Source organism: Streptomyces sp. NPDC002309, from assembly GCF_053593375.1.
In genome coordinates this window covers 1-46,304 of sequence record NZ_JBSFCI010000048.1, presented here as the reverse complement: position 1 = coordinate 46,304, position 46,304 = coordinate 1, and the positions used below count along the sequence as shown (strand labels likewise).

The 46,304-nt window shown below is 67.9% G+C and carries 41 protein-coding genes and 7 pseudogenes; 24 read left to right on the top strand and 24 right to left on the bottom strand.

The window, feature by feature from the left end:
* Positions 1-104: 104 nt before the first annotated feature.
* The 4 genes from ACWCPM_RS30150 to ACWCPM_RS30135 form a co-directional block, all read right to left on the bottom strand.
* Positions 105-656 carry an isochorismatase family protein gene (locus ACWCPM_RS30150; RefSeq protein ID WP_450979418.1) on the bottom strand — a complete coding sequence of 184 codons (552 nt, stop codon included), beginning with the start codon at positions 654-656 and terminating at the stop codon, positions 105-107.
* A gap of 4 nt (positions 657-660) precedes the next feature.
* Positions 661-2,022 (bottom strand): MFS transporter, encoded by a 1,362-nt coding sequence (locus ACWCPM_RS30145; protein ID WP_450979422.1) that lies wholly within the window; start codon positions 2,020-2,022, stop codon positions 661-663.
* A 582-nt stretch (positions 2,023-2,604) separates the two neighbouring features.
* The gene (locus ACWCPM_RS30140) at positions 2,605-3,666 is read right to left on the bottom strand and encodes a threonine aldolase family protein (RefSeq protein WP_450979417.1); all 1,062 of its coding nucleotides are present in this window, start codon (positions 3,664-3,666) and stop codon (positions 2,605-2,607) included.
* A 19-nt stretch (positions 3,667-3,685) separates the two neighbouring features.
* Complete coding sequence (locus ACWCPM_RS30135) at positions 3,686-4,258, bottom strand: helix-turn-helix domain-containing protein (RefSeq protein ID WP_450979416.1); 573 nt, start codon at positions 4,256-4,258, stop codon at positions 3,686-3,688.
* Positions 4,259-4,389: 131 nt separating this feature from the next.
* On the opposite strand from ACWCPM_RS30135, the pseudogene ACWCPM_RS30130 reads away from it, so the two are divergent.
* Positions 4,390-4,518: pseudogene (locus ACWCPM_RS30130) on the top strand (Zn-dependent oxidoreductase); the annotation flags it as partial.
* Between the two features lie 182 nt (positions 4,519-4,700).
* Here ACWCPM_RS30130 and ACWCPM_RS30125 read toward each other — a convergent pair.
* The 4 genes and pseudogenes from ACWCPM_RS30125 to ACWCPM_RS30110 all read right to left on the bottom strand — a co-directional run bounded on the left by ACWCPM_RS30125 (position 4,701) and on the right by ACWCPM_RS30110 (position 6,759).
* Entirely contained in the window at positions 4,701-4,835 is a 135-nt protein-coding gene (locus ACWCPM_RS30125) for a hypothetical protein (RefSeq protein ID WP_450979421.1), read from the bottom strand.
* Position 4,836: 1 nt separating this feature from the next.
* Positions 4,837-5,409, bottom strand: a complete 573-nt coding sequence (gene tpg / locus ACWCPM_RS30120) for a telomere-protecting terminal protein Tpg (protein ID WP_450979415.1) — start codon at positions 5,407-5,409, stop codon at positions 4,837-4,839.
* 12 nt (positions 5,410-5,421) lie between these two features.
* Positions 5,422-5,643, bottom strand: a pseudogene (locus ACWCPM_RS30115) (telomere-associated protein Tap); the annotation flags it as partial.
* A gap of 585 nt (positions 5,644-6,228) precedes the next feature.
* Positions 6,229-6,759, bottom strand: coding sequence for a hypothetical protein (locus tag ACWCPM_RS30110; RefSeq protein ID WP_450979414.1), 531 nt, complete (start codon positions 6,757-6,759; stop codon positions 6,229-6,231).
* Positions 6,760-7,030: 271 nt separating this feature from the next.
* On the opposite strand from ACWCPM_RS30110, the gene ACWCPM_RS30105 reads away from it, so the two are divergent.
* The 3 genes from ACWCPM_RS30105 to ACWCPM_RS30095 all read left to right on the top strand — a co-directional run bounded on the left by ACWCPM_RS30105 (position 7,031) and on the right by ACWCPM_RS30095 (position 9,446).
* The gene (locus ACWCPM_RS30105) at positions 7,031-7,495 is read left to right on the top strand and encodes a hypothetical protein (protein ID WP_450979413.1); all 465 of its coding nucleotides are present in this window, start codon (positions 7,031-7,033) and stop codon (positions 7,493-7,495) included.
* 469 nt (positions 7,496-7,964) lie between these two features.
* A complete protein-coding gene (locus ACWCPM_RS30100) occupies positions 7,965-8,204 on the top strand; it encodes a hypothetical protein (protein ID WP_450979412.1) in 240 nt (79 codons plus the stop codon).
* A gap of 516 nt (positions 8,205-8,720) precedes the next feature.
* Positions 8,721-9,446 carry a DUF4241 domain-containing protein gene (locus ACWCPM_RS30095; RefSeq protein ID WP_450979411.1) on the top strand — a complete coding sequence of 242 codons (726 nt, stop codon included), beginning with the start codon at positions 8,721-8,723 and terminating at the stop codon, positions 9,444-9,446.
* Between the two features lie 23 nt (positions 9,447-9,469).
* On the opposite strand, the gene ACWCPM_RS30090 is transcribed toward ACWCPM_RS30095, so the two are convergent.
* Entirely contained in the window at positions 9,470-10,186 is a 717-nt protein-coding gene (locus tag ACWCPM_RS30090; RefSeq protein WP_450979410.1) for a transposase, read from the bottom strand.
* Positions 10,187-10,498: 312 nt separating this feature from the next.
* On the opposite strand from ACWCPM_RS30090, the gene ACWCPM_RS30085 reads away from it, so the two are divergent.
* Entirely contained in the window at positions 10,499-10,882 is a 384-nt protein-coding gene (locus ACWCPM_RS30085; protein ID WP_450979409.1) for an RNaseH domain-containing protein, read from the top strand.
* Between the two features lie 354 nt (positions 10,883-11,236).
* Here ACWCPM_RS30085 and ACWCPM_RS30080 read toward each other — a convergent pair whose 3' ends face one another.
* Together ACWCPM_RS30080 and ACWCPM_RS30075 are read right to left on the bottom strand one after the other, a co-directional pair.
* Positions 11,237-11,734, bottom strand: a complete 498-nt coding sequence (locus ACWCPM_RS30080) for a DUF6624 domain-containing protein (protein WP_450979408.1) — start codon at positions 11,732-11,734, stop codon at positions 11,237-11,239.
* Positions 11,735-13,022: 1,288 nt separating this feature from the next.
* Positions 13,023-13,427, bottom strand: a complete 405-nt coding sequence (locus ACWCPM_RS30075) for a heavy metal-responsive transcriptional regulator (protein WP_450979407.1) — start codon at positions 13,425-13,427, stop codon at positions 13,023-13,025.
* A gap of 87 nt (positions 13,428-13,514) precedes the next feature.
* Between ACWCPM_RS30075 and merB the strand changes: the two genes are divergently transcribed.
* From merB to ACWCPM_RS30035, 8 genes are all read left to right on the top strand, one after another.
* Positions 13,515-14,492 carry an organomercurial lyase gene (merB, locus tag ACWCPM_RS30070; RefSeq protein WP_450979406.1) on the top strand — a complete coding sequence of 326 codons (978 nt, stop codon included), beginning with the start codon at positions 13,515-13,517 and terminating at the stop codon, positions 14,490-14,492.
* A 2,290-nt stretch (positions 14,493-16,782) separates the two neighbouring features.
* Positions 16,783-17,862 (top strand): tyrosine-type recombinase/integrase, encoded by a 1,080-nt coding sequence (locus ACWCPM_RS30065; RefSeq protein ID WP_450979405.1) that lies wholly within the window; start codon positions 16,783-16,785, stop codon positions 17,860-17,862.
* The gene (locus tag ACWCPM_RS30060) at positions 17,859-18,191 is read left to right on the top strand and encodes a helix-turn-helix domain-containing protein (RefSeq protein ID WP_450979404.1); all 333 of its coding nucleotides are present in this window, start codon (positions 17,859-17,861) and stop codon (positions 18,189-18,191) included. The genes ACWCPM_RS30065 and ACWCPM_RS30060 overlap by 4 nt, the downstream gene beginning before the upstream one ends.
* A 686-nt stretch (positions 18,192-18,877) precedes the next feature.
* Positions 18,878-19,795, top strand: coding sequence for a hypothetical protein (locus ACWCPM_RS30055; protein WP_450979403.1), 918 nt, complete (start codon positions 18,878-18,880; stop codon positions 19,793-19,795).
* A 21-nt stretch (positions 19,796-19,816) separates the two neighbouring features.
* Positions 19,817-20,221 (top strand): hypothetical protein, encoded by a 405-nt coding sequence (locus ACWCPM_RS30050; protein WP_450979402.1) that lies wholly within the window; start codon positions 19,817-19,819, stop codon positions 20,219-20,221.
* Positions 20,222-20,399: 178 nt separating this feature from the next.
* Positions 20,400-21,575 carry a hypothetical protein gene (locus ACWCPM_RS30045; RefSeq protein WP_450979401.1) on the top strand — a complete coding sequence of 392 codons (1,176 nt, stop codon included), beginning with the start codon at positions 20,400-20,402 and terminating at the stop codon, positions 21,573-21,575.
* 285 nt (positions 21,576-21,860) lie between these two features.
* A complete protein-coding gene (locus tag ACWCPM_RS30040; protein ID WP_450979400.1) occupies positions 21,861-22,685 on the top strand; it encodes a hypothetical protein in 825 nt (274 codons plus the stop codon).
* Positions 22,686-22,728: 43 nt separating this feature from the next.
* Positions 22,729-23,226: a DUF6420 family protein gene (locus ACWCPM_RS30035; RefSeq protein ID WP_450979399.1), complete on the top strand. Its 498-nt coding sequence runs from the start codon at positions 22,729-22,731 to the stop codon at positions 23,224-23,226.
* A gap of 201 nt (positions 23,227-23,427) precedes the next feature.
* Here the strand turns inward: ACWCPM_RS30035 and ACWCPM_RS30030 are convergent, their stop codons facing one another.
* On the bottom strand, positions 23,428-24,111 hold the full coding sequence (locus tag ACWCPM_RS30030) for a hypothetical protein (protein WP_450979398.1): 684 nt from the start codon (positions 24,109-24,111) through the stop codon (positions 23,428-23,430).
* A 4-nt stretch (positions 24,112-24,115) separates the two neighbouring features.
* On the bottom strand, positions 24,116-24,406 hold the full coding sequence (locus tag ACWCPM_RS30025; protein WP_450979397.1) for a hypothetical protein: 291 nt from the start codon (positions 24,404-24,406) through the stop codon (positions 24,116-24,118).
* 554 nt (positions 24,407-24,960) lie between these two features.
* Between ACWCPM_RS30025 and ACWCPM_RS30020 the strand changes: the two genes are divergently transcribed.
* Positions 24,961-25,296 (top strand): hypothetical protein, encoded by a 336-nt coding sequence (locus ACWCPM_RS30020; RefSeq protein ID WP_450979396.1) that lies wholly within the window; start codon positions 24,961-24,963, stop codon positions 25,294-25,296.
* A 21-nt stretch (positions 25,297-25,317) separates the two neighbouring features.
* Here ACWCPM_RS30020 and ACWCPM_RS30015 read toward each other — a convergent pair whose 3' ends face one another.
* Positions 25,318-25,683, bottom strand: a complete 366-nt coding sequence (locus tag ACWCPM_RS30015; protein WP_450979420.1) for a transposase — start codon at positions 25,681-25,683, stop codon at positions 25,318-25,320.
* A 326-nt stretch (positions 25,684-26,009) separates the two neighbouring features.
* Positions 26,010-26,912: an ISL3 family transposase gene (locus ACWCPM_RS30010; protein ID WP_450979395.1), complete on the bottom strand. Its 903-nt coding sequence runs from the start codon at positions 26,910-26,912 to the stop codon at positions 26,010-26,012.
* Between the two features lie 461 nt (positions 26,913-27,373).
* Here ACWCPM_RS30010 and ACWCPM_RS30005 point away from each other — a divergent pair, with 461 nt between their 5' ends.
* Complete coding sequence (locus ACWCPM_RS30005; protein WP_450979394.1) at positions 27,374-30,427, top strand: Tn3 family transposase; 3,054 nt, start codon at positions 27,374-27,376, stop codon at positions 30,425-30,427.
* Positions 30,428-30,505: 78 nt separating this feature from the next.
* Here the strand turns inward: ACWCPM_RS30005 and ACWCPM_RS30000 are convergent, their stop codons facing one another.
* Positions 30,506-31,351, bottom strand: a complete 846-nt coding sequence (locus ACWCPM_RS30000; protein ID WP_450979393.1) for an ABC transporter permease subunit — start codon at positions 31,349-31,351, stop codon at positions 30,506-30,508.
* Positions 31,348-32,256, bottom strand: a complete 909-nt coding sequence (locus ACWCPM_RS29995; RefSeq protein ID WP_450979392.1) for an ABC transporter ATP-binding protein — start codon at positions 32,254-32,256, stop codon at positions 31,348-31,350. Before ACWCPM_RS29995 ends, ACWCPM_RS30000 begins: the two co-directional genes overlap by 4 nt.
* Positions 32,257-32,389: 133 nt before the next feature.
* On the opposite strand from ACWCPM_RS29995, the gene ACWCPM_RS29990 reads away from it, so the two are divergent.
* Positions 32,390-33,643, top strand: coding sequence for a sensor histidine kinase (locus ACWCPM_RS29990; protein WP_450979391.1), 1,254 nt, complete (start codon positions 32,390-32,392; stop codon positions 33,641-33,643).
* Entirely contained in the window at positions 33,640-34,296 is a 657-nt protein-coding gene (locus ACWCPM_RS29985) for a response regulator (RefSeq protein ID WP_450979390.1), read from the top strand. The genes ACWCPM_RS29990 and ACWCPM_RS29985 overlap by 4 nt, the downstream gene beginning before the upstream one ends.
* A 106-nt stretch (positions 34,297-34,402) precedes the next feature.
* On the opposite strand, the pseudogene ACWCPM_RS29980 reads toward ACWCPM_RS29985, so the two are convergent.
* Both ACWCPM_RS29980 and ACWCPM_RS29975 read right to left on the bottom strand, forming a co-directional pair.
* Positions 34,403-34,528 (bottom strand): annotated as a pseudogene (locus ACWCPM_RS29980) (site-specific integrase); the annotation flags it as partial.
* A 106-nt stretch (positions 34,529-34,634) separates the two neighbouring features.
* Entirely contained in the window at positions 34,635-35,042 is a 408-nt protein-coding gene (locus ACWCPM_RS29975) for a hypothetical protein (protein WP_450979389.1), read from the bottom strand.
* Between the two features lie 398 nt (positions 35,043-35,440).
* Here ACWCPM_RS29975 and ACWCPM_RS29970 point away from each other — a divergent pair, with 398 nt between their 5' ends.
* Entirely contained in the window at positions 35,441-35,578 is a 138-nt protein-coding gene (locus ACWCPM_RS29970) for a hypothetical protein (protein ID WP_450979388.1), read from the top strand.
* A 15-nt stretch (positions 35,579-35,593) separates the two neighbouring features.
* On the opposite strand, the pseudogene ACWCPM_RS29965 reads toward ACWCPM_RS29970, so the two are convergent.
* Positions 35,594-35,782, bottom strand: a pseudogene (locus ACWCPM_RS29965) (IS5/IS1182 family transposase); the annotation flags it as partial.
* 132 nt (positions 35,783-35,914) lie between these two features.
* On the opposite strand from ACWCPM_RS29965, the gene ACWCPM_RS29960 reads away from it, so the two are divergent.
* Positions 35,915-36,910 carry a hypothetical protein gene (locus tag ACWCPM_RS29960; RefSeq protein WP_450979387.1) on the top strand — a complete coding sequence of 332 codons (996 nt, stop codon included), beginning with the start codon at positions 35,915-35,917 and terminating at the stop codon, positions 36,908-36,910.
* 12 nt (positions 36,911-36,922) lie between these two features.
* Here the strand turns inward: ACWCPM_RS29960 and ACWCPM_RS29955 are convergent.
* Positions 36,923-37,068, bottom strand: a pseudogene (locus ACWCPM_RS29955) (ATP-binding protein); the annotation flags it as partial.
* Between the two features lie 166 nt (positions 37,069-37,234).
* On the opposite strand from ACWCPM_RS29955, the gene ACWCPM_RS29950 reads away from it, so the two are divergent.
* From ACWCPM_RS29950 to ACWCPM_RS29940, 3 genes are all read left to right on the top strand, one after another.
* Positions 37,235-38,281, top strand: a complete 1,047-nt coding sequence (locus ACWCPM_RS29950; protein ID WP_450979419.1) for a tyrosine-type recombinase/integrase — start codon at positions 37,235-37,237, stop codon at positions 38,279-38,281.
* Complete coding sequence (locus ACWCPM_RS29945; protein WP_319171778.1) at positions 38,278-38,592, top strand: helix-turn-helix domain-containing protein; 315 nt, start codon at positions 38,278-38,280, stop codon at positions 38,590-38,592. Before ACWCPM_RS29950 ends, ACWCPM_RS29945 begins: the two co-directional genes overlap by 4 nt.
* A 403-nt stretch (positions 38,593-38,995) precedes the next feature.
* Complete coding sequence (locus ACWCPM_RS29940) at positions 38,996-40,228, top strand: tyrosine-type recombinase/integrase (protein WP_450979386.1); 1,233 nt, start codon at positions 38,996-38,998, stop codon at positions 40,226-40,228.
* 17 nt (positions 40,229-40,245) lie between these two features.
* Here the strand turns inward: ACWCPM_RS29940 and ACWCPM_RS29935 are convergent, their stop codons facing one another.
* The 3 genes and pseudogenes from ACWCPM_RS29935 to ACWCPM_RS29925 form a co-directional block, all read right to left on the bottom strand.
* Positions 40,246-40,632 carry a barstar family protein gene (locus tag ACWCPM_RS29935; RefSeq protein WP_450979385.1) on the bottom strand — a complete coding sequence of 129 codons (387 nt, stop codon included), beginning with the start codon at positions 40,630-40,632 and terminating at the stop codon, positions 40,246-40,248.
* 100 nt (positions 40,633-40,732) lie between these two features.
* A pseudogene (gene istB / locus ACWCPM_RS29930) lies at positions 40,733-41,377 on the bottom strand (IS21-like element helper ATPase IstB); the annotation flags it as partial.
* A 555-nt stretch (positions 41,378-41,932) separates the two neighbouring features.
* Positions 41,933-43,417 (bottom strand): APC family permease, encoded by a 1,485-nt coding sequence (locus tag ACWCPM_RS29925; RefSeq protein WP_450979384.1) that lies wholly within the window; start codon positions 43,415-43,417, stop codon positions 41,933-41,935.
* Between the two features lie 748 nt (positions 43,418-44,165).
* On the opposite strand from ACWCPM_RS29925, the pseudogene ACWCPM_RS29920 reads away from it, so the two are divergent.
* Positions 44,166-44,625: pseudogene (locus tag ACWCPM_RS29920) on the top strand (NF041680 family putative transposase); the annotation flags it as partial.
* A 192-nt stretch (positions 44,626-44,817) separates the two neighbouring features.
* Positions 44,818-45,108: a hypothetical protein gene (locus tag ACWCPM_RS29915; protein ID WP_450979383.1), complete on the top strand. Its 291-nt coding sequence runs from the start codon at positions 44,818-44,820 to the stop codon at positions 45,106-45,108.
* The last annotated feature ends 1,196 nt before the right edge of the window (positions 45,109-46,304 follow it).

Here is a 46,304-nt window from a genome sequence, read left to right as displayed (position 1 = left end):
CAAGCAGCGCGCCAAGCGCCACGACGTCGGCAAGACCGTCAAGCGCGCCGAGTCGATCAAGAAACACCAAGCCCACCGAGGTTAAACGCCAAGCTGAGGGTCTGTCAAATGAGCGGTGCATCCAGCTTCGGCGCTATGAAGTCAATCTTTGTGGCAGGCAGAACCCGAACGCTGCGATCAGGAAAGTCGATGTGCCGGTAGATTTCGTTGTGATGGGCGATCGACTGGTCTGGAAGGGCGAAGTCCGTTGGCTGGGAGCGGACCGATGTGGTGTGTCCGTCCGCCACCAGCACCAGGTCGTAGCCGTGGCTGAGGGCCTGGCGGGCAGTCGTCTCCACGCAGTTCTCGGTGGCAAAACCAGTGACCAGGACCTCGGTGACGCCGAGCCGGATCAGCGTCTCGTCGAGATCGGTGTCCAGGAAGGCGTCCGCACAGGTTTTTGTCACCACCGGCTCTCCGTTCCACGGCGCCAGTCCGGGCAAGGCATCTCCGCATCCTTGTTGCTGAACCGTGATGACGGGAACGTTCGCGGCACGCGCCCGGGAGCTGAGCCCCGCGATGGTTCCGACGGTTTGGTCAGGGCGGTGCATGATGGGCCTCATGTTGTGCTGCATGTCGATGACGAGGAGCGCGGCACGGTGCGGCGTCGGTGGCATCGGCCTACCGTAGCTGTCCTTCTGCCGCGGCGACGGACAGTCCCGAGGCATCGTGTTGGCCTGCATCCGTGACGCGCGTCCGGCCTGCCAGGCAGACGGCACCCGCAATCGGAAGGATCAGGAGCGCGAATGCTCCGGCAAATGCCGGGAGGCGGCTCGTTGACGCCGCTGAGACTGCCGTGAACAGAGCCGATGTCACGGCCAGGACCAGGGTCTGGCCGAGGTTCTGCGAGGTCTGCATCGCACCGCTTGCATAGCCCTGTCTGTCGGCCGAAGTGTGCGCGAGCGACAGCAGTGTGAGTGACGGCGTCGCGAGCCCCATGCCGAAGGCGGCTATCGCCATCGAAGACGCCGCCGCGGCCGGGGGCACCGCCGGCATGGTGCACAGTGCCGCCACCGCCACCGCGGCCGCCATAATTCCGGCCCCGATGGTGACCAGCCGGTGCCGCGACACCCGGTTCTGCAGGCGACCCTGCATCCAGGAGGCTCCGGCCCAGGCAAGTGCCGCCCCGGTGAACGCGAACCCTGTAACAACGCCTGGCACCTGTCGGTCTGTGCTGAGCATCAGCGGGACGAAGGCTTCCAGCGTGAAGAACGCGCCCGAGGTCAGCGCGCGCAGGAGCACCGTGGCGGGCAATCCGCCCCCGGCTCGCCAGGTGTGCGGGGGCAGCAGCCTCGGGGCAAACGTCACAAGCACCACTACACCGATCGACGCGCACACCGCGTGCCATACATTCCAGGTGGAAACGCCGTACTGGGTGAGAGCCGCGGCGACGCTCACTGTTACTGCGGCGGACAGGGCGGGCCGCCGCACGGGTGCCTCGGGATTTCCAGGTTCTTGCGATGCTCCCGGCTCTGGTCGTCCGCGAAGGAGCAGCACAGCGGCCGCGGCAGGGATAAGGGTGAGCCCAGCGACGCCGAAGAACACCGCTCGCCATGACCACGACGCGGCCACGAAGCTGGCGAGCGGGGGGCCGGTTAGTGACGGCACAATCCAGCACGCACTCATGAGGGACAATGCGCGGGCGCGCAGGTGATCCGGGTAGGACTGCCCGATGGCCGCGTTGACGGACACCGCTACCAGGCCCGCCGCGATCCCGTCGGTGAAGCGTCCCAGGACCAGTTGCCAGATGGTGGTACTGGTTGCGGAGACGAGGAGCGTCGCGACGGTCAGGATCACCCCGGCTGTCAGCGGTTGCCGGGCCCCGCCGCGATCCGCCCATGTCCCGCCCAGCACACCACCGAGCAGGCTCGCCGCCACGAACGCCCCTGCCACTAGCGGGTAGAGACCGACTCCGTCGAGGTCTCGGGCCGCCACCGGCAGCAACGGCATCACCGCCAGCGCTGCGAACCCGGTCAAGAACATTACCGAGGCGAAACTCGCGGTGACCGCCAGATACGAACGGGAGTAGAGCCCGGGGGTGGAAAGGGGATCCGACGGTTCACAAGGGTCGCTTGTCACCGGCAGCAAAGTACGGCCCAACTCCGGTTCTGGCCAGTTTTTTGGAGAAGTCCTGGTGGGTGGGCGCGGGAGCGAACCGTTGGACTGACGCCCCTGACGGTCACTGGGTGGATGAGGCAGCCTGCGCCCCATCTTCCTTCGCCAGGGCCGGATTTCAAGGTCCGCGATGCGCTTGTCCGCGAAGCGGATGTTGGATCGGGCTGAAGCTTCCCCTTGATCGTGGACTCTGGAGACTGGGATCTTGAGGTTCCAGAGGAAGTAGCACCAGGTGGGAAGCAAGTACACGAAGCGAGATAAATACAACCGTCACGGCCATTCCAGACCTTCTGGACCGCCCGATGCGCGCGTATGGCAGGATCGGGGTCGTCTCCTGGCCTCAGCCCAGGAGACTCTGCCCCTCAGCCCGCGGCGGTCGGCCGGTCCGGCTGAACGACGCCCGGGCGGGTTGCCGCCGAGGTCGGAGTGGAGAGCTGTGCGGTGCCGCGGTCAGCGGGTGTGGCGGTGGACTGCTTCGAGGAGCTGGTCGATGTCTTCGGCGCTGTGGGAGAAGGCGGTGACGAAGCGGACGATGCCCGGCTCCCAGCGGTCGTGGTAGAAGGCGTAGCCCTCGGCGAGGAGGCCGTCGGTGACGTGCTGGGGCAGCCGGCAGAAGAGGATGTTGGCCTGCGGGACCGCCAGAAGGCCCGTGTCGGGGATGGCTTTGAGGCCGTCGCCGAGGCGGGTGGCCATTGCGTTGGCCTGGCGGGCGTTGTCCAGCCACAGGTCGTCGGTGAGGTAGGCGTCGATCTGTGCGGTCTGGAAGCGCATCTTCGAGGTGAGCTGCCCGGCCCGCTTGGTGCGGAAGGCGAGCTCCGTGGAGAGCGCGGGGTCGAAGGAGACGATGGCGTCCGCGGTCATCGCGCCGTTCTTCGTGGCGCCGAAGGACAGGACGTCGATGCCTGCCTTCCACGTCATCTCGGCCGGGGTGGTGCCCAGGTGGACGAGGGCGTTGGCGAAGCGGGCGCCGTCCATGTGTGTGCGCAGGCCCGCGTCTTTGGCGATGGCGGTCAGTTCGCGGATCTCGGCGATGCTGTAGACGCTGCCGGACTCGGTGGCCTGGCTGATGTTCATCACCGACGGCTGCACGCTGTGCACGTCACCGGCCCGCCTGCTGGCCGCCGCCCGCAGGGCGGTCGGGTCGAGCTTGCTGTCGCCGCCGTCCAGGCCAACCAGCTTGGCGCCGCCGGTGAAGAACTCCGGCGCCCCGCACTCGTCGTGGTGGATGTGGCTGTCGCGGTGGGCTAGGACGCTGCCCCACGGCGGGGTCAGGGCCGCCAGGGCCAGGCCGTTGGCAGCCGATCCGGTGGTGACCGGGAAGACGTCCACCTCGTGCTCGAAGATCTCGGCGAGCCGGGTGCGGGCGCGTTCGGTGAAGGGGTCGTTGCCGTACGGCAGGACCTGGCCGAGGGCGGCGTCGGCGACGGCGCGGGCTATCTGCGGGGAGGCGCCGGCCATGTTGTCGCTGATGAAGGACAGGCCGGAGGGCGTGGTGGCGGGGGTCGTGCTCACGTGGGGGCTTCCTTGCTGGTCAGGTGATGATCGGGGAGGCGAAGACGACCGTGATGTCCACGGCCTCGGCGCCGGTGCGGTAGAAGTGCGGGGCGTCCCCGGCGAAGGCGAGCATGTCGCCGGGCCCGAGGTCCTGCGGGGCGTCGACGGGGCCCGCGGTGACCGAGCCGCTGGAGATGAGCAGGTGCTCGATCGTGCCGGTGGCGTGGGGGACACCGGCCAGCTCCGTCTCGGGCTGGATCCGCAGCCGCCAGATCTCCAGGCTGTTGCCGCTGCTGATGCGCCGCAGCAGCTCCCGGGTCACCTCGCCGGGCTCGGCCTCGGTGGCCGGCCGGTACACCGGACCGGTATCGGCGTCCCGGGCCAGGAGGTCGGCGATCGGGATCCGCAGAGCGATCGCGATCGCGTCCAGGGTGTCGATCGTCGGATTGCCCTTGCCCGATTCGAGCTGCGAGAGCGTGGCCTTACTCAGCCCGGCACGCCGGGCCATCTCCGCCGCGCTCATCCCGCGCTGCTGACGACGCAGGCGGATCTTCGCGCCGACCGCGGCCGCGGTACTGCTGACGGGCTGGCGACTGGACGGGGGCGTCATCGGCCACCCCAAGCGGAGCGTGAATGAACCATACGTTCACTATAACGTACGGGCGGATATGACGCACCCCCCGTTCATTAAACCGAACGGACTAGAGATTTTGCCCTGGTAGCGGCGGTAGCGTCGGGATCATGTTCGCTGCCTACGCTGCCCGAATCGACCGTGACCAGCCGCTGAACGGCCTCGAGCTGGGCGAACGCCCGGCCCCAGAGGCCCGCCCCGGCTGGGTCACCGTGAACGTCAAGGCCGCCTCCCTCAACCGCCAGTTCCGGCAGGTGCGATAGCTGGCGCGATGTACCGCGCCAGCTCGTGGGCTGCTCCGGCGTGACCGCCTGGCGCCGGCTGCGGGACTGGACCAAAGCCGGTCTCTGGCCCCGACAGCATGCCGCCTGCTCACTGAGCTGCCGGCGGCGGGTCTGCTGGAGATGGTCGACTGCGCCATCTACGGCTCGCACGTCCGCGCCCTCGAAGGGTGCTCCGGCGCGTCGGTGCATCCCAGCTGCGCGAGCAGGGGCCGCACCTCGCCGATGGCGCGCGTGATGGTGGAGCGGTCCACGCAGAACCAGCAGGCCAGCACGTCATGAGTGGTGCCATGATGCAGGCTCACCAGTGTGGCCAACGGCGCCTGCGCGCCGCCGGGCCCCCGTCGTCCAGAGCGGTGTGCGTGCCAGGGAGCCAGGCGCGCTCCCTTCGTGCCCGACGGCGCTCGCGGGCCAAGGACATGCGGCGGGGCCAGGCGCGCCGCCTCTGGCGCGGGCGGTGTACTGCGGTGGCAGCGCCACGGTCAGGTGACGGAGCCGGTCCTGGTCAGTGGTGCAGACTGGCGCTTTGTAGCCGATCCGGGCGCGGGTGTCGATGACGATGCCGCCGGTGGTCGCCGCCTTCTGCCGCGCCTGGGCGCAGATCTGCGGTTGCCACCGTGCCTTGACCTCGCGCTCCAGGCGGGCTGCGAGCTGCGGGCGCGGCTTCTTGGCCTCGTCCTTGACGTACCGCTCCACCTGGCGCTGGGACATTGCGAGCAGTTCGGCGACCGCCTTGGTGCCCTTGAGCTGCTTGACCAAGTACCGCATCTGAGCACCCGCGCTCTTGGGGGCCGGGCGGGTGAACGCCTTCTGCACCGCCTTGTCCAGGCCGTCCCCGAACAGGGTCATCGTCGCTCTCTCCTACTCTCCGTTGTCGACGTCGGTGACGGTGCCGTCCTTGATGTACCGGGCGAGGTTGAGCTCCGGGGCGTTGAACCGCTCCCGGACCTCCTCGCCCCACAGCACGCTCTAGGTGCCCTCGTGCTTGACCAGGCCCGGGTTGATGCCGAGCTTGAAGCCGCCGGGCAGCGGCTTGCCCTCCCGGTAAGGCAGGAAGTCCAGCGGGCTCGGTCCGTTCGCGGCGTCGCCCTGGCGCAGCACTTCGCCCGTCACCTCGGCGACCTGGACGCCGCACAGAGGGCGTTCTGGTTCGGCAGGACGCACACCGGCCGGCCCGGCGCCCGCCGGATGCGGCCGAGCGCTCTGGACCGGCTCCTGCGGCGGCAGCAGACGCAACCGGAGACCGGTGACACCCTCGCACGGTCCCTACAGGCGATGTTCAGTGGCGATTGGTACCAGGACGACGACTTGCGCGCGTTCCTCCTTACCTGATGGCCACCAGGTAAGGAGGCAGGAAGTGTTCACCGTCACCAGCTCGTTCGACGACGGTGCTACCTACACCGTGCAGATCACCGGGCGGGCAAACCGCCCGATGATCGGGTCGTACCGGGCCGCGGCCCTGGTGGAGCTCCACCAGGGCGAGACCATCGCCCTGTCACCGACCGGCCCCCTGGCGACTGTCGCCGGACGACGACACGTGCGTCCTCGCGGTGCTGCGCGAGTACACCAACGTCGTCGAGGAGAGCGGGCCCGCCCCGCGACGGCCGCGCATGCCAGGAAGCTGATCCGGGGCGCTTGCCCAATTGGGCAAGAACGATCTTGAGCCCGCTAGGAAGCTCTGCACTCTGGGAGCTGACTCGCCTTCGCCTTGCTGTCTGCAACCAGGCCCCCCGTCTCCTGGTACACCTGCATGGCCATCGGGGGCGAGGAGACGTCCTTGAGCAGTCGTCCAGTGCTGTAACGCACCCAAGGGCGGCCATCCATCGTCAGGAAGTGCATGCCCTGAAAGACCCAGTCCCTGTCAGGGACCGGATCGAAGGAAGAGGCGGCGCCGTGGACAAGCTTGTTGGGGACCTGCACCGCAGTACACGGGGGAACTACGCCGAAGAAGATGTAAGTGGCGCGTCCCGCGTTCATTTCCCGCTGTCTCTCGTTATCGAGGAACAGGGAGACCCAGACAGGGTCCAGGGTGCGATTGGCCACAACAGTGCTCCGCCCATCCCCCCACATCGTCACCCGTGATGCCGGACTCAGCTCCTCCATCTCGCTGTCTTCCTTGGACTGTGCCAACTGATCGTTTGCAACTTGAGCGGCCTTGAACGTCCCCCACGCTGTGATGGCAAGGCTGGCGGCGGCCACTACAGCGGCTAGCACAGCGGTGTGCCTGGCCCAGTCGGAGCGCCTATACCATCGCCGTACGCGAGCGAATCGGCTCGTTCCCCGTGTCTTTCTCACGGGCGGAAGCGGCGGCCGCGGGGCCACTTGCCGGACTCTCAAACGTGCTCTGCGTTCGGGCACTTGACCTCACCCCGACCTCGTTCGGCGCATCGACCAAACGGTCTATCACGCAGAGAGCGCTCTTGAGAGGCAGACGAGGACGTAAGGCGCCTCGACGCACCATCCTCTGTCCGTGACCGGATACGGATTGGCCATCAAGGTTCTCCCTCAGGGCGGCAAGCCCTTCGTGGAGGAAGACGACGAGAACGAGGGCACCGAGGAGACTCCGCTCGACAAGGCCGCCCCCGGCATCTCCGACACCGAGCCCGCCGAGGACTTCGAGGAGGACCTGCCCGAGGACCCGGCGGCGGCCCCGGCCGCGATCGAGGAGGATCCAGCCGCGCCCGCGGATGACCCCACGGCACCCCCGACGCCCGACACCCCACCGGAAGGTGAAGGCGGGGGCGCACCCAACGCCGCCCCGGAGCAGCCCGACGACGCTTCCCGTCCCTGGGCCGGGGACGAGTACAACGAGGGCGACGAGACCGACCCCCGACGGCCCCGAAGCCTGGTGCGCCTACACCGGCAGCTCCGGCGAACAGGCTTGGCTCGACAAGGCCACGGACGGCACACTGACCGGGTGGGTGAGGGACGGTGACGGCCAAGTGTGGCGCTACACCGACCCAGACGCATGGGCGACCGACGTTGACGGGGCGCAGATGGCACAGACGCACCACAACGGCGAGGACCGAGCGAACGCTGCAGGAGGAGCCGCCCCGAGCGGACCGCCCCCGGCCGGCGACCGCGGCATCCAGGACTCGATGTTCGCGGGCCAGTAAGGAGATCCGACCGTGGCGACCCAGCTCAACCGTCAGGCCTACCAGGACCGGCTCAACGAGGGCAAGGCCGCATACGCGGCCGGAGACCCCTCCGACGCCTGCCCGTACAACATGTCGGCGGCGTCGAGGAGCGGTTCGGGTACCGCTACTGGACCCGGGGGTGGTCCATCGCCCGTTCCGAAGCTGAGGCGCAGTCCCAGCAGCCTGCGGAGGCCCGCGCAGGACAGTAGCTCCACGCGAACGGCACGGTCCCGGCGGCCCACTGTCCACCGCCGGAGGTTCTCCGCCGTGCCAACCGCTGCTCCACCCACCAGATCCGCAGTACCCAGCACCTTCCAGCGAGGCACCAGCCGGGCCATCTACGCCGTCACCGGCGTGGTCGACGAGGTCGCGGACCTCATCGTGCCCGGCGCCTTCGCCCGCACCCTGGCCGCACGCCCCGTCAAGACGGTGTGGCTCGCACTTGACGACGACGCCGGGGTCTTTTCAGCCGTGTTGCCGACGCCATGGGACGTCCTCAGCACATAGCTGACGTACCAGCTGCCAACGCTGTGCGCTTCATGCAAGCCCACCTACGACCGCGGAGCCGACGACGCCCACCCCCGCACCGATCAGCGCAGCCACCCCTTGGTCCACGAGTCAAGCTTGCCCTGCCACGAAGCGCTCAGTCACATGAGCCGACGCACGGTACTTGTCACCGACAGCGCCCTTGGTGGTTTTGTTCACCAGTTCTGGGTTCTGGCACAGATCTTGGGGAGCGATCATGAACCGTGACGGTTTCGTTCGATTGCAGGGCGCTCGCGAGCTTGGAATATGTGGCTCGTGGTAGAGAATTTAAATCTCCCCGCCCCGTCCTCGCATGGCCTCAGAGTTGCTCATCGCGGCTCCCCTGGCCTGCCACCGCACTGTCCCGTTGCTCTAGCTGCACAGCAGGTTGATCAGTCGGGCAGCCTGCGCTCGAGAACGATAGGCGAAGTGCCGATGTCAGCGGGCCCACGTACGTTTCGGTTGACCGCCCGGCCGGGCGGCGAGGAGGGGTGAGACATGAAGTGGGTCGGGGACGCGCGGCTGGCAGCTGGGCCTGAGGCCGCCTGGTACCTGGAGACGGCTTTCACGCCCGGCGCTCACCTGGGGACGGTGTACGACGATCCGACAACGCCCATCGTTGTGACAGGGATCGAGGAGGTGACCACCATGCGCGTGCCCAGCGGCCGTCTTGTCGTCGATGCTCCGTTCGACGACGACGACGTCTGGATGTACGAGCAAGGTTTGCCGACGAGGCCCTCGCGGGAGCTGGCGGTGCGCATTCCCCCGGGCGTCTACCGAGTGGAGATCGCATGGACGGCGGGCCCGTACGAGTTTTTCGGCGAGCACTTCGATGGCGTTGAGTGTGCCGCGACGCGCCTGTGCATCAGTGACGACCCTGTGATCGGGTGGGAGATGGGCCTGGGCGTCGAAGACGATGTCGACCGGCTTCAGCCAGGCGAGGAACCCCGCTTTTACTCCGACGCCAATGTTGGCTGCTTCGCCGACGCAGGTGCGTGGACGACCTTGTCCGCGCCATTTCGCGCATTCAAGGACGGCATTCCGGTGCCGCGCGAAACCGAACGGCTGCCCGGATGGTGCGAGCGGGTACGCGACGAGTCGCAACTAGCCGATCTGGTCATGTTCACGGCCGAATCGGGCGACGTCGTCTGGTTGGGCCGCACCAAGACCGGCGACGTGGCCAAGATCGTCGTCACCAGCGGCATGCCTGGCGCCAAAGCCTGACGCTGCTCCCTGTCTGCAAGGCGCTACTGCAGCAGGATCATCTTGCGGAGGAGTTCGAATCCAGCTCGACCGTAGAGCTGCCGCTTGATCTTCTTGATGCGGTTCACGGCTCCCTCGATGCTGCCGGAGCTCCACTGCAGCCTGAGCCCCGCAATGACGGCATCGAGGACCCGTAGCAGATGAAGTGCGAATCGGGTGAGGCCAGGTAGTTGACTGGCGTCGACTGCGTCGATCCAGGCAGGGAGCCTGGCACCCTGATGATGGCTGAGTATCTCGCCGAAGTCGCGGACATGCGCGGCGGCTGTGTCCAGTTCGGGGCAGCGTGTCAGAACATCCTTCAGCCCGGCGCGGTCGTCCTCGCTCAGCGCGGTGGGGTGTCGGGTGAGCCAGCCGGTCACCTGGCGCACCGTCGGATGCCGGGGCGGCGCGCCGGCCGGAGCCCCGCGGAGGGTGGCGATGTGGGCGCGGACCATCAGGTAGGTGACGGGCGCGCTTTCGGCAACAAGTGCGCTGTGGAGGCGGGTGACGCTGGTACATCCCTCGGCGAAGCGTCGCTCCAGGTAGGGCTTGTAGGGGTCCAGTCTGCTGGGCCGGGGCCGGTTGTCGCGGATAGTGTCATGCCACTGTGCGTCGTTCGCGTAGCGGAGCACGGTATTGAGACCCCAGCCTAGGCGCCGGCCAATCGCCCGGCGCGAGTGACCTTGGGCTAGGAACTCGTGGACCAGGGCATGTGCTGCCATCTTCCGCTCGGCCCGCCGACCGGTGGGCGCCGAGTCGTCCTGCGGTCGACCGGAACCCAGAGGGGCCTCCGGCAACATGCTGCTGGGCGATGGGTGGCGTAGGCAGTCGCGATGGGTGGCGACGCAGGTCTCCACGGCTCGGCCGAGGCCCTGCCACAGGTGGCCGGGACCCGCAGCCCGGAATGCCCCGGCCAGCGTCCTGGCTGCCCGGCCACAACCTCCCTCGCGCCCAACGCCCCCTGGCCACCGTCCGCGTCATCGGCGACCTGGAACGCATCGGCCGCCCCACCGAGGCCCACATGCGCACCAGCGATGGCACCTGGCGCACCACCGACACCACCGACAGCCTCTTCCACCGACGACGGCGCCGTCACCTACCCCGACCTCCTGCTCGTCAACGTCCCCCGCACCTGGGCCGCCGGCCCCGCCGGCCGCTTCGGCAAAGACGAAACACGCTTCGACAGCAACAGCCAGAGCAAGAACGGCTACGCCCACACCGCCACCCGGTTCACCGTCATCGCCCAGAACCCCGACGCCGACTGCGACCTCATCGGAGCCTTCGCCGCCGTCCTGACCAACCAGGGCGTCACCTCCGACGTCCGCCAAAGCACCCCACCCCCTCCACCTCGCCCGCAGGATGGACTCCACCCACCCCTACTACCGCCGCACCGCGGAGAGCGCCGAGGGCACCCCTGATGCCGCCGAAAACGGAAACACCGCGCAGGAGGAGACGACCAGCCTGTGCCCCAAGGCGAGGTGGCACGGACGAGGAGACCTCCGACGGAAGGGGCCGCCTCGGCAAGGACCCGAAGCGCGCGGCGGAGCGCGCGAAGCAGCTGGCGGCGATCGCCCCGGACTGGAACTGCCCGTGGCCGCTGACCTGGCAGCGGCACTACCGGGTGCTCACCGATCGGGTCCACGCCGACGACGTTCTTCCCTACATCGCGCCGGGCGCCACCTTCGAGGGTGATGACATCGGCACCGGGAGGTGGCGGCAGCAGGAACCGGACACCTGGCCGCAGCTGCCCGAGGGCAGCGGCCCACCGGTGGTCAATGACCGCGCATGCGCCGGTCGTACTCCGCCGCCGACTCCAGGCCCATCGCGGCACGGCGCTCATCAAGCCGGTCAGGATCGGCAACGGGCTGCAGGCGCACGTTCGTGCCGTCCCCGTCGTCGGTGTACTGCGTTCCGTACACCTGCGGCTCGCCGGCCGCGACCAGAACCCGGTCGGTGAGGTAGGCGACGTGGCGCGGTAACGCGTCCTCAGCCTCGACCGCGGCCCTCAGAAGTTCGAGAGCCCGGCACTGAAAGACCGGATCTAGGTCCGCGTGCTGGGCAAGCAGCCATGCCGCATCGGCTCCGCTCTCCCCCACCAACGCGACGCCCGGCCAACCGCGTTCGGAGATGACCTGTTTCAGCCAGGCGGTGTTGTCGCCATCGATCCGGCACATCTCGCGTCCGTCACGGGTCGTGAGGGCCAGGTGCCGCGCCGCCTGGTCCCGTTCGGCGCGGAGGAGGAGCTCCGCGGCCAGTTCGTCGTTCATCATGAGCCGGATCCCCGTTCGCCGCTCTGTGACAGGAAGCTGGACAAACAGTGTCCTGCCGGGCGCTGCGGCCAATGGTCAGTTCCGGGAACTCGGGGCGGTCGAGAGGTGTACAGACCGACCGCACGGCCGCATCCGACCCGCCCACCGGACGAGCAAGCCGGACAAACAAACATGGGCAACTCCCTTGCCGGCGGCAGCGGGAGAGCCGTGGCATGCCGCCCACGCCGTGGTCCGGGATGTCGCCGGCTCGGTACCGACCGGTGTCGGCGACCGCAGACAGCCAGGATGCAGGCCCAGGAGTCCGGCCTGTCGGCATCCTCCGATTCTGCCCGTCGGGCACAATCGCGACCGGAGCCTGTCCGGGCTCCTGTCGCACGTTGCCCGGACGGGCCGCCCGCTCACCCCCGCCGCGAGCGCGGCAGGCCTCATCGCCCGACGACGAGGTCCTCGAAGGCGACAACGGCCCGGTGCCCCGGCTCCTCCCCGACGGACCTCACGACCCCGAGAGCTGCCCCGGGCAGACCCCGAAGCGCCCCGTCGGCAAAGTCCCTAACAACCGGGGGCCTCGTCGTCGACGAAGGCAGCTGGGCAGGACGCCAGCCCGCCCCACCCGGTCAGGGCTGCGTCATCCGATCATCCGCCCCCGAGGCGGACGCGGTCCGGTCCGGCAGCGACGCTGAGCGGGTGGGACGTGATACCAGGGCGCAGTGGTGCGTGCAGGACGAAAAAGCGGCGCAGGCGCACGGACAGGTGCAGGGGCCCGGTGCGGAGGACGTTCCAGTGCGGGACACCACCGCGCCAGGTCGAGCAGTCAGGTGGCAGCGTCGTCGCGGCCAACCGTCAGGTGCTGGGGGCCTCGGCTGATCCAATGCCAGAGGCAAGAAGCGCCCGGAACATCTGCCCAGTCTGTTCCAGGGCAGCTGCATAGGTCTTGCGGCGAGCGCCGGTGCTGGCCCTGCCTGGTGGATTCGAGCGGCTGGCCCGCAGCCGTTCCCAAGCCTGATCGGTGCCGAGATCGCTGTGCATGACCAAAAACGCTACCCCGCTCCGAGCAGCCAGCGCCGGGGATTCCACTCCCGCACGGACAGGTAGCGGACAGGGGCTGGACAGGTGAGTCTGATCGACATGCTGTTGTCGGGGTCAGTTTCCGCAAGGCCGTCTGGGAGTGGTTCATGCACGCGGCCGCACATCGCGTTCGCCGACGGTGCCCGGCCACTCCCTCCCCCTATCACTTTCGGCCGTATCTCGGCCGACCTGGCTCTGTTCACAAGAACGAGTTGGCAGCGGCCTACGGCCGTGCGGGCTTGAGGATCGTGCAGATGTCGTCCGCGCCGCAGGCGGCGGGGTCGGTGGTCGCTGCGCGGGCTGCGAGGTCGCGGAGTGCTTCGCGGGTGGCGGCGAGCTCGGCCATACGCCGGTCGATGTCGTCCAGGTGCTCATGGATGAGGTCGGTAACGTGGGTGCAGGGTGAGTGGCCATCGTCGCGCAGGGCGATGATCGAGCGGATCTCGGCGAGGGTGAGGCCGGCGCGCTGGGCGTCACGGATGAATGCGAGTCGCGTTGCCGTGTGGTCGGGGTAGTCCCGGTAGCCACCCGGGGTGCGCGGGGGTACGGGCAACAGGCCGCTGTCCTCGTAGAAGCGGATGGTCTTGGTCGTCACCCCGGTGTGGGCGGCGAGGTCGCCGATGCGCATGTCTCCACGCTAACCCTTGACCTTCCAGTGCACTGGAAGGTCTACCGTCGGTTCGGAAGACGGACGACGGTCTAGGAGGACAGGCAGATGCACGTCACTGTGCTGAGGGTGGCGGATTGCCCGAACGCGCGGCCCGCGCTTGAGCGGGTGGCCGCCGCGCTGGGAGGACGGCAGGCTCAGGTGGAGCTGGTTGAGGTGGCCGATGAGGCTGAGGCCGCCCGGTTGGGCATGTACGGGTCGCCGACGATCCTGATCGACGGCACTGACCCGTTCGCGCCGCCCGGGGCGGTGCCGAGCCTCTCGTGCCGCCTCTACAGGAACGCCGACGGCACCGTGTCGGGCGCGCCGGACGAGACCGCCCTTCGGCAGGCCCTCGCCGGGGCCATCCCACAAACCTGTGATGCGGGGGCTTCGGACTGCTGCACCCCGCAGCCGCTGGACGTGGTCGGGCGGGCTGGCCGCGGGCGCCGCGCACCTGTCGAGAACGGGCTGCGCGTGGTGCACCAGCAGATCCTGCGCCACTTCGCCGCCACGGGAGCCGCTCCCGACGCCCAGACGCTCCAGCCCGTGGCAACCGGAGCCGGGCGGAGCGCCACCGAGGTGCTTGCCGAGCTGGCCGACGAGGACTTCCTCACCCTGGACGAGACCGGGAACATCCGCGCCGCCTACCCGTTCTCCGCTGTCCCCACCCGGCACAGGGTCCGCCTCGACAACGGAGTGGAGGTCTGGTCGATGTGCGCCATCGACGCCCTGGGTATCCCTGACATGCTCGGCCAGGACGCGGTGATCTCCTCCGCCGACCCAGTCACTGGCGACCCCATCACCGTCACCTCATCCACCGGCACAGTGCGGTGGGAACCGACCTCCGCGGTGGTCTTCGTGGGGCAGCGTCCCGGAGGCGGACCCGCCGCTTCGACCTGCTGCGACGCCCTGAACTTCTTCACCGACGCCGCGAATGCCTGCGCTTGGACAAGTCAGCACCCCGACGTCCCCGGCCAGGTAGTCGACCAGCCGACCGCCGAGCGCATCGGCCGCCAGACTTTCGGCCCCCTGCTCGCCCCTTGATAGCCACGTGGCACGCGCCGACACGAGTGCATCTTGGCAGCGGATCTGCTGTGTCACCCATTGCCGGTACTCGCTGCCTCCTGTTCTCGTGAACACCGACTTCGACTCATGACGGGTGCCTCCCGAAAACGTGAACAAGCGCTGTCGTGACTCGGTTTCTGGCACACATTCCGTGATGTGCGCTCGCTGAGTGACGACTGACGCTCCAATCGGGCTCCGGGAAGTTGCCTGAATAATGACCAAGGCCGATCTTGATGCGGTCGACAGTACGGCGTCGTGGAAGAGATGGCGCCCCGCTTGGAGCGGCCTGCTGTTACCGTCCATCGCGGACGTGTCGGTGCTGTCGCTGGACGTGAGCGACGAGGCGATATGCATCGACGTCTGCAGTACGGCGGACGGGGCGGCATGCCCGGACTGTGGGAGCGAGTCGACCCGGGTGCACAGCTCTTACCTGCGGTTTCCAGCGGACGTGCCCTGCGAACCCCCATGGCACTCCTCCACCCTCGCGTCCAATGACCCCGAACGGGGCCTGCTGCAAAGGACCCGCACCGAACCGGAACGGTTGCCGAGGCGCTCAGGAGCGGCCAACCGACTGCGTCGCATAGTCACAGGACGTACAGGGCCAAGGGGCCGGACGGGCCAAGCAGCTTCCGCTTTCCTGCTGTCTGCGCAGTTAGACTCCCTGGGGCGCCGCCGAAACGCAGTACGTGCAGGCACAGACCGCGAAGCGCCCTGCTGTGACGCGGCGCTTTTACGCACAACCAGATGACGGTGAGCCGCACCGAGGACCTGCAGCAGCATCTGGTCACCGGAGGGGCGGGGTTCTCCACACACGTGCTTGAGAGCGGTGCGTAAGCGGCGCCACTTGGAGGCTGCACCCGTTGGCCAGGGCCCTCTCGGGGAGGGTGATGTCCTCTCCCCTCGTCGGGAGGAGGACCTCACGCGTGCTTTTGGTCCCCCACTCGCTTGTTGTCGGCCCCGCTGGCAAGGACTGGATCAGGGCGACGGCGGTGCCGTGCAAGCTCTGCACGGCGTAGCTCGCCGGCAGCGAGGACGCTGCATGCGGCCCCGACAAAGAGCACGCCTGAGATCGCGAACATGCTGCGCTGGTCATTCGCCAGGACGTCCAGGTATTAATCCAGGAGACCTCGATCTGTCCGCGTTCATTGGGAGTCGTGTTGAAGGCGAAGTACCGGCCGTCCTTCGTTTCGGCCGCCTGCAGGTGCCCCTCTCTGACTCCGCTCACGGACAGCAGCATGCCCGAAACGAACAGCGTCACGAGCACAACCTGCACCTTGATCGGCAGGCACCGAACGGCCAGCCACATGGAATGTCGGTCTGGTCGCCTCAAAAGAAGACGGATCAGTGCGGCAACAAAAACCGGGAAGAGCGACACCATGATCGCCGCGGGTAGCCATCCCGAGCCCGTCACCGGCAAGGTCCCCGGCAGCCACGTGAGTCCGGCAAGCCCAAGAAGCGCTGTTCCCAGACCGGCTGCGACGCCCCCATGTATTTTGAAACTGAGCCCCATGTCCAAAGACTGGCATGGACAGTGCTCCGAGTCATAGCCGTACCTCGGCAAGATGCCGGCTTCCTGCTTGCCGAGGGCAACGCCAACTATGCAGGGCGCGGCGGTCTGCTGGCATGGCGTTGCGGCGAGCGGCGAGGCCTTGCGCTCCTGCGGTCGACGTGCGCGGGGACGCGCCGAATTCGGGGCATGCTCTGTTTATGACAAGAGGGTGGCGGTGCGCGATCGTCGGATACGGTGTGCTCGCCTTGCTCGGCATCGCAGCGGTGACGTGGTCTGTGATGACCAGCCTCGCGCAGTTGGACCTGCTGGGAAACGCCGTACAGGTCCGGCTCGCAGAGTGCCATCAAGAGAGCGCTGGGCGCGCGGGAAGTCACACCGTATGCAGCGGCCCCCAGATGGGCAACGAGAAGCGCACGGTAGAGGTCCAGTACGAAGGCCGCCCACGCGAGGTTGTTCGAGTCTCCCGGACGCCCTGGGGCACCTACGAAGCCGTGGAAACTGGCCCCGTTGCGTGGGGAATCGGAGTGCTGATGCCGGTGATTCCCTTGATGGCGACGGTCGGGGTCGGAGCGCTCACTGCCCGAGAATGTGCGACATCCCGTAAGTTCCCCTGAGCCTCGCTGAGTCCTCGGACCCGTGGCCAGGGGGTTCTTCCTCCTTCGTGTGCTCTGCTGGCCTGTGACGTAACTTCGGGATTCCTGAAGCGTTCTCATCTCGTCCGACCGTTCCGCAGTCGAGTCGAAGGTGAGGAGGCTCGGGTTGGCGGCGCTGGCAGTCGTGCGGGACCTGTGTGAGCACTGGGCGCCCGCGTCGGCGGAGGAGCTGGAGCGGTTCGAGACCGATGTGCTGTCCGGGTTCATCCTGGCGCGGGCCTCGGCAGGGCTAGCGGACGGCACCATCCGCGGGGACGTCGGTCATCTGGATCAGATCAGGACCTGGTTCGGCCGGCCCTTGTGGGAGATGGAGCCCGCTGACGCGGACGTGTACTTCGGGAAGGTGTTGCGGCACTCGCCCAGCGGCACCCGGCTGGGCCGGTCGCAGGCGTTGAGCACGTACTTCATGTTCCTGGAGTTGCGGCAAAAGGTCGAAATCCACAGGATGACCGGCCGGGTGGTCGAGTGCCCGATCGACGAGATGAACCGTCCGCGTGGGGCCAAGGACGCCCAACTGCGGATCCCGCCGAGTGAGCCGGAGATCGGGACGTTGTTCACCGGCTGGGGCGGCGAGCTGGCCGCCTGCCGGAAGTTCGCCCCGACCGCCCGGAACTACACCGCCTCGAAATTGATGTCCCAGGTCGGCCTGCGGGTGAGCGAGGCATGTGGGCTCGACCTGGACGACATCAAGTGGGACCTGGGCCGCTTCGGCAAGCTCCACGTCCGCCACGGCAAGGGCGCCCGCGGCTCGGGGCCGCGCGAGCGGATGGTGCCGCTGATCAACGGTGCCGACCGGACACTGCGGTGGTTCATCGAGGACGTGTGGGGCCAGTTCGACGACGATCACGCCAGGCCCGGCGCCCCACTGTTCCCGAGCGAGCGGAAGAACACCGACGGTTCCGCCCGCCGGGTCGGTGACGACGCCCTGCGCAATGGGCTCGACAACGCCGTCGAGGCTCATCTGCCGGGCTGGACGGACAAGTTGACGCCGCACGTGCTGCGGCATTTCTGCTCGTCCCAACTCTACGGAAATGGGCTGGATTTGCTCGCGATCCAGGAGGTCTTAGGACATTCCTGGATCGCCACGACCATGCGGTACATCCACGTGCAGCAGACCCGGGTCGAGGACGCCTGGGTTGCCGGGATGGAACGGGCCGCGAAGCGGCTGGAAGGACTGGCCCGATGAGGTGGAACCTGCGGCTGACCGCCGCGAACAAGGGTATCTGGAAGGCGTCCGAGCTCCAGCGGAGCCTGGCCGAGCACGGCCTGGTGATCTCGGCCGGCAAGATGTCCGGGCTGTGGTCCGGCCAGCCGGTCTCGCTCAAGCTGGAGGACCTGGACGTCATCTGCGTGGTCCTCGGCTGCGAGATCGGCGACCTGCTGATCCCCGAACCGGGGAAGGTCAGCCGACCTGGCCAGGCAGAGGAGACGGAACGGGCCGCGGTCGGTGCGGGAACCGCCGCACCGAAGGTGATCCCCAAGCGCCGGGACGGCCGGTCGCTGCCGCCGGAGTGATCCAGTGGCACGGTTCCCGAAGGGCTACATCAAGCCCACCGACTCCTGCGACAGCTGCCTGGCCTGGGGAAACTTCAGCGGTCGCCTCTGCCCCACCTGCTACATGTTCGGCCGCGGCCACGACGCGTCCGCATGCACCGGCTGCCACCGCGTCCAGCCGCTGAAGTGGAACTACTGCCGCCTGTGCTGGTGCCAGGCTCGCCTCAGTGCGAAGGCCGTCGTCGGCCAGCCCACGGACGAGACGGACGTGCGGGACCGGCTCGCCGCCGTCCGGCATCACCAACTGTTGTTCGTCGGGATGCACTACCGCAGGAGACCGACCCCCACGGCTCGGACGCGCGAAGAACGGCGGGGAGCCCCGCGCAAGCCGCCTCCTGCCGGCCTGGCGCCCGGATCCCGGCTGGCAGCAGCTACCGCTGTTCGCACAGACCCCCCGTGAGTACAGCTGACTCGCCCTGTCCGACGTCGACCTGACCAGCCCGTGGCTGGCCTGGGCAAAGTACCTCGCCCACCGACTCGCCGAGACCCGAGGCTGGGGACGCAACATCCGCTTCGCCGTCAACCGCGGCCTGGCCCTCGTCCTCACCGGCTACCTCGAGGGCGACGTCATCCGGCACACGGAGATCTTCGCCCCGCTGCGGGCCCTGGACCTGCCGGTCGGCCACACTGTCACGGTCCTGGACGAGATGGGGATCTACGAGGACGACAGCGAACCCTCCTTCGAACGCTGGATCGCCGAGAGGCTGGAGGGTCTCGCACCCGGCATCCGCTCGGAGGCCGAGCGCTGGACCCGCGTCCTGCGCGACGGCGGTCCCCGCAGCCTCCCGCGACGGGACGGCACGGTCTGGCTCTACCTCAACCGGGTCCGCCCGGCCCTGCTGGAATGGTCGAACCCCTACGACCACCTGCGGGAGGTGACCCGCGACGACGTCCTCACCTACATCAAGACACTGCACGGCCACCAGCGCCACGACCAACTCGTCGCTCTGCGCTCGCTGTTCACCTGGGCCAAACGGAACGGACTGATCTTCCGCAACCCCACCAGCCGGATCAAGGTCGGACAGTACGAGTACGCCGTACTGCAACCGCTCATCCCCGAGCAGGTCGACCGCTCCGTCGCAGCGGCCACCACCCCGGCGACCCGGCTCATCCTCGCCCTCGCAGCGGTCCACGCCGCCCGGGTCGCCCAGATCGCCAACCTCATGCTCGACGACGTCGACCTCGGCAACCGCCGGCTGACCGTCGCCGGACGCCCCCGCCCGCTCGACGATCTCACCTTGCAACTGCTGCTGGACTGGCTGGAGCACCGGCGCCGCCGGTGGCCGACCACCGCGAACCTCCACCTGCTGATCAACAACCAGACCGCCAACACGACGAGCCGCGCCAGTAATCACTGGATCAGCGCTCCGATGCGGGGACAGGAAGCGACCCTGGAGAGACTCCGCGTCGACCGGCAGCTCGAAGAGGCCATGGTCAGAGGCCCTGACCCGCTCCACCTCGCCGAGGTCTTCGGGCTCGACGAGAAGACCGCGATGCGCTACGCGGACTCAGCACGGGCGTTGCTGGAGCAGGCCGCCGAACAAATACCCGAGAGCCGACAGTGACCTTCTGCCATTCTGCTTGCCATGTCCGCACGAAATCGAAGACTGCCCCGGCACCGTGCCTGGCCACTGACCACCACCGACATCAACGAGTGCCTCGGCCCCTACATGACCCGAGTCACGGACCTGGCATTCCTCACCGGACATGACAGCGGGACCATCGTCTTGGGAGCAGCATGGATCGCTCCGAACCCCCGCAACTACGGCCGCGGCACCCATCCGGACATGGTCGGCTTCCGCATAGACGTCCACCCCGTCGATGCCACTGAACGTGCAGCCACCCGCGCTGTTCTACGAGCGCAGGCCCTCCCGCAACTCCACGAATGGATCACGCAGGCGATCGCCGCCGACGAGACCTGGCAACTGACTGACCACCAGCACTACTGGCGGCTGACCGACGGCCACCTCACTCACCGCGACGAAGCGTGAGACCGATTCCAGACGACACGCACCCCCGCGCGGGTTCACAACCAACCCAAGGGGCCGCACCCGGGAATCAGGACACCAGACCCTCGGGTTCCCAACGAGAAACCTTCAGTTCCCCTGAACTCACGGGCCTCTCCGGGTGCGAGTAGGTGCCGTGCAGGAAGTGCCGCTGAGGTTGATCATGACCGACGACCGCTGGACCGAACGCGACTGGCAGCAGGCCGCCCAGCGGGCCTTCACGGCCCTGGGCGAGCAGCACCAGGCCGCACCCGGACCGGACCGGCTCCTACTGATCGCCTACCTGCGTCAGGGCCTGCGCCTCGCCCGCGACCACCGGCTGAACCTCGGCTGGCTCACGCCCGCCGCCTGGACCTACGTCAGCGACTCCGTGTGGGAGCCCTTCGCCCCACCCGACGCCGACAGCACGGGACTGGACACGGCCGCCGACGCCCTGGTCGAACTCCTCAGCGCGCTCGCCCGCCGCCAGCACCAGCACCGCTCGCACACCGTCGCCCGCCTCACCACGGTCATCGACAGCCACCTGCTCCCCGATGACCTGCAGCACATGGCGCTGTACTACCGGGCCAAGACCCACCGCGACCTCGGGGACAGTCCGGCCTCCCGCGCGGGCATGCAGGCCGTCGCCGACGGCCAGGGCCGCCTCGCCCCCGCCGCCCGCCGCGGACTGGCCCATCTCGCCTGCATGGCCGGCGACTTCCCCACCGCCCTGGCCACCGCCCACACCTTGGGCTGGGAAGGCCGCCACCACCGCGTCGAAGGCGACATCTGGTGGCCCCACGGCGACATGGACCGCGCCGCCGCCGCACGTGACGAAGCCGAACACCACGGTGTCACCGGTGAGCGCGGCAACAGCCAGGCACACCGTGCCTTCGCCCTGGCCTTCACCGACCCGGACATCGCCGACAACGAACTCGCCTTCGCTGAGCAGCTGCTGGCCGGCGTGGATCTGCGCGCCACCACCCTCATCACCCATATCGCGGCGCTCGCCCGCGACGCCGGCCGCACCGACGCCGACTTCGAAGACCGCGCCCAGGTGCTGCGCACCGAGATCCGCACAGCGGGCGTGACGTACACCGAACTCGCCCTGGACCTCGCCCTCGCCTTCCACCACGCCGTCCGCGACGACCAGGACCAGGTGGCCACAACGATCGCCCGGCTGCGTGAGAGCACCCGCGGCGGCGACTTCGCCTACTACACCGACATCGCCGCTTTCATGGCCAACCTGCCCCTCGAGGAAGCCTCACCGGCACGCTGGATCGACGGCGCACAGCACACCCGGCAGCAATGGCGAAGTCTGGTCACCGCCCGCCGCGACCAACGGCGTACCTCGCGGTGACCCAAGCCCTCGAAAGGGCCGACGCGCCATGCACGTGACGGCGTCGGCCCGGGCGCGCTGTTCGCCCGGGCCGGTTCAGCCGATCACGGACCGGGCGAAGGCGACGGTGCTGGCGAAGGCGCCCCGGCGGCTATGGGTCGAGGTGGTGCGCGCCGGACGGCCTGAGTGGCCGCAGCCGGGGCCCGTTGGGTCTGTGGACTGGAGCTCACGGCCCGGGGGAAATCGGCGGTGGTGCGGCGGCCCGCCCGGCAGAATCGGGTGATCGACACGCCCTTTGGGGGAGCTATGCAGGAACTCCGCTTCGACGACGACATCCGGTTCACCGCTGCGGTCAGCAGCGACCAGACGTGGCTGCACCGCGCACTGGGAGCCCACGAGCTGAGAGTCCACCTCGACGTCGGGGCGTCGCCCTTCACCGAGGCAGGGAAGATCCTCGCCCTGGAGGCGGACCTGTTCGGCTTCGACACGATGGGGCAGCGCTCCCGGCTCGCCCGGACGACAGTGAACCTGCCCTACACCCCGAAGGTGACCGTCCACCACGTGAACCTGTCGTTCCCGCTGACGTCGTTGCAGGTCCACGCGATCGAGGAGGGCCGCACCGGCGACGTCCGGTTTGAGATCGACCTCAACGCGACCCTGCCGCAGGCGCCCGGCTACCCGGGGAGCGCCCAGGAGACGGTGCACATCACGATCGCCAAGAGCCGGTGGGAACAACAGCTCGCGCAGCTGGGGCCGTCCGCGGCGTTCGAGATGGCCGTGCCGTACCCGCTCGGCGATCCGGAGCGGGACGAGGTCGGACGGACGCTGCGGGAGGCGCAGCGGCTGCTGACCGTGGGCGAGATCCGGGCGTCGATCCTGGAAGTCAGGCGGGCCCTGGAGTGGGTCCGGGACAACGTCACCTGGGACAACCCCGGGCCGAGGAAGCAAGCCAGCCAGTGCAACCAGACCGAGCGGTGGTGGCGGATCCAGGACGCCCTGTACAGCCAGACCTGCGGAGCCCTGCACAACGACGCGGTCACCAAGGCCTTCAAGTACGACCGAGTCGAGGCGGAGACGCTCCTGTCGATGACTTCCGCACTGCTGCGGAACGTGCCTGTCACCAGCGCGTGACGGGGCGGCCGTACGGCCGCCCCGCGACCGAAACGAGGACCGCATGGCAATCGAGCACAACGGCATTGCAGGCCCCTACACCGAGTACGACGGACTGCCCGCCCTGCACGCAGTGGATAAAGATCTGCCGGTAATCCATCCGTACCCACCGGTGACGCCCGGCCGCTACGTCACGCCCGGCGGCGGACGGCTCACCATCCACCCGCCCGAGAAGTCCGCCCACATCCGGATCACGTTGGACCACCTGGGCTGTCCCGCACAGCTCACCGACGAGAAGAACGCCGCCTTCAAGCGGCTCGCCCTGGCCGCGGAGGGCCACTGCGTGCACGCCGGTTGTCGGCACCGCGCCGCGTACGCGGACGGGGTACTGCGCATCTTCGAGGTGTGCAACGGAAGTGTCGCGCTCGCCGCGTTCGTGCGCGCTGCGCTCGCGGTCGAGTTGGGGGACTTCGCTCCCGTGGATCGGCTCTGGCGGGAGAGCGAAGAATTGGCCGGGCCTGTCCGTCGGGAGGGTGAGGAGGGCCAGGTCAGCGGCGGCTAGAGGCCCCGTGTCTCGCCGACCCCCTCCACGCATGGGCGGCAGACCTGCGCCGCCGCCCGGGTGACGGGACTGCTCACCCGGTCCTCAGCGTCACCCCGGAGTCCTGGTTCAGACACCTGGCGCAAGGTAGTCGGCATGCCCGGGCATGCGAAAGGTCCCACGAACGTTCGTCCGTGAGACCTTTCGCGGTCTAGCCGATGCCTACGAGGCGTTGAGGAACTCGTTTCGCGTCCTGTGCTCCAGCAGGATGCTGTACCTGGCGAGCGTGCTTTTCTCGATCATCCGACCCCGCGGCGTTCGTGTCGGCAGTGCGAACTTCCGCCAGGCGCTGATCCAGTAGGACATATCCGAGACCCCGCAGGCCTCCAGGAAGATCGCGTACCTGTCGAAACGGGGCAGCTTTGTGTTGTTGGGGTGGAGCATGTCACCGATCGTGGAGCGCTTGAGCCTGTGTCCGGTACGTCCCTCCAGCTCTCGCAGGGACGGCTCCAGCGCCCACCGGTGGACCTCCCGCAGCTTCTCCACGAGGTCCTTGGGGGACATCGCCGTCAGCGGGTCGGGCTCCCCGGCCGGGATGACATGCCTCTCATTGATCTTGCTCGTCCGCTTCCGCTTCTGAGGCTTCTGCTGCTCCCTGGCGAGGAGTGCGATGTACCACTGATCCAGCCCCATTCCCCGGTCTTCGTCCGGCGACTTCGACAGTGCGCTCCGGAGCTTCAGGTAGGTCGACGGATCGGGAACGACCTCTACGCTGAGGTAGCTCTCCAGGAGGCTCGTGGTGACGTCCAGCTGGTGAGCTAGCATCTCGAGCGAAAGGCCGGACCGGGCGAAGAGCCTGTTCAGGCTCTTCCGCACGTTGATCCTCGGGTCGAGGGTGACGGCCATATCGTCACGCCTCCTTGCAGCCGTGCAGGAGCCGGGCGATCACGTCGACGAGCACGGCCGCGATCACCGCGGCAATGCACTCGACGGCATGGCCGTCCAGGATCCCCCACACCAGGGCGGCCGCTGTGAGCAGGCCCAGCAGCACGCGGACGAAGCCGAAGCCGCGGCCGGCGGCGATGCCATCCGTGAGACCGTCGCCCCGGTAGAAGCCGAAGCTGCGGGGGACGCCGGGGCAGAGGACGCAGCCGGGCGCGGGACGGCCCGAGCCGAATCCCAGGTCGAAGCGGAAATACATGAGCCTCTCCATTGTCTGTGAGCCGGTGCTTGGAGGTTGGGCGGGTACGGAACGAAGGGCCGCGAACCCTTCGGCGCTTGCGCAGGATCGAGCATGCCCGGCGTGCGTTCAGCCCAGCAAATCCCGTCATGGGTACACAAATTGACGGAACACATGGTTCCGGTGTTCCTAGTGGCGAGAGGTGTCCGAGAGGGTGCGGCCGAGCCGTCCGGGCCTGTCCGAGACTTGCGACTTCTCGCTTGGACGGGCCCAGTAAATCCGTCCGGACCTGTCCGAGAACTTTGACTTCTTCATGGCCTAGGCCGCATTGTCTTGGCATGAGCCGTCCGGTGCTTGGAGGGCTTGGGGGCGGGCCGCGAACTCGCCCCAGTGTGACCTAGTTCACACGCCGGTAAGGCCTGTGCTCCTTGCACGGGCCTTACGTGTGTTCCATGCGGCACCGGGCGCCCAAGGGGCGGACCCCTGATGGCGATTCTTGAAAACGGCTCTGACCGCAGTTCCGTGAACGGACATATGGCGGGGAGCGAACGTGCCGCATGTGGCACTCTGGCTGGATGACAGAGAGCGACCGGGAACGCGCGGTAGAGGGCTGGATCTGGAACGAGAACGTCCAGCCCTTGTTGGCTCTCTTGGCGCGTTACGCCGGCTACGACTTCGATGGCATCGACTGGCAGGCGGTCGAACTCGGCCTTGAGGCCACCGATGATGAGCACCCGGATCGCTGGTACAGCTATCCACTCGTGGGGTCGGACCATCGCCTCGAAGTGCACCTCGCGCAGGCCGTGGGTGGCAATGAGGTTTCTGTCCGCGTGGCGGGAACTTCCAACCCTGAGCTGCTGCTGAGGGTGGACACTCTGATGGCGGCCTTTGCCGTCATGCTCGTGGCATGAGGCGAGCATGAGTCGTAGCCTTCATGGCTGGGTGAGAATTCGGGTCCGGAGGAGGGCGAACGAGGCTCGGCCGTACATGGCTCGCTTGAGCGTCTTAACCCGGTTCACGTGCCCTTCGACGACCCCGGAGCTCCAGGGGAGGGTGAGGCCGGCGGTCACCGCCTCGAGATCCTGGCGGAGGAAGCCGGCGAAGCCCTTCATGGGCTTGGGTGCGTCCTGCTCGGCCTGCCGGATCCACTCCAGCAGCAGGTATCCGCGCTGGTGACGGACCAGATCGGCGAACGCCCGTGCGAGATCGCAGGCCCGAGTGATGTCCGGGCAGGCGAGCCGGACTTGAAGGAGTCGCTCGTCCTGGCTCTCGGTGAGCGTCTCCCGAGGCCGCATGATCCACGAGGTGATCTTGCGAGGGCTCGGGATGTCCGCCCGGACCGGTTCGGCGGTGCCCGCGCGGAGGGCGGCGAGGTGTTTGCAGACGACCTGTCGGCTGCCGCGGTAGCCGCGCGCCTGGATCTCCAGGAACAGCCGAGTGCCGCTGACCTGGCCTTGCGCCTCGGTGAAGCGAGCGTTGAGGTATGCCTTGAAGGGCTCCAGGACGCCGTTGGGCGGCGGTCGCGGGCGGAGGCCAGCAGTTGGTCGAGGTCGGTGTCGCGGAAGCGGCGCACGGTTTTGCGGTCGAGGTTAAGCCGGCGGGCGATGGCGCTGATCGTCCAGCGTTACTCCAGCAGGCGGTGGATGTCCTCGTAGCGGTGGCGGGTGCATTCGATGATCTGGGTGCGGGGCAGTTCCGCGGGCGGTAACAGCATCGGGGGTGGCTCCGGCGCCTCGGTCGCCGTCTCCTCCTCGGCATGTTTGCGCAGGCAGTCGCGGTGCTGGTGACAGGTCTTCTCCGCCGCGGCGGACAGGTTCTGCAACAGGTGCCAGCGATCAGCGACTTCCAGGGCGTGAGGGGCGGCTTCCTTGACCGCCTTGGTGTAGGCGGTGGCCCGGTCCCGGCAGATGATCTCGGCGCCGGGATGCTCGGTGAGCCAGGTCGCGAACGTCTCGGAGGTGCGGTCGGGCAGTACGTCCGCGACCCGGCCGGCCTCGACGTCGACCAGCACGGTGCCGTAGGTGCAGCCCTTGCGGAAGGCAAACTCGTCCACCCCCAGTACCCGCGGGGCACGGTCCGACACCGCTGGCGCCGTCAGTAGCCTGAGCAGCCGGGTTCGGCCCGCAGTCAGCCGCAGGCGTCGGCACAGCCGTGCGGCGGGACGGCCGCCGAGCTCGATCGCGATCGACCGCAGCCAGTCCGCAAGCCCGGTACTCGACCGACGGTAGCGCGTGGACAGACCCGGCACCTGCTCGACGAACGTCTTACGGGAACAGTTCTTCAGGTCGCAGAAGTACCGGCGCACCCGCAGGCGGACGATGACCTGGCGTGAGCCCAACGGCCGCTCATTCAAGGTGCGTTGATAGGTACTGTACACGCGGCGGGCCTGCTTGCGACAGTTTGGGCACCGGCCCGGACGGGCCGTCGACACCGTCTCCACCACCAGGATGCCGGAGGAGTCGCTCATCCCCTCCACCCGCACATCGATCCCGGGAAACAGCACATCCTCAACCGCCTTGCTCGCCACGGCAGGAAGTACGCTGCCGAAACGATCCCGCGTTCCTACTGCTGACCTGGGGATTCACGGAACTGCGGCCAGAGCCCTGAAATTCCCCACCCTGCGCTCAGGGTCTCCGCAGAGTTGCTCACCTTGGCTCCCCACCCACGGGCCTGGCCCACAACCGCCTGATCAGGGAGGCCTTCACCGAGCCGGAGCGCCCCGTTCACTCGCCGTCAGAAGCGACGCCAACGTGGCTCACAGCCCCTCAGATATTCGTAAGGCACGTCCCTTAACGGGCAACTTGCCTCACATACCTGACACTCATTACTCACCCGAGATAACGCTTACGGCAGGGGTCACCGGGGCTTGAGGAACATCCATGTCAGATCGTGCGCTAAGCCTTCGCGGTGTTGATTGGCGCTTTGACCTGGGGTGATCGCCTGTCAGAGCCTTCGTGGGTCGCTGTTGTCGATCTTCGGAGAGTTGTTGTGGCGGTCGAGTTTCTGCCAGGTGAGCAGGCTGGGTACGGGGCGTTTGTCGGGGCGCCGTCCCGAACCGAGTTGGAGCGGTACTTCTTCCTGGACGACACGGACAGGGAAGCGGTGCAAGCCAAGCGGCGTGCGCACAACCGGCTCGGGTACGCGGTCCAGCTCACGAGCGTGCGCTACTTGGGCCGGTTCCTGCCGGACCCGCGGCAGGTGCCGGAGGAAGTGGCCGAGTACCTGGCCGAGCAGCTGGAGATCGCGGACCCTTCATGCCTGAAGGAGTACGGCGAGCGGGACGGGACGGCCCGCACCCACGCCGGGGAGATTCAGGAGGTCGGGGGCTGGCGGGACTTCGCCGAGGTCTCGGCCGAGCTGAGTGAGTGGCTGGACGCGAGGGCCTGGACGACCGGGGACGGGCCGAAGGCTTTGTTCGACGCGGCGGCGGGATGGCTGCGCGAGCGCAGAGTACTTCTGCCCGGGGCGAGCCGCCTGTCACGGCTGGTGGGCAATGTCCGGGAGGCGGCGAACCAGCGGCTGTGGGACACCCTCTACGGGCTGCTGAGCACCGGCCAGCGAGCGGTGCTGGACTCGCTGCTGACGGTGCCTTCCGGTGCGCGGGTCTCGGAGCTGGACCGGCTGCGGCGCGGGCCGGTGCGGGTGTCGGGCCCGCAAATTAAGTGGTCCCTGGCCCGGGCAGAGGAGATCGCTGATCTAGGTATGGGTGCGCTGGACATGTCGGGTATACCGCCGCGCCGGCTCGCGGAGCTGTCGCGGTACGGGGTGGACGGTAAGGCGACGCTGCTCAAGCGGCACAACGACGCACGGCGCCTGGCAACTCTGCTGGCCACCGCGGTGCACCTGACGACACGGGCGGTCGATGACGCCTTGGACCTGCTGGAGGTGCTGATCGCCACGAAACTGCTGGCCAAGGCCGAGCGGGAGACGGCCAAAGAGAAGATGAAAACCCTACCGAGAGTCGAGCGGGCCGGGGCGAAGCTGGCGACCGCCTTCCAGGTGGTCTTCGACACCACTGCCGAGCAGGTCGACACCTACACCGGGGAGATCAGTCCCCCGAAGGTGCAGACGCTGGCGGCGATGTGGGAACAGATCGAGGCGGTGGTACCGCGCAACGAGCTGGCCGCCGCGATCGCGGCACTGTTCGAGCTGACCCCGCCGCTGGACTCCGATGCGGATCAGTCATGGCGGGCGATGCTGGCCACCCGGTTCGGAACGGTGCGGCCGTTCCTGAAGCTCCTGGTCAAGGTCGTGGATTTCGGAGCGACTCCGGAGGGCGCCCCGATTCTGGCCGCGCTGAAGACGCTGCCGGAGCTGATGGGCCGCAAGAAGGTGGGACCTGCCGAGATCGACACCGAGCTGCTGGCCGGGTCCTGGCGGCGCCTGGTGCTGGCCGCGCCGAACCTGGAGCAGGGGACCGTGGACTGGAAGGCGTACGTGTTCTGTGTGCTGGAGCAGTTCCACCGGATGCTGCGCCGACGGGAGATCTTCGCGAAGAACTCCTCCAAGTGGGGCGACCCGAGGGCGAAGCTGCTGGCGGGTGAGGCGTGGGAGCAGGCCAAGTCCACCGTCCTTGCGTCCCTGGGCCTGCCCGAGGGGGCGGGCGAACACCTGGCGGCGCGGGCTGCGCTGCTGGACGGTACCTACCGGGAGGTCTCGGGCCGCCTGCCGGAGAATGCGCAGATCTCTTTCGACGATGACGGCCGCCTGCACTTCGCCGCGTTGGAGCCGGAGCCCGAACCGGCCTCCCTGCTCGACCTGCGGGCTGCGGTGAACGCGATGCTGCCCCGCGTCGACCTGCCGGAGGTGCTACTGGAGGTGTTCTCCTGGACCGGCGCCGACCAGGCGTTCACCTCGGTCACCGGCAGCGAGGCCCGGCTCAAGGACCTCCCCGTCACCATCGCGGCGCTGCTGGTGGCCCATGGCTGCAACGTCGGCTACACCCCCGTCATCAGCGGGGTTGACGCGCTGAAGTACGGGCGGTTGTCCCACGTCGACCAGACGTATCTGCAGCTGGCGACGTACCGGGCCGCGAACGCCACACTGATCGACGCCCAGGCGGCGATCCCGCTCGCCAGTGCGTGGGGTGGCGGGCTGGTCGCCTCCGTGGACGGGATGCGGTTCGTGGTGCCGGTGCCCTCGGTCTACGCACGGCCGAACCCGAAGTACTTCGGGCGGCGGGGCGGTGCCACCTGGCTCAACATGATCAATGACCAGGCGGCCGGACTCGGCGGCAAGGTGGTGGCCGGCACCCCGCGCGACTCGCTGTATGTGCTGGACGTCCTCTACGACCGCGACGGCGGCAAACGCCCCGACATGATCGTTACGGATACCGCCTCGTACTCCGACATTGTCTTTGGCCTGCTGACTTTGGCGGGGTTCACCTACGCTCCGCAGTTGGCCGACCTGCCGGACCAGAAGATGTGGCGCATCGACCGCACGGCCCACTACGGCGCGTTCCAGGACGCGGCCCGCGGCCGGATCGACCTGGTCCGGATCGAGCGGCACTGGGAGGACATCCTGCGGATCATCGGCTCGATCCACACTGGGGCCGTGCGGGCCTACGACGTGATCCGGATGCTGTCGCGCGACGGCCGGCCCACCCCGCTGGGCGACGCGATCGCGCACTACGGGCGCATCTCCAAGACCCTGCACATCTTGCGTCTGGCGGACGAGCCGGCCTACCGACGGAAGATCAAGGTGCAGGCCAACCTCCAGGAAGGCCGCCACGCGCTCGCCCGGAAGATCTTCCACGGCAAGGCCGGGCAGCTCTACCAGCGCTACCAGGACGGCATGGAGGACCAGATCGGCGCCCTCGGCCTCGTCCTCAACGCCCTGGTGCTCTTCAACACCCGCTACATGGATGCCGCCATCACCCAGCTCCGGGCCGACGGCTTCGACGTCCGCGACGAGGACGTGGCCCGCCTCTCTCCGTTCGTGCGACACCACATCAACATGCTCGGCCGGTACTCCTTCCAGCTCCCGGACCTGCCGGGTGGCCTGCGGTCCCTGCGTGACCCCGATGTCGTCGATGAGGAATAACGGTCGTCAACCCGTCATCCTGGTCGCGGCCGCCTTGGCCGGAGTGTCCGTACCCGGGCAGTTGGCCGACCGGCCCTCTCACTGGTCGCGCCGTTGTGCGCTGGTGACGGCGAACACGGCTGCGGTGAGCGCCCACACCGCGTAGACGGTCCAGGCTCCGCCGGTCGTCCACGGGAAGTCGGTCTGGCGGGGGCCGACCTCCACGAGCCGCAACCACGCCTGATAGAGCGTGGCGTGCCCGGCGACCGCCGACCAGTGGCGGCCCTCGGTGAAGACGATGGGCAGCACGAGGATGACCGCCACCGCGGCGATCATGGTGGCCGAGGTGTGCCTGATGACGGAGCCGATGGCCATGCCGACGACCGCGCACACGGGCGCAAGGAGGGCGGACGCCACTGCGACACGCAGGGCGCCCGGGTAGCTGATCGATATGCCGGCGTCCCGGCCGTCGAGGATCGCCTGCGTCAGGCCGAACGAGGCCCCCGCGACGATCAAGCCGAAGACGGTGGTGACCGCGGTGACGACCACCGTTTTGGCGGCCATCACCGAACGGCGAGCCGGAACGGCCGCGAACGTCGTACGAATGGTGCCCGTGCTGTACTCGCCGATGATCGCGACGGCGCCGATGGCACCGAGGGCGAGCATCATGACCATGGCGGCGTTCGCCGTGAACGCCTCCTGCAGCGGAATTCCGGCCCGGACGTAGTCGGCCCGGTCCGTCGCGCTCCGCTCCGGCCAGTAGTTGTAGGTGTCGTAGGCGGTCCCCGCGTTGAACGCGATGACGGCCAGGGCGGTGGCCCCGTACGCGAGCCAGGTCGAGCGCAGCGACCGAAGCTTGATCCACTCGGCGGCCACCAGGTCGTAAAAGCGGGCACGGGGTTCGTCGGCGCCAAGTCCGCCAACGGGAGCGTACGTCGTGGTCACTGAGGGTCTCCTGCGAGGTATTGCACGCTGTCGGCGGTGAGCTCCATGAACGCCTCTTCCAAGGAGGCGGACCGGGTGCTGAGGTGATGCAGCGGAATACGGTGCTCCATGGCGATCTCACCGATCCGGACCGCGGTCACACCAGTCACAGCAAGCAGTTCGCCCGCCGTGTCCACGGCCGCGCCCTCGGCCGTCAGCAGATCTCTCAGGACGTCAGCGGCGGGCGTACCCACCGTGACGCTCAGCCCAGTGCCGCGAGCGGAGAACTCCGTGAGGCTCTCGGCCGCAATCAGCTCACCGCGGCCGATGACGATCAGCTCGTCGGCGGTGTGCTCCATCTCGGACATGAGATGGCTGGAAACAAACACCGTGCGGCCCTCGGCGGCCAGACGCCTGAACAGGTCACGCACCCACTTCACGCCCTCCGGGTCAAGGCCGTTGAGCGGCTCGTCGAAGAGCAGTACCGGTGGTTCGCCGAGCAGGGCGGAAGCGATGCCGAGCCGCTGCTTCATGCCGAGCGAGAATCCGCCGATGCGGCGCCGGGCGACCTCGGCGAGGCCGACCTCCCGCAGAACCTCCTCCACCCGGCGCTGCGGGATGCGGGCGCTGCGGGCCAGGGCGGACAGCTGCGCCACCGCGCTGCGCCCGCCGTGCACATCGTGCGCGTCGAGAAGGGAGCCGACATGACGCAGGCCGCGGGGCCGGTCGCGGAAAGGGCGGCCGTCGACGGTGACGGTGCCGCTGGTGGGCTCGTGGAGGCCGAGGATCATCCGCAGTGTGGTGCTCTTGCCGGCGCCGTTCGGACCGAGAAACCCGGTCACCTGGCCGGGCCGCACGGTGAAGGTCAGATCTTTGACGGCCGTCGTGCCGCCGTATCGCTTCGTGAGCTCGTTGACTTCGATCACGGGGACAACGGTGCCGGTGGGCGACCCCGCTCGTAATCGGACCACCGATGACAATCGGAGAGGACGGGTGTCAACCCTGGTTGTACGGCCACGGTCGGATGTGCCGTCAGATGCAGGTGCCTACGATCAATGCATGTCCGCCTCACCGCCGCTGCCGTTGCCATTGGTCAAACGCATACCGCCGGGCCTGTGGACGGCACTGGCGTGGTACACGGCAGCAGTGGAACCCATCGTCGAGTACGTAGTGATGCCGCAAGTGCCGACGTACTCGCTCAACTACCCCCGGGACGGGCTCGACTCGCTCGGAGCCCAGGCGCTGCTCGCCGTCGCCTTCGTGCTGGTCCTGGCCGGCAGCGCGGTGCTGCGCCGCAGGACCTCCGTGGCGTACGGTCTGGTGATCGTCGGTACGGTCATCTCGACGGTGGCCTGGCGGCAGGATGAGATTCCGCCCACGCAGTTCCTGGCCGTGGATATCGCCCTCTGCTACCTCGCAGCCACCCGGCCTCGGCGGAGCTCGTTCATCGCGGCCGCCGCAGCGCTCGGCACACTGGCCGGCTACCTCGTCCTGCGGTTGATCACGGGCGACGATTCCAGCATCGCGCAGGAGCCGTTCGTGGCCCTGACCGTGGTCATCGCCTGGCTCGTCGGTAATTCGTCGCATCAGGCCCGGGCCCACAACGCAGAGTTGCACGCCCGGGCCGCCGTCGAGGCCGTCACCGCCGAACGGCTGCGCATCGCCCGCGAGATGCACGACACCGTCGCCCACAGCATCGGCATCATCGCCTTGCAGGCCGGCGCCGCGGCCCGGGTCATCGAGACCCAGCCGGCCAAAGCCCGCGAGGCGATGCTCACCGTGGAGATGGCTGGCCGCGAGACGCTGTCCGGGCTGCGAAGGATGCTCGGCGCGCTGCGCCAGGCCAACCACGGTGAGGAACGCCAAGGCCGTGCGCACGGGCCGGCGCCCCTGCGACCGGCCGCCGGCCTGGCGAACGTGGAACAGCTCGCCGCGACGACCACGGCCGCCGGAGTCCGCGTGGAGGTGCGGTGGCAGGGCAGGCGTCGCCCGCTGCCAGCCGATATCGACCTCGCGGCGTTCCGGATCGTCCAGGAGTCGGTGACCAACGCCGTACGGCACTCGGGTGCCGATTCCTGCCAGGTGCGCCTCGACTACCGCGCGGACGAACTCGCCGTCGAGGTCTCGGACCGAGGGAAAGGCGGCGGCACCAGCACGGACACCGGATACGGCCTGATCGGCATGCGCGAGCGGGCCGCCCTGCTGCATGGCGATTTCACGGCCGGGCCCCGTCCCGGGGGCGGCTTCCTGGTAGCGGCCAGACTCCCGGTACCGGCCGGGACCGAGGTAGAAGCGAAGACGGGAGTCAGATGACCATCCGTGTCGTGCTCACCGACGACCAGCCCCTGGTCCGGGCCGCCCTGCAGATGGTCATCACCGACACCGCTGACATCGAGGTGGTGGGCGAGGCAGAAGACGGCGCGGAAGCGGTACGACTGACGGAGGAACTCGCCCCCGACGTCGTGGTGATGGACCTCCGGATGCCCGGTATGGACGGCATCGAGGCCACCCGGCTGATCACGACGGGCACCGGCTCCACACGCGTCGTCGTCCTCACGACCTTCGACGACGACTACGTCTACGGGGCGCTGCACGCCGGCGCCTCCGGATTCCTCGTCAAGGACATGGCCCTGGACGACATCCTCGCCGCAATCCGGATCGTTGCCGCCGGGGACGCTCTGATCGCACCAGCCGTCACACGCCGGCTGATCAAAGAGTTCACCACCCGACCCGCAGCGTCACCGCCGCGGCGGTCGCAGCTCGACGGCATCACCGCCCGGGAACGCGAGGTGCTGACCCTCGTCGGCAGAGGCCTGTCCAATACGGAGATCGCAGGCGAGCTCTCCATCAGCATCGCCACCGCCAAGACCTACCTGACCCGCCTACTCGCCAAGCTCAATGCCCGCGACCGGGTGCAGCTAGTGATCCTGGCCTATGAGGCGGGCCTAGTGGCAACATCCCAGTGAGTGGACGGACTCCCCGCACAGCGAGCACCGGCGGACGGTGCGCGATCCACGCGTGTCCGATCCAACCCAGCCTGCCGTCAGTGCACAGGTTGATCAAGGTTCTGGCTCACCGCCAGCTGTCACCGGGGGCCAGCAGGCTGGTCAGCTCGGCGATGGCCGCTGGTGACGGCTTGAAGTAACGGCGGAGGTTCTCCGGCTTCTTGTGACGCGACTTGGCCATCAGCATCGTCAGCCTGCACAAACGCTCCCGTCACGTCTCGCCGATCGTACCAACTCATCGTGTCACCAGGGGCGTTCACCAGCCAGAGGACCCTGTACACGCTGTGCCGTGCGAGGCGTCAGCCCCGTGCTGTGAGGGCGCGCATCAGGGCGAGCCCGTCGACGACCTGGCCCTCCTGGTTGGTCAGGGGTGCCGTCTGGTTGCTGCTCTCCCATTCCGCCCGAATTTCCTCGAGTTGCTGAGGGGAGATTGCCGCGCCGGCCGTCGGGGTGGTGACGACCTTGAACGGAAGACGGGCACGGCGCCCGGGGGCTGTCTGCACCACCACCACGGCGATCTTCTGATTCGGCGCGAGAGGCTCGGGGCCGAACGCGCGGTGGTCGTGCTCGCCGGGCAGGGCCTCACGTACGCGCACCGAGGCGCCGGCGTTCCGGTTGAACCACACCCGGTCGGCTTCGGCAGCCCGGTGTCCCGTTGCCACGTTGCTGCGCGACGGGCCCCCGGCCGCGGCGGCTTCCTCGCCCATGCCGTAGACGGTGCGGCCCTCCCACACCGGGGTACTCCGGTTCTGGTTCTTCTTCTTTTTCCTCGTACGGCTAAAACGTCTCCACTCCCTGTCCCAGGGGGCCCACGCCGGGCTTGGCCGACTGTTCAACGAGACAGGCGAGATATGCGCGGTGGGCCAAGCGAGGGAAGCAGCGGTGTCTGTCCGCGCGTCGTGCCTGTTAAACGCGGTATGTCGTCCTCACGTTCTCGCCGCCGCGCGCCGCGGCCGCCAGTTGTCGCCCGTCCACACGCCCCGCTGACCGGCGATTCACCGCCGACCCGGCGGCGTGTCATCACGCCTACCAGGTCGCTGTTGATTTCGGCTTCGTAGTCGTCGACGCGATCGCCGACCTCCTCCCTCAGGAAGGGGCTTTCGCCTTGGCCAAGCGCATGGGGTTCTGCGACTGCGGCCGCCTCACCCTTGACGACACCGACCTCACCCGCGGCCCCCTGAGTGCCGTGGCAGCCGCCAACGTGACCGCCTGCCAGGGCCTGGTACTCGCCGCGATCGACTAGGCAGTTTCGTTTGGATCACCGTGCAGACCAGAGGAAGATGCCCGCGATGTGGAGTCCGGCGAGGAAGATGGTCGCGGTCTTCTCATAGCGGGTGGCGATGCCCCGCCACTGTTTCAAGCGGTTGATGCAGCGTTCGACGGTGTTGCGCTGCTTGTATGCCTCGCGGTCGAAGGCTGGTGGCCTGCCGCCTCGGCTTCCGCGCCTGGCTTCGTTCACGTGAAGTAGCGTCGCGGTGGTGCGGTGCCACCGGAGTGCGGCAGAAGCGGTCCGTCTCTTGATCACCGGTCGTTAGACTCCCGGGGTTCGGATGCTGTCGGTGGACTGGAAGGCCAAGCCATGGACGATGACCGTTGGGCTGGCTGGCCGGAACGGTGGGTCGGCACGGACTGCGACGTGCGGGCGGCCGTGGGCGCGATCCCGCGAGAGGTCAAGGACGGGTTCAGGTATGACGAAGTCCCCTGGCAGCGGTTCCGGCACTTCTACGGCCCGGGCGAGGAGATGCCCGGTCTGCTCACCACGCTCGCGTCCGGGGACGCCGAAGCTGCCGACAGGGCCTTGGGGCAGCTCTGGACGAGTCTTCACCACCAGGGCGGCACGATTGCGGTAGGAGCACTGGCGGTGCCGTTCCTGCTCCGGATCGCGGCGACCGGGCACTCCGAGCTCCGTGCCCGAATCCTTCGCCTGGTCGCCGAGATCGGCCGGTGTCAGCACATGGGGGACGGATCCCGGGAAGGTCTGCTCCAAGTCGCCGAGGAGCCGTTGATGATCGAGGGCAGCACGATGTGCCCGGTGGACTGGACGATCCAGGCCGCCCGTCAGGCCGTCACGGACGACCTGCACCTTCTGCTCCCGCTTCTCTCCGACCCCGACCACGAGGTCCGCTCCGTGACCGCCTACGTCCTGGCGGCGGCGACCGGCGAGCTTTCGCACGTCTCCTCTGCTCTGCAGTCCAGGCTGGCGAAGGAAGACAATGCGGTAGTCCGGGTGAGCATGATCCTGGCGATCGCCCAACTCGCCCGCGAACACCATGATGAAAGCGCTCCCAGGTGGGCCCGGGGCCTGTGGTCGGATCCCGGACGACCGCCCGAGGTCCGCATCGGCGCCGGCCTGGCCTGGCTGTGCCTGGTCACCGACCCCGCCCCGGACGAGCTCCGCGCCCTCCTCACCGACCCCGGCACCCGTCAATTCGACAGCCTGCTCCAGCCGGTGCCGTGGCTCACCTGGATCGACCCCACCGGCGTCGGGCTGCGCAGCTGCATCGACGAATTGCTCACGGCGAACATCCCCGAAACAGTGCTTGACGATCCTTGGAGTGGAGGACCATCAAGCTGATCCATGCAGCGGTCAGCCGGTCTTGGCTGCCTCCTCGGCGCGGGCTCGGGTGCTGGCGAGGCGGTAGGAGTCGGTGCCGGTCTCGATGATGGTGCCGTTGAAGGTGAGGCGGTCGATGATGGCAGCGCAGAGCCGCGGTCGGTGAACGTCTTGGTCCAGTCATCTGGGGCTGGCACATGTTCCTTTTCGAGGATCGCTGCTGCCACCGGCCCGTATCCATCTCCTGCGGTCCTCGTTGGTCTTCACGGTGGTGCCCGGATTCTCCAGGTGCTGCCTTGATCGGTCAGGTGCGAGGAAGGTGTGCCGGTGACATCCCAGTTGCGGGTGATCGAGGGTGGTGCCGTCCTGCTGGAGCCAGTAACTGCCGATCCGTGGGAGTTTCAGGCCGAGTGTGTCGAGGCGTTCGTCGCCTCGTGGCGGGCCCGCGGGTTCAGCCCGGTGACGGTCGAGAACGACATTGGCCTGCTGGAGCGGACGCTCACTGCGCTGGGTCGACCCGCGTGGGACGTCACCCCGGAGGACATCGACCGCGTCGTCGGCGACCTGGCCCTCGCCGGGCGGGCGGCATCGACCCGCCGCGAGTATGTGCAGATCTTCAAGGGCTTTCACCGGTTCCTGCAGGTCCGCAAAGCCGTTGAGATTGAAGCGGGGTTCGGTGTCCGTCTGGTCTGCCCGGTGGACGAGTTCAACGCCTCGCGGCATGTCGGGGACGACTCGCCAGCTCAACTGCCGCCGCCGACTCCGGAACGAGTGGCGGAGTTCTTCGACTTCCTCAAGTCTCGGATCGCCAGCGCCCGCAAGTACGGGCCCGCGGCCCGGGACTATGCGATGTTCCGGACCCTCTATCACGCTGGCCTGCGCTCGGAAGAGGCGTCCCTGTTGGACCGTCCCGACGTCCACTTCTCGCGGGGCCCGTTCGGAAAACTCCACGTGCGATTCGGCAAAGGCGCCCGCACCTCCGGCCCGCGGCCGCGCTGGGTGCCCATGCTGGACGGCCTGGACCTCGTTCTGCACTGGTTCCTCGACGACGTGCGGGGCAAGTTCCCCAACTCGCCGGTGCTGTTCGCGGACGAGTCCGGCGGCAGCCTGCACCGCGGGACGATCCGCAACCGCCTGCGCTATCTGATGGAGATCGAAGGACGCCCGGCCGCCGACCGGTTCAGCCCGCATGCCCTGCGGCGGGCCTGCGCGACCCACAACTACGAACGCGGCGTGGACCTCGTGGCGATCCAGCACCTCCTCGGTCACTGGACGGTCAGCTCGACCATGAGATACGTCCGGCCGTCCGCGACATTCATCGAGGACGCCTATCGCCGCGCGGTGACCACCACACTGGGCGAACTCACGGCAGAGGAGGGCAGCCCCGCATGAAGATCCGATGGCGCCTGCGGATGGCAGCCGCCCAGCGGGAGGTGTGGACCGGCACCCAGCTGCAGCGGCTTCTGGCCGAACGTGCCGGCCTGCAGATGTCCTCCGCGTCGGTGTCCGCACTGTTCACCAAAGAGCCCTCCCAGGTGAAGATGTCGACCCTGATCGCGTTGTGCACCGCCTTGGAATGCACTCCCAACGACCTGTTCGAGGTCGACACCACCCCCGTCGAGCGTCCTGCCGCACCACCCAGGCCAGTCGCTGACCTGCCCAAGGCGGCCTCCGCCCGCGGCCGTTCGATGCCCCCGCTCTGACCCGGGTGGCATCGTGGGCGTCAAACAGAGCGACTGCATCGGCTGCGGGGCCCCGGTCGGCCTCATCGACCGGCAGTACTGCTGTCGCTGCACCGCCCGGCAGAAGGAAGCGGCGGCCAGAGCTGTGTGCCCCCGCTGCGGCCAGCAGCGCGTACTCCAGAAGGACACCGGCCGGTGCATCACCTGCTCACGCGTGTGCACCGCCTGCGGTCACCCGGTGAGAGACAAGACAGCGACATTGTGCCGGGACTGTTTGCGCACAGCTGAACGCGACGCCGCCAAGGCGCCCTGCCCTCGGTGTCATCGGCCCGGCTATCTGCGTGAGGACACCGGCTGGTGCGGGCACTGCTCGCGTCCCCGCCAGACCAAACAGCCGCCCCGGCCCTGCCGCAAATGTGGCCGCGTGCGCCGGCATGCCGGGCTGGGACTGTGCTCAGCCTGCTGGCAGCGTCACCCCGACCGGCCCTTCGTCCGGGCCGAGAACCTGATCGCCGAACTCGCCGAACCCCCGCACTGGCTGCGGGACTTCGCCGCCGATCTCGCCGCCAAGTACTGCGTCAGTCGCGCCTGCACGATGATCACCTCCCTGGGACGACTTCTCCGGGATGACCACCCCAACCACCCGCAGGCTCTGCTCGAACGTTCCCGTCATTCCGGACGCTCGATGGGCTCCCTCGCCCGCGCGCTGGAAACCTTCTTCACCGGTCATGGCATGGCCATGGCCACCAATCAGGCCGAACGGCTCGCGGCGGGCCGCCGACAGCGCCGCATCGATGCGACCCCCGAAACCCTGCGGCCAGCGGTGGATGCCTTCGCCGACTTCATGATGCGCTCGCGCGAGAGGGCCCGCCGAGCCGGAACACGGCCTCGCAGCGATTCGACCGTCGAAGCGGCGCTGGCCATCATGCGTGACCTCGCACGCCTTCTCGCCGACGAACGCGGCAAGCAGGACTGGGCACTGACCGACGTCCACGATGTCGAAGCCTTTCTCGCCGGCTCGCCCAAGGCCCGAAACCGTCGGCTGGTCGTGCTCGGACAGTTCTTCCGCTTCGCCCGCTCGCGGAAGATCGTGCTGGTCGATCCCACCCGAGGTCTGTCCTCCCGAGGGCCGAGCGGCTTCACCGGAGGGACGCTGACACTCGACCAGCAACGCGTGTTGTTCCGCCGCTGGACCACCGATCCTGCTGTCCACCCGCACGAGGCCCTGCTGGGCATGCTCGCGCTGTTGCACGGCGCCTCAAGTCGCGAGGTCAAGATGCTGCAGAGCGATGATCTGGACCCGCGGGCGAGGACTGCCCGGCTCGGCGACCGCCCGCATCCGGTCCCCCTGGACCCGGCGTCATGGGCCGTGCTGGAACGCTGTCTGGCTCACCGCGAAGTTCAGCGAACCGACAATCCCCACGTCATGGTCACCCGCCAGACGAAGTCCGGCAGGAGACCCGCCTCCACCGCCTATGTCAGCCACGTCCTCGACGCCTGCGGCTTCCCGCCCCGCATGATCCGCTGCACTCGACTGCTCGACCTGGTCAACACCATGGACCCCAAACTCGTCGCGGCCGCCTTCGGCATGGACCCCGAAGCCACCATGATCTACCTCGCCGACCGTGTCGATGAGGGCCGTTTGCCGGAGTGGTGAAGACCAGGCATTGAAAATCACTGAAGCCGCAGGACGCCAGGGGCACGATCCTCGAAAATCCTGATCAGCCAGTCGAAGACGGTCGGCCCGTGCTGTGCATGCGCCGCAGCCAGATCCGCACTGACAGCAGGTCGGTTCGTGGGATGGCACCGTGAGAGGCGAATCTCCAGTTGGCGAGCCGTCTCCGGATAGCCCAGATACTCGCGAGACGCCTGGTGGTCACGCCACTCAACAACGTAGTCATCATCGTCGGGCTGCCCGAAGCCGCCACTGAGGCAGTCAGCGAAGGCGTCGAGGTTCTTGCCGAAGTAGCCTCCAGGGCCATTGACCGCCTCGCCGATGAGTCGCCAGAAGTCTTCCAGCGTCCTCACCTGGGTGCCGTCCAGCACGTATATCGCCGTCACGGCACGAAGGATACGTCCAGCTCGATGATCTACCTCTCCAATTGGAACCCGTGCTGTTCAGCCGTTGCCTGACACAGGTTCGCCGGAACATGTGCGCCTTTCCGAATGATTCGTTGGAGGCGATGGCCACGCTGTTCTTCTCCTCCCGCTCGGCCAGAACCTGGAACAGCATCTCGGCACCCCGCCGGTCAAGCTCGAGGTAGCCCAGCTCATCAATGCAGAGAAGATCGACGCGTCCGTAGCGGGCGATCATCTTGGACAACTGCTTCTCGTCGGCGGCCTCGACGAGCTCGTTGACGAGCTTGGCGGCCAGGGCATAGCGGACGCGGCACCCGGCCATGGCCGCTGCCGTCCCGAGGCCGATCAGCAGGTGGGACTTGCCGGTGCCGGAGTCCCCGATCAGGCAGAGCGGCTCGCCCTTCTTGACCCATTCGCAGGTGGCGAGGTTGTTGACCACGGCGGGAACGACGTTGGGATTGGCGTTGTAGTCGAAGTCGGACAGCCACTTCTGGCGGGGGAAGCCAGCGGCCCGGATCCGTCGCTCCGAGCGTCGCCGGTCGCGGTCCTCGCATTGGGACATCAGCAGCTCGGCCAGGAACCCTCGGTAGGAAAGGTGTTCGCGTTCGGCACGGGCGACGAGGTCGGGGAACTGCGCTCGCATGGTGGGCAGCCGCAGGACCCGGCAGGCGGTGTCGACCGCCGCGTCGGAGGCGGTCTCGGTCAGGTTGTGGTGCAGGCCGTTCATGGCGCGTCCTGCCTGGAGTGGTTCAGCAGCTGGTCCCAGCGATCGAGAGCGGGCAGGGGACGCTGGTCGGTGGGAAGGCGGACGGCCCGGTGCGTTCAGGCTGACCACCTCACTGGGTTCCGGTCCGGGCAGGACAGGTGCTGGCCCGGTGACCGTCACGGTGGGGGAACGACCATCGGTCTGAGCGGCTTTGCGGGCCTCGAGAGCGACAATGTCGGCGGTATGGGCGCCTGCCGCGAGGGCGGAGCGGAGTCCAGCGATCACATCGCGGTGTTCGAGGTGGCGGTGGAGGGCGGTTCGTTAGTCTTTGAGAGATTCTGTGATGGTGTGGGTGCGGGCGGAATCCGCTGAGTAGGCGAGAAGGCCCGCCGACAGGATCCTGATACTGCACCGGCGCCCGGTCCGCGACCACGAGCAACGGCCCGGCAGTCTGACAGCGAGAGCCGCCCCTCATGACGTCCAGAACAGTCGGCGGGGGACATGAGCTTGGGAAGCACAGTGCTTCTGAGCCTTAGTAGCAGCCGGGCTGGTCGAACTTCGACGGCTGCCTCCAGATCAATGATTGAAGGCGCTCATGTCTCCGGGCTCGGTCTCCAGCGCCTCGCGGTCGAATTTCAGCATAAGGAGGAAGAACACCCCGCCAGCGACGAGCAAGCCGACCACGATCACGACGGAAACGAGCGCCTCCCGGGGTGCCACCAGCACGAACAGCGCGACGAGCGTCCACACCAGCGCGCAGATCGCGACCGGCAGCTCGAAGCGCCCGAGGTCGAACGCCCCTGTCCTGCGCTCCAGTCGTTTACGCACCGCCAAGTAGAGGACGATCGTCGAGCCGTAGATGATCGCCGGGAGGATCGTTGACGCCGTGATCAGTTCCAGCAGTGCGGCACCCGGCAGGGCGACCATCAGGATGACCCCCAGGGCGAAGATCAGGATCGTCGCCGGAACCGGCGTCTGCGTGCGCGGATCGACCCGCCGCATCAGCCGGTGGGCAGGGAAGCGTGAGTCGCGCGCCATTGCGAAAATGATCCGCGAGCACGCAACCATCACCACCATCCCGGCGCCGAAGAACGCGAACGAGATCGCAACCAGCAGCGTCCTCTCCATCACCGGGCCGAGCTGATCACGCATGATCGCCGCGACCGGTGAGCCATTGGCGGTAATCCGAGGGATGTCGTCGATCGCGATGGTAAGCGTGATCAGGAACAGCATTCCCAGCAGTCCGGCCGCCACGACCGATCCCACGATCGCGCGCGGGACGCTGCGCTGGGGATCCTTGGCCTCCTCGGCCAGGTTCGCTGCGGAGTCGAAGCCGACGAGCGTGGCGAGGCCCATGATCATCGCAATCATCAACCCGCCGCCGACGGCGAAGTAGTCGGGGGCGTTGTTAGCGACACCGCGCGAGACGAGGTTGCCGGCTGCGCCGTCGCCCGTGATCCCCACAGCAATGATGAGCGCGATCGCCACCGCCACGACGAGTGCCAGTTCGAGCCCCACCGCGGCCGAGTTGATCAGGCTGACGATGCGAGTCGAGGCCACTGCGAGCACGGCCTGGACGAACAGCACCACGACCGTGATCAGTCGCGCCGTGTCCTCGTCCGGCTCGAGGCCGACGAGCGGCATGAACGCCTGACTCGCGAGGGCGTTGTCGGCCGCCACCACGGCGATGGCCAGGTAACAGAAGGTCAGCCAACCAAAGCCCCAGCCGACCTTCGGGTTGGCCAGTCGCGAAGCCCACTGGTAGGAGGAGCCGCTGAGCGGGATGCGGGCCGCAAGTTGCGCCACGACCAGAGCCACCAGCACCTGCCCCACCGCCGCGATGACCCAGAGCCAGATCCCGACCGGCCCCGCGTTCAGCAGCACATCGTCGTACGTCGCGAAGACGCCGACCGCCACCGAGATGAACGCGAACGAGATCGCGAACACCTGAAAGGAGCCGAGCGTCCGTTTCAGCTCCTGCTGGTAGCCCCCGACCTCGACGGAATTGTCACCACTCTCGCTGGCATGCCCGTCCGTCGAAGCTTTCGCCACCTCAGCCACCACACCTTCCTATGGGGGCCGTCCGACCACCCATATCCCTGCACGTTTCAGGGCCAATGCCATATCTTCACCATCTGTGCCACGTCCTTTTCGTATGCGACACGAACTAGAGAAGGGCGGTTCGTGATTTGAAGTCCATTTCCGGGTGAGGCTGACGCAGGGCTGCTCGTCACGGTCCGCTGTCGGCTACTGCTTCCTGGTGAAGCTGCCGGTGTAGATCTCGGTGAGGACATCGAGCTTGACCAGGCGTTTCAGCTTGGCGCGGGTGCCCTCGATGTTCTTGGGCAGCAGTTCGTGGTCGAGGGCTTCGCAGACGTCACGGGCCCGGATGGGGCCGGCGGCCTCGTTGCAGAGGGCGAGGATGCGGGGGTAGCCCGGGTGCTCGGGCAGATCGGGCGAGACAGGGTGGGCGGGGAGCCGTTCGCTGAGGGCGGTGACGGTCTTCCGCGTGATGGCGAGGTGCTCGAGGTGGGTCTCGGCTTCCCGTAGCCGAGCCTGCAGTTCGAGTGATCTGTGTGCGGAGGTCGTCGGCCACGGCGCGGGCGGCTTCTTCCTGGATGTCGAGTGCGTCGAGCAGGGCCTGGATGTTCATGCGGTGACCGCCTGCGGTCGCGCCAGGTGGAGGTGGTCGTGCCGGTGAGCCACTGGGCCATGACCTGGGTCATCGCTCAGTGGACGCGGGACGCAGAGGAGGCTGGGCGGTGTTCGTAGTCACGGACCAGGCGTCGGTGCAGTATCAGCATCCCGTTGGGCCTCGAGGACCGGTGCCACCGCGGACGACGTGGACCACTCGTGGCAGGCGTCTCTCCTGCGTTTCGATCTGGAACACACCTTCCGCTTCGCGAAGCAGACCCTGGGCGGTCCACCCCGAAAATCCGCACTCCCCAGGCAGCGGACCGCTGGACCTGGATCCTGATCGTCGCTCACACCCAGCTCCGGCCGGCCCGGCCCCTCGCCGAGGACCTTCGCCGACCGTGGTAGAAACGCGCCATCCTCGACCGGCTCACCCCGGCCCGCGTCCGCCGCGGGTTCAGGAACATCCGCGCACACCTCGCCTGCCCGGCCGTGTTCCCAGAACCCCGAGGAGCTGGCCCCGGACGGCCTCCGGCGCCAAGAGCAGACACCGGGCACCCTGTTACGACGTGGGCAAGACCGTCGAACGCCCCGAGAGTCTCAAGGCCATCGGCAAGCCCGGAAGGTCTTGGTAGTTGAAGAACAAGCTGAGTGCGGCTTCCCGTGCCAGCGCACGCGGCTGAAGGGCATGCGTGCCACGTACTGGTGATGAGCGAGGACCACAGGCACCCGAGGTGGCGAACCTGATGCATGTCCGGTGCCCCTCGGAAGCTGCCGGAGCCGGTATCTCGGCAGGTCTTGGAGCTGCTGCCCCGGCCCTGCCCAACGTGGCCCGATACCTGACTTCCAGGCCGGTGGGACGCGGATTCCTCTGGGACGGCTTCAACGCCGGGATCGCAGCCGTTCTGGTCGGAGACCCGGACACGGCCCGCGATCACTTCGAGAGAGTCCTTCGAGAGGACCCGCTGGCCTCGTGGATGATCGAAGCCCACCAGAAGGCAGGCGAGCTTCACGCGCTCGCGCCAGATCGCGATGCCGTGACTGCCTGGGTGACCCAGGCAGTCCACTCATGCCGGAGCAAGCTGGGCCTGAATCCCGTACCGCTCACGATCAGCTGAACGAACCCGCGCTTTGAACGACAGAGCTCCGCTCAGGCCGGCAGGACTCGCCTCCGCAACACGCCGAAGCCGGCCCGGCCTGACATCTGGCGCTTGATCATTTTGATCCGGTGGACGTGCCCCTCGACGACGCCGGACCACGGCAGTAGCAGGCCTGCGGCGACAGAGGCGAGACCGCTCGAGAACATTGACGAAGGCATTGAGGCTGGGCAAGTCGTCGGCTGTTCGACGCCGCCGCAGACGCGTGGAGGGAGCTGGGATAGCGGCTCGTCCTTGAGCATGACCAGCTCGGACTCCTCTATCCACGGCGAGCAACCGCCACGGAAGTGGAAATAGTCAGCTCAAACGAGCATTCTTCTCTCGCGTTCGCCGCCGTCGCCGACCCGCCCTCAAGGGCGTACTACGACAAGAAGATCACCCAGGAAAGCCACCACACCCAGCCCTCTACCTCACGGATCGGGCCGATGTCATCTTCGCGATGCTCCGCGACAGCACCTTCTACCAACCACGGCCCAGCTGCTGTTCAACATCCCTACACCATGCTCAACAGGTGATCCGTCGGTCGGTAGCTGTTCTTCCGGTCGGCACAGACGGCGACCGCCCCATCCTGCCGGCACCGCACGCCCACCGATGCCCAACGCACCGATCCATCGCCCGTGAGCGAGAACGCGACAGCAACTTCGAACTCGCCGCTCCCTCATGGGCACTCAGCCACGCAAGGTTCAGCGTCCTCCCAGTACTCCGCGCTGTCCGCGATGAACGCCCGACTGCCACGGGCAAGGCATTCGCGTTCCACACCCCCCTCCACCTCGTCGACCTCCACGGAGAAGACGCCCCCACCGCACACGGACGCGGAGATTGTCACCGGATTGTCGTCAACGCCGCAGAGGCACGCCCCGAGCTCCGCAGAGACACCATCACACACCTGGTCGACGCGTTCCGCTGACTGCACCGCTACAACACCCGACGCCGTCATTCCCACCTCGGAGAACAAACCACGCTGGCCCAAGCCGCATAGCCCGTGTCCAAGATTCCGGGCCTTGACCCAAGGCCGGGTAGTTAGCGTTTTCGCAGTTCACGCAAGCCAGTTGAAGAGCTTCCGACGCGGAGCAACGGAGCTCGTTGGTACAGGCAGTCGACCAAGACAGCTTGTCCCGAAGGAGCTCCGTTGCCCCGTCATTGTGTCCTGCCGTCTC

What these genes read in the sequence shown, in the direction of transcription:
- ACWCPM_RS29960 (WP_450979387.1), top strand. Translation starts at nt 35,915, where the DNA reads ATGGACGATGACCGTTGGGCTGGCTGGCCGGAACGGTGGGTCGGCACG.
- tpg (WP_450979415.1), bottom strand. Translation starts at nt 5,409, where the DNA reads ATGACCCTGTTCGGGGACGGCCTGGACAAGGCGGTGCAGAAGGCGTTC.
- ACWCPM_RS30060 (WP_450979404.1), top strand. Translation starts at nt 17,859, where the DNA reads ATGAGGTGGAACCTGCGGCTGACCGCCGCGAACAAGGGTATCTGGAAG.
- ACWCPM_RS30050 (WP_450979402.1), top strand. Translation starts at nt 19,817, where the DNA reads ATGTCCGCACGAAATCGAAGACTGCCCCGGCACCGTGCCTGGCCACTG.
- ACWCPM_RS30135 (WP_450979416.1), bottom strand. Translation starts at nt 4,258, where the DNA reads ATGACGCCCCCGTCCAGTCGCCAGCCCGTCAGCAGTACCGCGGCCGCG.
- ACWCPM_RS30045 (WP_450979401.1), top strand. Translation starts at nt 20,400, where the DNA reads ATGACCGACGACCGCTGGACCGAACGCGACTGGCAGCAGGCCGCCCAG.
- ACWCPM_RS30025 (WP_450979397.1), bottom strand. Translation starts at nt 24,406, where the DNA reads ATGTATTTCCGCTTCGACCTGGGATTCGGCTCGGGCCGTCCCGCGCCC.
- ACWCPM_RS30055 (WP_450979403.1), top strand. Translation starts at nt 18,878, where the DNA reads ATGGGGATCTACGAGGACGACAGCGAACCCTCCTTCGAACGCTGGATC.
- ACWCPM_RS30030 (WP_450979398.1), bottom strand. Translation starts at nt 24,111, where the DNA reads ATGGCCGTCACCCTCGACCCGAGGATCAACGTGCGGAAGAGCCTGAAC.
- merB (WP_450979406.1), top strand. Translation starts at nt 13,515, where the DNA reads ATGCACGTCACTGTGCTGAGGGTGGCGGATTGCCCGAACGCGCGGCCC.
- ACWCPM_RS29975 (WP_450979389.1), bottom strand. Translation starts at nt 35,042, where the DNA reads ATGGGCGAGGAAGCCGCCGCGGCCGGGGGCCCGTCGCGCAGCAACGTG.
- ACWCPM_RS29985 (WP_450979390.1), top strand. Translation starts at nt 33,640, where the DNA reads ATGACCATCCGTGTCGTGCTCACCGACGACCAGCCCCTGGTCCGGGCC.
- ACWCPM_RS30085 (WP_450979409.1), top strand. Translation starts at nt 10,499, where the DNA reads ATGGCACCTGGCGCACCACCGACACCACCGACAGCCTCTTCCACCGAC.
- ACWCPM_RS29990 (WP_450979391.1), top strand. Translation starts at nt 32,390, where the DNA reads ATGTCCGCCTCACCGCCGCTGCCGTTGCCATTGGTCAAACGCATACCG.
- ACWCPM_RS30145 (WP_450979422.1), bottom strand. Translation starts at nt 2,022, where the DNA reads ATGTTCTTGACCGGGTTCGCAGCGCTGGCGGTGATGCCGTTGCTGCCG.
- ACWCPM_RS30095 (WP_450979411.1), top strand. Translation starts at nt 8,721, where the DNA reads ATGAAGTGGGTCGGGGACGCGCGGCTGGCAGCTGGGCCTGAGGCCGCC.
- ACWCPM_RS30040 (WP_450979400.1), top strand. Translation starts at nt 21,861, where the DNA reads ATGCAGGAACTCCGCTTCGACGACGACATCCGGTTCACCGCTGCGGTC.
- ACWCPM_RS30020 (WP_450979396.1), top strand. Translation starts at nt 24,961, where the DNA reads ATGACAGAGAGCGACCGGGAACGCGCGGTAGAGGGCTGGATCTGGAAC.
- ACWCPM_RS30150 (WP_450979418.1), bottom strand. Translation starts at nt 656, where the DNA reads ATGCCACCGACGCCGCACCGTGCCGCGCTCCTCGTCATCGACATGCAG.
- ACWCPM_RS30090 (WP_450979410.1), bottom strand. Translation starts at nt 10,186, where the DNA reads ATGGCAGCACATGCCCTGGTCCACGAGTTCCTAGCCCAAGGTCACTCG.
- ACWCPM_RS30080 (WP_450979408.1), bottom strand. Translation starts at nt 11,734, where the DNA reads ATGATGAACGACGAACTGGCCGCGGAGCTCCTCCTCCGCGCCGAACGG.
- ACWCPM_RS30075 (WP_450979407.1), bottom strand. Translation starts at nt 13,427, where the DNA reads ATGCGCATCGGCGACCTCGCCGCCCACACCGGGGTGACGACCAAGACC.
- ACWCPM_RS30035 (WP_450979399.1), top strand. Translation starts at nt 22,729, where the DNA reads ATGGCAATCGAGCACAACGGCATTGCAGGCCCCTACACCGAGTACGAC.
- ACWCPM_RS29945 (WP_319171778.1), top strand. Translation starts at nt 38,278, where the DNA reads ATGAAGATCCGATGGCGCCTGCGGATGGCAGCCGCCCAGCGGGAGGTG.